The sequence below is a fragment of the Haloarcula hispanica ATCC 33960 genome, from assembly GCF_000223905.1.
Lineage (GTDB): Archaea > Halobacteriota > Halobacteria > Halobacteriales > Haloarculaceae > Haloarcula > Haloarcula hispanica.
In genome coordinates this window covers 883832-939340 of record NC_015948.1, presented here as the reverse complement: position 1 = coordinate 939340, position 55509 = coordinate 883832, and the positions used below count along the sequence as shown (strand labels likewise).

Genomic DNA, 55509 nt, shown 5'->3' with positions numbered 1-55509 from the left:
ATGATGGTGAAAATCGTCTCGACACTGCCGCTGGCGGCCGTCGAGACGGCGTTGAGCGCCACCAAACCGAGTACCGCCACGAACGCCAGCAGGAAGGCCAGCGGGAGCGCCGCGTCGATGACTGGAACCGCGACAGCCCCCACTTGATCCGGTGGCGGGACCACACCATAGACGTGCAGCAATTCGAGAAAGTTCGGTGCAAAACCCAGCGCATACAGCGCCCCCGCAATCATGTAGGCAAACCAGAGCATCCAGCCCATGATGAACGAGGCGAAGTCGTCGAATATCTCTCGCACGAAGGCGTATCCACCGCCGCTTTTCGGAATCGAGGCGGCAAGTTCCGCATACGAGAGTCCTGTGAACGCTGTGACGACGCCATTCAACGCAAAGACAAGAATCGCTGCCGGACCAGCGATTTCGGCAGCCAGTCCTGTCAGCACAAAGATACCGGCCCCGATCATCGCTCCCATCCCAATCATCGTCGCGTCAAGTAACCCGAGTTCAGCCTCGGGTGATCGAGTCTGGCTCTTACTCATTGCGTCCTGTTTTTATTCGGCGTGCCATCCATCGTACGCCGTATGCACTCTTTTCGGTCCATTTGATTACCGGGGTAAGTTCTTCTATTGTAAGAACGGTAAGTGGATTTCTTAAAGGCTTATGATAGCCTGTCCCCCGGCACGACAGGTTGTGTTCCCGGTCCATTAGAACCGCCGGGGCATTGAAGATGACGCGTTTTAAACAATCTCTCAATGACCCGAACAAAGCGATTCGTCATCGCTGGTGGCGGCCGTGTCGGGAAACAGACCGCTGAGAATCTCGCGGATCAGGGTCACGACGTACTGCTAATCGAGTCTGACGAGGAGCGTGTTGCGGCGTTGTCCGATGCGTATCTCGGCCCCGTTATCCACGGCGACGCCACACGCCCGTCGATTCTTGAGCAGGCCGACCTGGCCGATGCCGACGCCATCGCCGCACTCACTGACGAACCGGGAACGAACCTCGCAATCTGTATGGAGGCCCAACAGTACGCCCCATCGATTCGGACCATTGCGAGGGCAGAGACGGGGACGGAGCAGGAGTACGACGAGGTGGTGGATGCGACGCTGCTACCCGAGTATCTCGGTGGCGACCACGCGGCTGATATACTGACCGGCGAGGATATTCGGACGCTTGTCTATCCGACTGCCGATCTCGATATCATTGAGGTGAGCGTCTCCCCGTCGGCCCCCGTTGCTGGGCGTCGCCTCGATGAAATCGCTCTCCCGGCCGGTAGCCTGCTGATTTCGACGGCAGACCGAACGGAACTGGCAGGACCTGAGACGGTTTTGGAACCTGACGAGCACTATATTCTCGCCGTCGAAACCGATGTTGTCGATGAAGTGTTGAATCTCCTGCGCGGGTAGCAACATAGTACGTTGTCAGAGGCCGCCGCTCAGGTCTTCCTGGTTATATACGGAAACTGACGCTCTATCGGCGAACCAACACAGAGACCCCAACGGTGGTACTGTCCCGTCTCAGACTAGTTCGTCGTGGAGGTCGTGGAACGACCTGATGGTCAGGTCAGGCTCGCCGGCGAAGGCGTCCCACGGGCCGTCATCGCGGTTGACCCAGACGCCCTGCATCCCGGCGTGCATCGCACCGTACACGTCGAAATAGCCCGCGGTGACGTGGGCGATTTCCTCGATTTCGGTCTCCGTTCTCTCTGCCGCATGACGGTACAGTTCGGCCGCCGGCTTGAACGTCTGGATCTCGTCGGCACTGACGGTGTCTTCGAGCAGACCGCCGATGCCGGCGAAGTCGACCATCGATTCAAGCATCTCGGGGTTGCCGTTCGAGACGACATAGAGGTCGTAGCCGGCGTCGTAGAGCCTGTTCATGCCGTCCCGTACGTCGTCGAACACGTCGAGTTCGTGGTAGACCGCGAGAATCTCGTCGCGCTCCTCCATCGTGATGTCGACGCCGTGGGCGTCCAGCGCGTACTGGAGCGCATCGCGATTCATCTCGTAGAACGGCTTGTAGGCGTCGATCTGGTTGGCGAGGAAGGTGTACGCCAGCGAACGGGAGCGCCAGAGCCGGGACACCGGCCGGGGGTCGTCCACCCGGTCGGCGAGGGCCTTTTGCGCCGCTTCGACATCAACGATGGTGCTGTACGAGTCAAAGGTAATCGTCGTCACGCGGTCCGGGTCGAACGGCATAGGCACCCGTAGAAGCGGCGGCCTCATATAGCCGGTCGCCGAGTCGAGCGTCCAGCCGTCCGGTACGGGCCCACTCACAGCTTCACATGTGACGTGACCGGTCCCCGCTCAGTGCACGGACATCTCGGACAGGACGCTGCCACAGTACACGGCGATGATGATGAGCAGGATGCCGACGGCACCGGGAGGTCTTCGAGCGTCAGCGACACCAAGTAGAAAGCCAGGCCGTAGCCGACGACGACACCGGGTAGCCCCTCCTGAGGCGTGGCGACCCGGTCACCGTCCCGTGAATAAACCGCGGACAACGGGCGACACTCCCCCTCTCATGTGGCTTTATCTCCCGTGCGGCCGCACTGCGAGCCATGTCTCAGGTACGTACGTTCCAGTCGCTGACAGGCGTCCAGCTAGTCATCGCTCGACGCGTGGAGGGCGACAGATGACAGCGCGAGACGTGTATCTCCCGGTCGCGGCACAGCCGTCGGTCGACACGCTGGTCGAGATGAGTCAGCAGGCCGAGGACAGTGGCTACGACCGGGTCTGGCTCCCGGAGACGTGGGGGCGGGACGCGGTGACGACGCTGACTAGCATCGCCGAGCACACGTCGACGGTCGGTCTCGGGTCCTCGATTCTGAACGTGTACTCGCGGTCGCCGGCGCTGCTCGGCCAGACTGCGGCGACGCTGCAGGAGGTTTCGGACGGCCGCTTCCGCGCCGGTGTCGGCCCGTCGGGCCCTATCGTCATCGAAGGCTGGCACGGCCGTGAATTCGAGAATCCGCTCAAGTACACGCGGGAGACCGTCGACATCATGAAACTGGTGCTCTCCGGGGAGACCGTCGACTACGACGGGGACATCTTTTCGCTGTCCGGGTTCCGACTGCGCTGTGAGCCGCCCGAACCCGCGCCGCCCGTAGACGCCGGCGGCCTCGGCCCGAAATCGGTCGAACTCGCCGGTCGCTTCGCCGACGGCTGGCACGCGCTGATGCTGACCGCCGACGGCCTCCGAGACCGACTGGAAGACTTCGAGCGCGGAGCGGATCTCGGCGACCGCGACCGGTCAGACCAGCGGGTGACGCTGTCGCTGACGTGCTGTGCGATGGACGACCGGGAGCAGGCCCGCGAACTGGCCCGTCAGCACGTCGCGTTCTACATCGGCGGTATGGGGACGTTCTACCGCGACGCGCTGGCCCGCCAGGGGTACGAGGACACCGCTTACGAGATCGCCGAGCAGTGGGGATCGGGCGACAAAGCGGCTGCCGTCGACGCGATCAGCGACGAGCTACTGGACAGCATCGCCGTCGCCGGTACGCCCGAGGATTGTCGCGACCACATCACACAGTTCGAAGACATCGATGGCGTGGACGCGATCAACATCTCGTTCCCCCGCGCTGCCGAACCGGACACTATCGACACGACCATCGACGTGTTAGCGCCCTGAGTCGGGGCGTCGTTTTCAGTCGGTAGCGACTGGCTCGATGTCGTCACGTCGGCCGTCGAGCACGTCGAAGCGCTCGCCGCGGCGCTGTTCTAGCCAGTGGAGCAGGCGCTCGGCCCAGCGGAGTTTCTGTCGCTTTTCCGCAGTCACGGACGGGTCGTCGAAGTCCCAGCCGGGGAACACCAGCGCGGCAGCGCCGAAGTGGTCCGCGAGGAACGCGGCGCGGTCGCCGTCGGTGAAACCGCCGTAGTTGCGGACCGGCGGGGCGGGGGCCGCCTGTGTCGTCGGCACGACGAACTCGCTGTCGTAAGTCGGAATGTGTGTCTCCAGTGCGGGGATGTTGTCGCCGTGGGCGTGGGCGACGACCGGCGTCCCGTCGGCGGTCAGTTCCCGTCCGGTATCGGCGTTCTTGTCCAGGTCCGTGACCATGCAGTCGATGGCCACACCTTCCGTCTTGAGGCGGTCGGCGGCCGTGGAGGCCGCGAAGACCACGTCAGCATCGACTACCCGGTCGGCCTCGGCTTCGAGTGATGGGCCGGCCCCGGCGACGGCAACCGTTGCGCCGTCGAGTCCGAGTCGCGCCGGGTCGTACGTGCTGTCGTCGCCGAGCAGGTCACCGAATCGGTCGCGGGCACGCTCGTCGCCATCACGAGGATAGCCGAAATCGTCGAGGATATCCTCGTACACTGGTTCCCAGGTGTGAAATTCCATCTGTTGTCAGACACCACGGAGTGGACGTGCTTCTGTCTTGTTCACCGAGCCAGTCATACCGCTTTCACACTACCAACGTCCCACAGCGTAGCTGTCGCTATCGAATTCGTGTCCAGATAAACCGAGTTGAGCCGAAATGGCACGTCCGTGTACCCCTACCCGGGTGCCCTTTCGGCTTTCACCCCTTTCTTTCGAGGCCTCCGGTATAAGTTTTCTCTTACCGTCAGACATGGAGGACAGGCGTCACAAGCCCGAGGACTTGTTACGTTGGAAACACGAGTCAGTAGTCCACGACAGTCTCAAGGCAGGGAAGCACTTACCGCAGGCAAATGGCCCCGGAACTGTCAGTAAACGCGCAAGACGGTGCAGTTCCGGATTCGCTGGTGGTCGTCTCGAACCGCGAACCGTATAGCCACGAGCGGGACGACGACGGTGAGATACGGGTCCAGTCCGCGGCGGGTGGGCTGACGAGCGCACTCGACCCGGTGATGCAGTCACGGGGCGGCACCTGGGTCGCCTGGGGCAGCGGCGACGCCGATATGGCCGTTGCCGGGGAGGGCATCGTCGAAGTCCCGCCGTCTGCCCCCACATACGACCTGAAACGCGTTCCCCTCTCCGACGCGGCAGTTCAGGGTTACTACTACGGCTACGCCAATCAGGTTCTCTGGCCCCTCTGTCACGAAGACACGGGCCGAATGTGGGCCGAGCCCGCCTACTGGGAGCAGTACCGCGCCGTCAACGAGCAGTTCGCCGAGGCCGTCGATACGGTCGCCGACGCGGACCAGCCGGTCTGGTTCCAGGACTACCACCTGGCGCTCGCGCCCAGATTGGTCCGACAGCGGCGACCGGATACGACGCTGTTGCAGTTCTGGCACATCCCCTGGCCCGCGCCGTCGGTGTTCCGGCACTGCCCCCACAGCGACGCGCTCCTCGACGGATTGCTGGCCTGTGACGTCATCGGCTTTCACACGACAGCGTACGCCGAGCAGTTCCTGCACTGCGTCGACAGCGCGTTCCCCGCGGCGACCGTCGACACGGACGGCGGAATAGTCACCCGCAGCGGTGACAAGACACGAGCCGTCGCGAACCCGCTGGGAATCGACGTCGAGGGGGTTCGGGACCGAGCACGGGCTGCTGACGTGACCAGTATCCGGGATACTGTGCTGGGCGGCAGCCGCTCGGACACGTCGATTCGCCTCGCGCTCGGCGTCGAACGGCTCGACTATTCGAAGGGCATCCCCGAACGGATCGAGGCGCTGGCACACCTCTGGGACCGGCGGCCGGACCTCCGCGGAGCGTTCACCTACGTCCAGAAGGCGAGCCGAACCCGGGAGGGGATCGCCGCCTACCGCCGCTACAGAGCGGACGTCGTCGATGCCGTCGAGCGCGTCAACGACCGCTTCGGGACCGACGACTGGCAGCCCATCGTCTACACCGAGGCCAAACTCGACAACGAGACGCTCGCCGGGCTGTACCGGGCCGCAGAAGTCGCGGTCGTGACGCCCCATCGCGACGGCATGAACCTCGTCGCCCACGAGTACCCAGCGGCCTGTGTCGACGGCGACGGCTCGCTCGTGCTGAGCGAACTGGCCGGCGCGGCGACCCATCTCGACGGCGCGCTGACGGTCAATCCGCACGACATCGAGGCGATTGCGGACGCCATCGAGCGGGCGTTTGAACTGGACGAAGCGGAAACAAGGGACCGGCTGTCGCGTCTTCAGGACGGCGTCGAGGCGCTCGACAGTTCACAGTGGGTCGCCAGGCAGTTCAGCGCCGGCCAGTCCCTGTAGTTTTCCCGTCGTTCGTCAGTTCGCTGCCTTTGACAGCCAGTCCGGTTCCGCGACGATGGTGTCGTCGACCTTCGAGGCGGAGAGCGACAGCGTCACCGTCACCGGCTGGCCGTCCCGCTCAGTCGTCACCCGGTACTGGAACGACCGGACGACGCCGTCATCGTCGACGAGCACGGTTGCACTGGCCGAGTCCGTCGTCCCGTTGGCCGAGACGTTCGTCGAGACGGCGTCGTCGGCAGCGAAGCCGGTGACGTCGCTCCCGGTTGCTTCGAACCGCGAGACGCTGTCACCGTCGACCGTCTCGGTACCGGCGTAGGTCCAGTTGATGTCCGACCCTAGTGATTGCAGCAGCGAGCGGTCGATGACGCTGCTCTCGTTGACGGGCTGGACCTGGCCATCGTACGGCGGTGATGCCGAGCGGTAGTCCGTCCTCGTGTCGTCACCGCGGATGAGGACTCGACGCTCGGCGGTGGTCCCGTCAGCCGTGTAGGTCGTCGTCGCCAGCGTGTCGCCGCTGGCCTGGACCAGTTCGCCCGTCGCCAGCGACCGGTCGCTGTCGCGGTCGATAGCGATGGTCCGGTTGATGAACACCGACCGGTTCTCGCCGTCGCGGACCGTCGAAAGCTGGAACGACAGCGAGGTGGTGAACGACGAGTTCGATAGCGTCTCGAAGTGCCCGCGTTCGACGGCCGCCGCGTCGAACCCGGACGACCCGGGTGCGGGGCCGTTGGCATCAATCTGCGTCGCCGTTACTTCGGCGTCCGTACCGTCTGTGCCCGAATCAGTACCCAGCAGCCCGCTACAGCCGGCGGACGCTGTCAGTAGCATTACGAGTGCAAGCGAGAGGTGGCGGCGTTCGAGTAACATACCGGAGCCACTGTATCAGCGAACTAGTTCGTTATGGCCGTTCAGCTGTCACGTTCTCGCTGTTATCGACGTTCGAACAGACCGTTACTGACTGCGCCGTCACCAGCGCACTACGGAGGGGAATGCCGTTCCCGTCGGACCAGCGTCAGACGCCCGTCATGCACGTCATGAGGGTTTAATACGAACGGAACCGCTATAGTAACCGTGCCTCTCGGCTCCGACCCGCTGTCCGAACTCGACATTCCCGACGGGACGACCGTCGAGGAACACGACCTGGTGACCGACGGCGACGTCATCGTCGGCGGCCAGTCGACCGTGGAGTTCGGCGTACGCGGGCGGACAGTCATCGCCGACGAGCGGGTCCGCTTTGGCGGCCACATCGAAGCCGAAGGTGACTGTCGGCTGGATATGTGGTGTGACGTCGCGGACAACGTCCTCGTCGGCGAAGACGCCTACATCGGCGAACGGGTACACATCGGCGGCGAACTCCGTGTCGCGGGCGACCTTGATATCGGCGACGACGTGGACATCGAGAACGGGTTCGAGGCGAACGGCTGGATCGTCATCCGGAACCCGATGCCGACCATCGTCTTCCTGTTCGTCTACCTCTCGCAACTCCTCCGCATCGGCGAGGAAGACGCGGCCGAGGAAGTAATCGACGAGATGCTAGACGACGGCAGTGACGAGCACGACCCGGTTCTGATTCCACGCGGTGCGAGCGTCTCGGACGACGCCTGGCGCGTCTCGACGCCGGCAACGGTCGGCGACGACTGCCGGCTCCACGGCAACATCCGCGCGAAGTCCCTCGAAGTCGGCCGTGACACGGTCGTCTTCGGGAGCCTCCGCGCGAAAGACGATATCGTGGTCGGCCGGGGCACGGAGATCAAAGGGGACGTAACGACTCGCAGCGGCACCGTCCGTGTCGGCCCGGGAGCGAAGATCTGGGGCGACATCTCGGGGACGACCGTCGAACTCCACGAGAACGCGACGGTCGACGGGACGATCCGGACCAGCGAGGAGATGCGGATGCACACCGAGGCGGTGCTGGACCGGCCGGACGAATCCGCTGCAGCGATGGCTGAGATGGCCGAATCGCTCGAAGCTGACACTGACACTACGGAGCCAGCTGACGAACGAAGCGATTCAGACAACAGCGAGTCGGCGGCCGATGCAGCAGCCGACGACCCCGCCACTGCGGACAGTGCGGCAACCGACGGCGGGGATGCAGACGGAGCGACAACCGGTAGCGATGCTTCCGAGGACGGTCCCGATGTCGAAGAGGCGGCGGAGTCGGCAGAGTAACCGCTCGGACGCTATTTTGCGTAGAGAAACGCCACACAGCGTCAGCGTTCAGTCGCGTCACACACAGCCGCCGGCGGTGAAACCCCGTGTCCCGGCCCGTCGATATCGATACGCGGGCCGAACGACATTGACGGCGGACACTCGTCAAACAGCAGGTGGCCGTCCAGGTCGACGTAATCGAAGGCACCGAGCCCAGCGGCGAGGTGGGCGCTCGTCGCGATCCCGGTTGCGCCTTCGAGCATACAGCCGAGCATACAGTCGAGGGAGGCGGCCTCGGCGATGTTCACAATCGCCGCTGCCCCGAGGAGCCCCGATTTCCCGAGTTTGACGTTGATCACGTCGGCAGCCCCTTCGCGAACCACGGCCGTTGCGTCTGCCGGCGTGAACACGGTCTCGTCCGCGGCGACGGGAACCGGGAGTCTGTCGCGCGCTCTCGCAAGCCCGCAGATGTCGTCTTTCGGCGTCGGCTGTTCGACCAGGGCGAGGTCGACCCCGGCCGCGGTCACCTCGTCGACAAACGTCGCTGCGGCCTTCGGCGTCCAGCCCTGATTCGCGTCCACGGTAATCGTTGCGTCGGGCGCGGCGTCCGCGACTGCGACAGTCCGGGCCACGTCAGCGCCGACCTCTCCGCCGGCTTTGACCTTGATGTGGTCGAAGCCCGCAGTTGCGGCCCGCGTGGCTCGCTCGGCTGCCGCATCGGGCGTGACTATCGGAACGGTGATATCCGTCGTAACTGTGGTCGGCGCTCCGCCGAACAGCTCCGAGAGCGGGATGGCCCGGTCGCGACAGTAGGCGTCGAGCAGTGCCGTCTCGACGGCGAACAGTGCTGAAACCCCTCCGGGCACGGCTGCCCGCAGGTCACTGACGAGTTCGCGGTAATCGGCGAGAGACGCTCCCTCAAGCAGCGACGTACCCGACCGGGCGGTCGCCACGGCGGCCGCCTGCGTCTCGCCGGTCACCGGCGGCAGCGGGGACCCCTCACCGTGGCCGACCACGCCAGAATCTGTCTCCACTGTAACGACCAGATTCCGCGCTTTCTCCCGAGTGCCAAGCGAGATTTCGAACGGTTCGCGGAGTTCGTGATCGAGCGGTTCGACGGAGATGCGGTCGATACGGGTCATAGCGCCTCCAGGACGGCCGTGAGGAGTGTCTCCGGGCCGTCATCGTCGTAGGTGTTCGCCGCTGGCAGGCCTGTCCGAGCGGCTTCTTCCTCCGGATCGCCCCAGGTGGAGAGCGCGGCGACTGTCGTATCCGCGAGGTCGGTAATCGCGCGACGTTCGGCTTCGACACCGGCCACGGTGAGGTCGTCGAAATGGGACCGGGCCTCCCGAGAAGGGTCGTCGGCTAGCACGACTGCATCGGGGGCCGCCCCGTGAAGCAACCCGAGCGTCACCCCGCCGTATGCGGTGTGCGTGAGCGCGGCCTGCCCCTCGACGAACACGATATCGTGGTCCGCTGCGACGTCGAGCACCATGTCCTCGACGATGCCCGAAACGAAGTCGGCCGGAACCCGGTCGATGACGACACCGCGGTCCGCGCCGACGAGGATGCCGGTCTGTCCAGTCGCGACCCAGCCGGCGTCGAGTCCGGCGTCGGCCGCTGCCCGGTACAGTTCGAAGGTCGTCGTTCGCTTCCCGACCGCACAGTCGGTCCCCATCGTCAGGACCACGTCCGCGTCGGCTTCGCTCCCGCGGCCGTCGCCGAGCGTCAGGTCGGCGACGGACGGCGGTTTCCGGACGTCGACGAGGTCGACACCGTGTTGCTGTGCGCGCTCGGTCCAGGCTGGGCGCTCGCTCAAGAAGACGTGCAGGCCGGAGACGACGTCACAGCCCCGTTCCATCGCACGCTGGATAGCCTCGACCCAGGCCGCCGGAAGGTCACCGCCAGCGGGCGCAACGCCGATGACGAGGACGGCTGTGTCCGGGGCTCGGTTCAGCGCTTCGGTGACGGTTTCGACGACCGGCACGTCGTCGGCAGCCGGCCAATCGAGGGCCGCTCCGGCGTTGGGGCTCGGACACGTCGAGTCCACGACGGCCTGCGCGTCGAACAGCTCTCCGTGCATGACGATTCCGTTGGCCGTCTTGCCTTCCGGTTGTCCGAACTCGCCCTCTGCGAGCACAACGGCGGGCGTGCCTTCGTCGTATTTTCGCCGCAAGTCCATACTGATGTACATCGCCGACGTGACTGACAAACCAGAGCCTTACATGTGTGGCACTCAGTGAGACCACTGGAGGACGATTCCCCGTGGTGAAAGCAAACGCAACCAAGCACAGTCACGTCTCAGGACCCGGAGAGAACGATGGGCGCTGACGGCTCCGATGCGACCGCTAACTCGGCCAGTGGCGGTCTCCAGCTGACACTCGAACTGGAGCATCCCGACTGCTGGATGCGGGAGGTGACGGCGGCCACCTCGGCCAGACTGCTGGTCAACGCCGCGTATCTGGTCGACGAGAAGGTCAAGGCCCACGTCGTCGCATACGCGGAGTCGGCGGACGCGGTCGACGCACTCGTCGCGGCGACTCGGGCGTCCGACCACACCGAGACAGTCACAGAGATGGATACCCGTCGCAGCTTCGGCGGCATATCCGCACCAGTAAACAAAGCGACGAGCACGCTGCTCGTCGAGTACGGCCCCGAGGAGAGCATCCACGACGCGCTGGTCTCACACGGGTTCATGAACCAGGAGCCGATTCGAATCCGCAACGGGACCGAGTACTGGACGGTCGCCATCGACGAATCGCGGGCGACGATACAGGAGAAACTCGACGCCGTGTGTGAACAGAAAGGCGCAACAATCACCATCACGCAGATCACGTCGGCGACCACCGGAAGCAGAGAACGCGATGGATTGGCTGTCCGGCAGCTTTCCGACAAGCAGCGCGAAGTGTTCGAACTGGCCCGCAAACGCGGCTATTACGACTACCCGAGGGCGGTAAGCGGGAGCGAGTTGGCCGACGAACTCGATATCGCGAAGACGACGTTCCATGAACACCTCCGGAAAGTCGAGGCCACGCTTCTCGGCCCGAGAGACGCTGGCCGGTACTGACGACGGTACGGCGTCGATCCATGCTTCGCCTTGCCGGGTCCGTACTGTCAGAGCCAGCGTCCCGGTCCCTGTTCAGCATTTGTGACCCCAAGCGCGGCTGAACGCCTCCGGGACCGCGAGCGCAACCGAATGCCTATTCCACTCCGAGTTCTGACTCCAACTCCTCGACAACGTCTTGCAGCATCGACGCGAGTTCTTCGTTCGGCGGCAGCCGATACAGCGGGCCGGAGATGTCCAGTGCGCCGAGGACGCCGCCGTGTGGGGCGGTGACCGGTACGCCGACCGAGCGAAGCCCCTCGACCGCTTCCTGATCGTTCACCGAATAGCCGCGCTCGTTCGTGCGTTCGATGTCTTCCATGAGGGTTTCCCGGTCCGTGACAGTATACTCTGTCTCGGCTGGCAGCCCCCACCGGTCGAGAATCTCGTTGACTCGGGTCTCCGGCAACGCGGCGAGAATCGCCTTGCCGACTGCCGAGTTGTGCAGGTAGTAGTACCGGCCCACCTGGAACCCTTTCGACGGGACGTTAGCGACGACGTTGAACAGCGTTATCGCACGCCCGTACTCCTCGACGGCGAACGTGACCTCCTCGCCACAGCTATCGGCGAGTTCGTGTGTTTTGCGACGGGCAACCTCGTACCACTCGTTTCGGGTCCGAGCGCCCTCTCCGAGGTGGAACAGCTTCATACCGAGTCGGTACTGCTCGCCCCGTTTGACCAGATACTCCTGATCCAAGAGTGTCTTGAGGTGAACGTGAATGGTACTCGTCGAGAGGTCCAGCCGGTCCGCAAGCTCACTCATTCGAGCCTCCCCCAGCTCGTTTACCGCATCGATGATCGCAAGGGAGGTTTCGGTCGTCTGGAGACGACGACCGCTAGAGCTGTCCATACCACTGTGGACTTGATAGTAATATAAAAAGGTCCGGACATAGTGGAACCGGTTCTGTGGATATTATGTGCAAACGTGATATCTACTGAGAGTGTGATTACCTATAGCTATATTTTATAATCTCACGCCCGAAATTAGTACGTCTTCCGGGATTTGTGCGATATATAAGGTTAGGATGCTGTCCCAGATCCAATAGAAGTGGACTTTTATATAGCTACAGCGGCCGGAACGAGACAAGACTTCACCAGAGACGGCTCCTGTGATTTGTTACCGGAGAGATAGTTATTATCATGATCTTTTGCGTGTGTATCTGACGAGGCACAGAATGCATGTCAGACACGGATAGTGGCGATGGGACAGAGATCGAGGAGATCTCTGGTCCGGACGTCGAAGCAATCGAGTTCTACGGCGGACGGTGGATGAGCGTCATTCCCATAGGGTTGTTTATCCTGTGGGCAATTGTCCAGAGTGGCCTGTTCGGTATCGGGGACACGACTGGACTCGTCGCGGGGATGCTCGTGGCGCTCATCGTCGGGATGTTCTTCGCCAAGGGAGACTGGAAGAACTACGCGAACACCATCTTCGATGGGATGACAAAGCGGGTCGCCGCGACGGCAGTCGTCGCGTGGCTCTGGGCAGGGATGTTCTCGAACACGCTGCAGGCAGGTGGCTTCGTCGGCGGACTCGTCTGGGCAGCGAACGCGGCCGAAGTCGGGGGCGCGCTGTTCCCCGCCGCCACCTTCATCCTCGCTGCGCTTTTCACGACCGGTATCGGCACCGGGTACGGCGCGGCAGTCGCCTTCTCGGCGCTGTTCTTCCCGGCCGGCATCCTGCTCGGTGCGAATCCGGTGTTGTTGTTCGGAGCAATTCTCTCAGGGGCTGTCTTCGGCGACAACCTGGCACCGGTCAGTGATACGACAATCGTGAGTGCGGTGACACAGGACGCCGACATCGGCGGCGTCGTCGCCTCGCGGTTCAAGTACGCCATCATCGCTGCGGTGTTGGCGCTCGCGGCGTACGTTTTCGCCGGGAACGCGATGCCCGGGCTGGACATCTCCCAGCAGGCACAGGACCTGTTCGTCCAGAACAGCGAGCCGGCGGGACTGTTGCATCTCATTTCCATGCTCGTCGTCATTGTGACGGCAGTCATGGGCCGACACATCGTCGAGGCGATCTCGTGGGGCCTCGTCGTCGCCGTTGCCTTCAACATCGTCTTCGGTCTCGCACCGCTGAGTGCCGTGTTGCTGTTCAAGGTCCCGGAAACGTCTTCGGCCGCAAGCTGGGCTGGCTCGCTTCCCATCGCGGAAGTGGTCGCGCCGCAAAACGCTGGCGTCACCGGGTCGATCTACAACGGTGCAGCCGGGTTCTTCCCGCTAATCGTTCTCGTGTTGCTCATCGTTGCCGGGTCAGAGATCATGATCCGTGGCGGTGGCTTCGAGGCGATCCAGGAGTGGCTCCTCGAAAACGTCGCAACGGGCGTTCGCAAGGCCGAAACGACGATGGTGGTCGGCACTGCCCTCGTCAACTCGATGATCACGATCAACACGGCCGCAGAGATCGCGATCGCGCCGTACATCGCCCGCATCGGCCAGCGGTACAACATCAACAGCTACCGTCGAGCGAATATCCTCGACGCGAACACCTCGGCGCTCGGGTACATCTTCCCGTGGGGCGGCGGCGTGCTCATCGGCTTCGCGACGCTGCAAGGCCTCCCGAACCAGTACGAGTGGTTCACCAGTGCGATGGTCGTCAACCCCGTGCAGGTGTGGCCGTACGTCTTCCACGGCTGGTTCCTGTTCGGTGTGTTCCTGCTCTCCGCACTGACCGGCTTCGGGCTCGAATACACCACTGACCGCAAATCCAAGGATGTGACCCGTCTATGAGCATATTCAGTAAGTTCCTCACCGGAATGTCCTTCAGGACGACCACGCCGACGTTCGAGGCGGGCGAAGAGATAGAGGTGTACGTCACGGAACTCGACGAGGAATCCGGCGAGTTGGTCGCACTGGTCGGCGAGACCCGCCTCTACTTCGAGAACGGTGAGGCAGACATCGTCGGCTGTCGCGTCCTCGCGAAGGTCGAATCGTTCGACGACGCGGAGCACCGCGGCCGTCTCACCCACCTCAAAACGCTGTCTCAGGGGTCGTTCTAGGATTGCCAACGAGCGCCGAGACGGACATTGAATCAGTATAGCGCGATCGAATAAACCGATATCACAGATTCGAACCACTATGAGCAACTCACTATATTCGACAGCACGACAGGACAATCAGACGACTATCGTCCCCAGTACGGACATCGAGGCGGCCGTCGAGATGGCCGACCTCGTGCCGGCCATCGAGGCCGCGTTCGCCGCATACGAAAACGACACGGCGCAGATGCCGCCGAAGTCCTACATCGACCTGCCACAGCACAACGGGGACTTCCGGTCGATGCCGGCCTATCTCGAAACGGACGACTGGGAGGCGTCGGGCATCAAGTGGGTGAACGTTCACCCGGACAACCCCGACGAGTTCGACCTGCCGACCGTGATGGGGACGCTCGTGTACACGGACCCCGAGAGCGGCTTCCCGCTTGCCGTGATGGACGCCACGACGCTGACGATGAAGCGAACCGGGGCGGCCGCCGCCGTGGCGACGGACCACCTCGCCGTCGAGGACGCGTCCTCGCTGGGCATCATCGGTGCCGGCGTCCAGTCCTACACGCAACTGGAGGCCATCTCGCAGGTGCGACCGATTGAATCCGTCGTCGTCAGCGACCTCGACGACGACCGCGTCCAGCGGTTCATCGACACCTTCGGCGACGAGTTCGACGTGCGAGCCGGCACGATTTCCGAGGCGGCCCAGTGTGATGTTCTCTCGACCGTGACGCCGGTCGAAGATCCCATCGTCACGCTTGAGGACCTCGGGGAACACACCCACGTCAACGCCATGGGTGCCGACGCCGAAGGGAAGCAGGAACTCCACACGGAGGTCATCCGCGAGGCGACCCTCGTCATCGACGACTTCGAACAGACGACCCACTCCGGCGAGATAAACGTCCCCTGGAGCACGGGTGAAATCGACGAGTCGGATATCGACGCCGAACTCGGCGAGATCGTCGTCGGGAACGCGCCGGGCCGCGAGGACCTGTCCGGGATTACCGTCTTCGACTCGACCGGGCTCGCGATTCAGGACATCGCTGCCGCACGCATCGTGTACGAATCGCTCGGTGACGACAGCGGCTACCGCCTCGAAATGGTGTAACCCCGGCGGTCTGCAGTATCGTAGCAGTTGGCCGTTCACCCACCGCTATCGAGTGTCGCACAGACAACTGTGGCACGCAGTTGTGTCCCGGAACGATTTATATGTGCCATACGACGAGGGCGTATGCGACGCGTCATCATCGATACGGACACCGCGGGCGACGACACACAGGCGATTCTCCTTTCCTGTCTCAGTGACCGAGTTACCGTCGAAGCTATCACGGTCGTCGCCGGCAACGTGCCCTTCGACAGAGAGATCGAGAACGCGAAGTACACGCTCGATATCGCCGATTCTCTCGACGTACCCGTCTACGAAGGGGCGAGACAGCCGCTTCTCAAGGAGTTCGAACACGCGACGTACATTCACGGCGAGGACGGCCTCGGCGGGGACGTGTTCCCCGACACCGGTATCGAGTCGGCGGCAGGGTTTGGCCCCGACAAGATCGTCGACCGCTGTCGGGCGGCCCCTGGCGAAATCACGCTGCTCTGCATCGGCCCGCTGACCAATCTGGCGCTGGCGTACGCCCGCGAGCCTGAACTTCCGGAGCTTGTCGATGAGGTGTGGGTGATGGGCGGGAACGTCAACTGTGAGGGGAACGTCACTCCTGCCGCGGAATTCAATCTGTGGGTCGACCCCGACGCTGCCAAACGCGTGTTCGACGCCTTCGAGGTGACGCTCGTCGACTGGGGCGTGTGTCTTCGAGACGCAGTGTTTGGCTCCTCCGAGTTCGAGGCGGTGTCGGCGTTCGACACTGAACTGGCGTCGTTCTTCGAATCGGTAACCGAGCAGGCCCGGGCGTTCAACAGCGAGGGCCCCGATGACCCCGGATGGACGGCACTCCCGGACAGCGTCACCGCCGCGCTGCTGGCGTATCCGGAACTCCGCGAGGCGGTGTCGACGTACCACGTCGCGGTGGACGACCGCGACGGGCTCACCCGCGGGTACACCAGCGTCGACGTCAACGGTGTGACCGACGGGGACCCGAACACCCATGTCGTAGAATCCGTCGACAGCGACGCCTTCCAGTCCGTCATGTACTCGCTGCTCCAGTCCCGGGACCCTGACAGCGGCATCGCCGAGTGAGTCATACTGCCGGCTGTAAGTCTGTGAAGAATATCGCCACTTCGGGGTGGCGAATCTCTTGAAATAGTTACAGCCGGCAGTATCAGGAGCGGCGTCGAACACGATAGGAGCAAGATATGTGTCGTAATTGCCGCTGTGGGAGACCTGTGGCGCCAGTCCTGTTGTCGCGTGTTGTCCCTGGTTTTTACTGGGGCCGGCGGGATGTCAGGGTATGACGCTCACAGACCGACTCGACCAGTATCTCCGGACAGCGGGACTCGAAGCCGTCTGGTTCGCCCGACCGAACTCCTTCGCATGGCTCACAGGGGGAGGCGACAATGTCGTCGACCGGGAGGGTGACATCGGCGTCGCCGCCGCGGGCTACGACGGCGACGGCGTACGGGTCGTCGCCAATAACATCGAAGCGCCGCGGCTCCGTGACGAGGAACTCGACGGCGATGTGACCGTTGCGACGTTCGACTGGCACGCGGAGTCACTGGCCGAGGCTGTTGCTGATGCGAGTCCGGCCCCGGCGGCGGCTGATTTCGATGTCCCCGGCTTCGAGTCAGTCGACGCCACACAACTCCGACAGCCGCTGACCGAGACCCAGATGAAGCAGTGCCGTGACCTCGCGCGAGACACGGCTGAAGCAGTCGAGGCTGTCGCGCGGAAAGTCGAACCCTCGCATACCGAACTCGATGTGACCGCGGTGCTTCGACAGAAGCTCGAAGGCCGGGGCATCGCCACGCCCGTCGTGCTCGTTGGCAGCGCCGAGCGGGCGCAATTATACCGCCATTACACCTCGACTGACACTGAACTCGGCGACTACGCGCTCATATCGGTGACCGTCCAGCGAGACGGGCTCCACGTCAGCACCACCCGGGCGGTCGCGTTCGACCCGCCGGAGTGGCTCATGGAGCGAACCCACAAGGCCGCCCGCGTCGAGACCACTGCGCTGGCCGCGACACAGGTGGTCGGTCAGGGTGGCGGCACAGCGGGCGACGTCTTCGACGCGATTCAGGACGCCTACGCCGCGGTCGGCTGGGAGGGTGAGTGGCAGAACCATCATCAGGGCGGCGCAACGGGCTTCGCCGGCCGTGAGTGGATCGCCACGCCTGGACATGAGGGCGAGGTCGCGTTGCCACATGGGTACGCCTGGAACCCGACTATCGACGGGACAAAGAGCGAAGACACGTATCTCGTCTCCGACGACGACATCGAACTGCTGTCCGGGACCGGCGACTGGCCGACTGAGACGGTTTCGGCGGTCGGCTACGACCTCGAACTGCCGCGACACACGGTGCTAGAGTTGTAGCGGTACTGGGTCCCCCATTGCCCGGCAAGGTAAGCAGTTTACAACGGGTGTTGTATGAACCCGTGGATTTAAGCGACGTGTCAGGCTACCCCTGTGTATGACCGCAGCGCGCGCCTGGTGGAAGGAAGCAGTCGTCTACCAGATCTATCCCCGGAGCTTCAACGACAGCGACGGCGATGGCGTCGGCGACTTGCAGGGCATCATCAAGCGCCTGGATTACGTCGCCGACCTCGGCGTCGATGTCATCTGGCTCAACCCGGTGTATGACTCTCCCCAGAAGGACAACGGCTACGACATCAGCGATTATCAGGCCATCTACGACGAGTTCGGGACGATGGCCGACTGGGAAGCGCTGGTTGAAGAGGTCCACAACCGGGATATGCGGCTCGTCATGGACCTCGTCGTCAATCACACGTCGGACCAGCACGAGTGGTTTCGGAAATCCCGCCAGCGCGACCCGGAGTATGAGGACTATTACATCTGGCGCGAGGGCGGGACAGATGAAGACGGCGACCCCGTGCCGCCGAACAACTGGGAGTCCTTCTTCGGGGGCTCCGCGTGGGAGTACGACGAGGAGCGCAGCGAGTACTTCCTCCACCTGTACGACACCTCACAGCCGGACCTGAACTGGCGCAACGATTCGGTCCGGACGGACATCTTCGACACCATCGAGTGGTGGCTGGAGAAGGGCATCGACGGCTTCCGGATGGATGTCATCAACCTTCTGTCGAAAGTCGAGGGGCTGCCCGACGGCGACCCGGACAGCGAGTGGGTCGGCGCCGAGCATTTCATCGACGGCCCGGAGATGCTGTCGTACCTGACGGCGTTAGACGAGGAAGTGCTATCGAACTATGACGTGATGACCGTCGGGGAGATGCCACAGCTCACCGTCGAATCGGCTCTCGAGTACGCCGACACAGACGGCCCGCTGGACATGGCGTTTCACTTCCAGCACACGAAACTCGATTACGCTGACGGCGAGCGGTGGTCTGTCGGTGACTGGAGCCTGCCGGAACTGAAGCGTATCATCGGCCGCTGGCAGGACGGGCTGGCGGCGGACGGCTGGAACACGCTGTACTGGGAGAACCACGACCAGCCGCGGAGCGTCTCCCGCTACGGCGACCCCGAGAACTACCGCCGGGAATCCGCAAAGCTACTCGGAACCTTCATCCTCACGCTCCGTGGCACGCCATACATCTATCAGGGGCAGGAACTCGGGATGACGAACGCCGACTGGGAGACGATGGACGACCTCCGCGACGTGGACGCTATCAACCACGCGCGAGAGTTACTCGACCGAGACGGGGTCGAGGAGTACGATGACGTGAAAGATATCGTCGGCTACCGGACCCGCGACAACGCCCGAACGCCGATGCAGTGGGACGACTCGAGAAACGCCGGTTTCACCGACGGCGACCCCTGGATTCAGGTCAATTCGAACTACAGGGAGATCAACGCGGCCGACCAGCAGGCCGATCCGGACTCCGTTTACAGCTACTACCAGCGGCTCATCCAGTTACGCTCCGACAGAGACGTGCTCGTGTACGGGGACTACACCGACCTGCTCCCCGACCACGAAACCGTCTTCGCCTTCACGCGGTCGTTGTCGACGGACTCGGGAACCGAGAAAGTCCTCGTCGTCCTGCACTTCGACGACGCGACGGAAACCTTCGACCTGCCGGTCGAGTACGCCGATGCGACGCTGCGAGAGTGCAATTACGACCACGACGACCAGAACCCGGAAACGGTGACGCTCGCGCCGTACGAGGCTCGCGTCTACGAGCTGTTCGACTGAGTCCTTCGTACTACCTGAATCCCGCCGCGGGGCCGTGGCGAAGCACAGATTCAAGACGCGTCCGTCACCAGCAGTGGTATGTACCTTGCCGACGAGACCTGGCCGGACCTCGGCGACTATTTCGAGACGGAGTCGCTCGCGCTCGTCCCGCTCGGGTCGACAGAGCAACACGGGCCGCATCTCCCACTGGCGACGGACCATCTCATCGGGGAAGCCTTCGCCCGAGAAGCCGCCGACAGGACTGGCTACCTCTGCACCCCGACCATCAACGTCGGCGTGAGCCCCCATCACAGACAGTTCAACGGGACGATGTGGGTCGACGCGCCGGTGTTTCGCGACTACGTCGAGTCGTTCACCCGGAACCTGGCGTACCACGGCATCGACCGGGTCATCTACGTGAACGCCCACGGCGGGAACGTCGAGCACCTCCGGGAGGTCGGCCGGCGGCTCCGGGACGACGAAGTGCTGTACGCCATCGAGTGGATGTGGGACGAGAGCATTCCGGACCTCGTGGACGACCTGTTCGAGCAGAACGGGCCACACGGCGGGCCGAAGGAGACGGCCATGATCCAACACTTGCGCGCCGAACTGGTTCACGACGACCGCCTCGAAGACGCACGGGACGGCGGGATTCCGAGCGTCGAGGCGGCGGAGACAAAGAAGTACGGTTCGCGGACCTTCTACGATGCCGCTGATAACACTGGCAATGGTGTTCTCGGCGACCAGACCGACGCCACGGCCGAGAAGGGGGCGGAGATGTTCGAGGCCGCGACCGAACAGCTCGTCAGGCTCTGCGAATGGCTGGACGGACAGGCATTCGACGACCTGCTCCCGGAGCCACACGTCTAACGCGGGGCTGCCGGTGGTAGAACGCGATTCCCGGTCTGCGTACCCGACGCTAAACAGTGGACCCTGAGTTGGACTTTTGAGACAGGCGGATGTACGGGGCGTATGGCCCTCCTCCTGTTTCCCGGGATGCCCGGTACTACTGAAATGGTCGTCATGCTCGTCACGATGGGGATGTTTCTCGTCGTTCCCCTCGCACTCGTCGTGGCCGCGTACCTGTTCGGCAAGCACCGCGGCAGAGCCGAAGTGAGCGAGTCGGGCGATTCATAACCAATCGCCAGACGGCGGCCAATCGGCGCGTAATGGGCCTGTCGCGGCGAATCGACTCGTTTATCGGTCCCACTCTATGATGGAGATGTGTGTCCCCACCGAGTCCCCATCCCGAGTCGCTTCGTAGCCGAGCGTTCGAAATAACGGTTGATGACGGACGAGAGACCTTCAACGCGCTCAGTATCGAGCACGCCGATTGTGAGACGGAATGGCTCATCTCCGACACGGTGTATGCGCTCGAAAATATGCGGTAACAGGTAGCAAACTGTTGCGTTGTGGCGTTACGATAGTGGATCCAACTGCGTCGGAACGGTGACGCCGCTGTGTCCGTCCCGCCGGTTCTTCGTGTGAGTCATTCCGCTGAGAACCGCCGCCAGACTGGCATGAAGACGCTGTAGAACGAGCCAAAAACCAGGACACCAGCCGCGATAGCTAGTTCTCGCCCTGCCACGCCGAATACGTCGTACAGAGTCCGGAGGACGATGAATACCCCGAGTCCCCAGACAGCGAAGGCGGCACGCTCTTTCCAGGAGAGGCCACTTCTGTGGAACACACGCTGTCTCCGCAACAGACGCTATCAAAGCCTGTGGTTCGACGCGATATCGGACCGCGAGTATAAGGGGGTGATAACACACGCCGCACAGATCACAGCAGTTGTAACTGGGATGGGTCGTGCTGGTGCCACAGAAGTCCGCTCCCGCCCTCACTCGGTCGGGATGGGGCCGGTCCCGATGACGTCCCGGACCGCGTTCTCGAACTCCTGGCGGTCGGCGAAGTACGGAACGTCGACGTCCTCGAGCACCGTTGCGAGTTCCTGCGGGCCGTCCGGCGTCCGAATCGTCGTGTCCCCCTCGCGGTCGACGATAGTGCTGTGTTCGATGCCCCAGGTGAGCCGGGCCGAGACGCGGGCCAGCGGCGCACCGGCAACGTCGGGTCCGTCGCCGAGTTCGACAGCCGGCTCCTCCGCGTCCTCGCTTTCGTCGTCGCTCATACCCGAACTGTTCCCGTGGGTCCGATTAGTGCTTTCGGAACGGCTCGCGCACTTGGTGAATCACGCGCGTGCCCGCGTCATGCATCTGTCTGACGGGTAGTTTTATCGGATGTAGCAGTAGTATACTGCATGACTAGTCTCACCGACGTGTACGAAGGGGAGGTTGGGCGCGTCGCATCGCGCCGCCAGCAACTCGTCGGGACAGCCCTGTTTCTCGTTGGTGTTGCCGGACTCGTCGGGGCAATCGCGCTCGCAACGACCGGCATCGGAAACAGATACGGGCTGGACGCCTACGCAGCCAGGCGGATCGCCGGCGTCATCGCCGGGCTCGGGCTGCCGTCGGTCATCCTCGGCGTGTTCGCGGTGTTACCGGCCAGTCGTCGAATCCGGCTGACCGCCCTCGGTGGCACGGGCGTCGCAACAGTCGGCGTCGTGCTGTTCCGGTCGCTGTATCCCTACAGCTGGACCAGCAGCGACCCGCTGCTGGCACTGCTCACCGGCGTCGTCTACTTCGCCGGTATCGTGACGACGTTCTGGTGCCTGTTCGCGTCGCTTGCGACGTTCAAGACGCGAAACGACCCCGGCGGGACGGCACGCATGGAAGTGACCGAGGAAGGGACGATCCGTCTCGTCGAGGAAGCCCGGACGCTGCCGGGACTGGGCGGCATCGGGTTTTTCGGACAGGACCCGGACGGCACGGTCGAGACGCAGACGAACCGAGCGAGTGCGACCGACGAGGGCGCTGTCAGCGACGGCGGGACCGGACAGCGCTCGGGCACTACGCGCACGGCCAACGGCCGCAGTCGACAGCCGACGGGCGGCACGCAGTCTGACCGCAGCACGCGGTCCAAGCGACGGTCGGACAGCGGCACAGCGACAGAGGGACAGTCGGACCGTCAGGCGACCCCTCGATCGAACATCGGTCAGCGGAACACCACGTCGCATGGAACGGAGCAAACCGGCCCTTCCGAGAACGCGCTCGACCCGAGAATAGCTGAGGCCGGCCCGGAAGGGTCCACATCGACCGACGGTGGCACGGCGACGGCGGGGCACGACGCGATTACCGAGACGGCGGTCCACCAGGGCGAACCGGACACCTACTGCGGGAACTGCCGGCACTTCGAGTACGTGATGCAGGACGGCGATATCGAGCCGTACTGTTCGTTCCACGGCGAGGTCATGGACGACATGGAACCCTGTTCGGCGTGGGTTCGCAACGACTGATACCGTCGGCACTCCGATTTTGCTAAGCTTCCGCACTGCACAGCGATGGGGACCGACAGAACGGCCTGGGCGAAACCGGGTATTTAACACGGTCGGCAGGCAAACGGTGGTACTACAATGGAGTTTTGCGACGAATGCGGTTCGATGATGAAAACGGACGACGAGCGCTGGGTCTGCGGTAGTTGTGGCTACGAAAAGGCTCGAAACGCCGAGACCGAACAGGAGATGGCCGTCACCACGCAGGGCCAGGAGGAGTCGGAAGTCGTCGACACCTCCGAGGTCGACGCCGAAGACATGGGACCGACGACGGGCGCACGCTGTCCCGAGTGTGGCAACGAGCGGGCCTTCTACGAGATGAAACAGATCCGCGCGGCCGACGAGTCCGAGACGCGCTTTTTCACCTGTACCGAGTGCGAACACAAGTGGCGAGAGGACGACCACTGAGGCCGGACCGTGCCCACTGACCCCGCGTTCCCGGACGTTCCCGCGGACCGGCTGCGCGACGGCGGCTGGGAGCTCGTCGACGAGAGCGTCGAAACTGTCTTTCAGTTGCCGACGGCCCGCGTCGAGGGGGCAACGAAGGTGTACGACGCCGCCGAGACACGCGAAGCCGTCCGGGACGCGGTCGGGCTCGACCACCAGTGGCGGTTCTTCTTCGCGACCGCACTGTCGTTTACCCCGCCGCTCGCGCCGGGTATCGGCCAGGCGGTGATTCTCCCGACAGTCCGCTCGGAGGCTCAGTCGGCCTTCGCCGACGAACTGGCCGACAGAGGGTTCGAGTCCGTCGAACGCGGGCGGAGCGAGCGGGTTCGCGTCGACAGCGGCGACCGGGCGCGGCTCCGGACCTACAGCGCCGAACTCGACCTCGAAACGGCCGACGCGACGCTGTCGATTACCGGCTGGGTCGGCGTTTGGCACGGCGAGGGGTTCCGTATCGCCGCCGGCGCGTACCCCGACCGGTCGCTGGCGACACTCCTGGATATTGAGAATCCGCCGGAAGCGCTCCGGCGGACGCCGTCGGACTACCGGTCCGAACTGCTTGACCTCATCCGCGCCGTGGCGTAAGCGCCAGAAGCGTGCCGTCGAGGAACAGTTCTATCGGCCCGAGACCGAGTCGTTTCGCGAGCGAGCTCGGAACGGCGTCCGCGCCGAGGCGGGCCACGGGCGCACCACGAACGCGGATTTCAGCCGTCAGTCCGGCCACAGTCAGCGCCGCGGCGGCGTCCCTTCCCTCGACCGGTCGGTCCCGCCAGAGGGTGAGCGCCGCCCCGAAAGACGGTAGGTCGACGGCGACGAGGTCGTCGTACCCGCGGACGCTGAACGCGACCCCGTCGCGCTCGACGGTCAGGTCGGCGTCGACGAGCAGGTCCGGCTTTCGCTCGACCTGGTCGAACAGATCGCCGACCGCCTTCGCCGTGGTGACCACTGTCAGTCGTTATCGCGTGTCGTGATAGTCAGCGTGCCATCGACTCGCCAGCGAGCGTGCTCGGCGTCCTCGCCGGCCTTGCTCGGGACGTCGACTTCCATGTCGTCGAAGTCGTACGTTATTTCCGCGTTGCGCCCGGTCAGGCGGTCGTAGAGTCCGATTGCGAGCTCTGGCCAGGTTGTCGTCTCCATCGGCGTTTCTGATTCGCTCATGCAGTACAGTGTACGTGCTACTACATGTTTAAAGTCGACCCCAACGACAGGGGTTTGGGTAGCCTGACAGAAGCCGTCAGGGCCGCCGCGCGAATGTCAGGTAGCCGGTATGCCCGACGCCACCGGTCGATGGGCGGGAGCCGCGGTCGTCGAAGTCCATCTCCCGCTGGATGGTGTCGAGCGTCTCGACGCCGTCAAGACCGACCTCGGTGGCCGTCGCCACGACCTCGCGCGTGTTTTCCACGAACGGGGAGTACACCGCCAGCGATCCGCCACGGTCCAGCAGCGTCGGCGTTCGCTCGACCACAGTCGGGGCGTCCTCGGTGTCGAGCGTCAGCACGTCAAAGCCCGAGAGGTCGTCGAGGTCGTCGGTGATGTCGCCGGTCCGAACCTCGACGGTGTCCGCGACGCCAGCGATCTCCATGTTCTGTCGCGCCACCTCGGCGAACTCCGGGTCCTGCTCGTAGGTGACCACGTCAGCGCCAATGCGGCCCATGTACGCGCTGAGGATGCCGGTCCCGGTGCCGGCGTCGAGGACGCGGTCCGCCGCTGCCACGCCGGTCTTGCCGACGACCAGCCCCACGTCGCGGGGCATCATCGGCGCGCCGGTGCGTTCGAGGTGGGTGAACAGGTCCGGGCCGCGCAGTCGGCGGACGGTGAAACCGGTGCCTAGATGCGTCTCGACGACATCGCCCGGTTCCACGTCCTCGGGGACCTCCAGAATACCGAGGTCGGACTCGAAGCGCTCGCCGGGGTCCAGCAGGTACTCGCGGTCTTCGTGGACGAAGAGATACGCCACGTTACTCCAGTTCGTCGACCGCGTCGGCGAGGTCGCCGTCGTTGGCTTCCAGCGCTTCTCGCGCAGTGTCTTCGTCGACGCCCGCCCGCATCGCGACGAGTTCGACGTCGTCCTCGTCGACGCCGGAGTCGCTACCGCTCTCGTCGGCATCATCCGCAGCCGCCGCGGCCGAGCCCTCGCCGGAGCCGAGTTCGCGGCTCTCAGGCTCGCCGACGACCTGGTACGTTTTCTGGCCCTGCGCTTCCATGAGCTGGACCTCCGCGTCGTCGAAGACGAGTTCCTCGTCAGGTGTGCGGATAATTACTTCCTGCGCATCGATGTCCTCCATGTCGATGCCCATCTGTTCCATCATCTGCTTCATCTTGCGCGGGTTCATCCCGCCGCCTCCGCCAAACATACGTAGGACTGGCGGGGCAGGGCAGAAAAGCGTAGCGACCCGGGCTCGGGCCGAAGTTCGTCGCGGTACCGTTCTGTCGACCGGCCGAAACCGGCACGCTCCCGCGGCTTCGTAACGATTCTAAGGCTCGCCCGTCCATCCCCGCCGTGTCACTGCTGACGATCTTCGCTACGGCCATCCTCCCGGTCGTCGCCGTCGCTGCGGCCGGCTTCGCCCTCGGCCGGGTGAAAGGCACCGACCCCGACGCGCTCAACACCATCACGGTGTACGTTCTCGCGCCCGCGCTGGTGGTCCACAGCCTGACAACGTCCTCGCTGGCCGGCAATACGATTCTGAGCGTCGTCCTCGCTGTCGTGCTGTTCACCGCCGCAATGGTCCTCCTCGCAGAGGGTGTCGGTCGCCTCACGGGCCACTCGGAACCCTTGCTGGGCGCGTTTGTCCTCGTGTCTATCTTTCCCAACACCGGGAACTACGGCATTCCACTGGCGGATTTCGCCTTCGGCGCGACCGGGCGCAGCACGGCCGTCCTCGTGACCGCGCTGCAGGGCGTGATGCTCTACACGCTCGGCATCTACATTGCCGCCCGGGGCAGTGGCAGCAGCCCGCTGGCGGACATGCGCCGCGTGTTCGGTGTCCCACTCGTCTACGCTGTCGTTGTCGCGCTCGCGCTCCGATGGATCGGTGCGGTGCCGCCCACAGACTCGACGGTGATGCAGACACTCGAACTGCTTGGCAACGCCTCGATTCCGGTGATGTTGCTCATTCTCGGCATCCAGCTCTCAAACGTCGACGGGAACAGCAATCTCCGGTCGGTCGGGATCGCCAGCGCGTTGAAACTCCTGCTGGCGCCAGTGCTCGCGTTTGCCGCGGTGCTCGCAATCGGGTTCCAGAACCAGACAGTCGCGCGGGTGGTCGTGCTCCTGTTGGCGACGCCGACCGGCGTGACGACCATCATCCTCGTCGGCGCGTTCAGCCATCAGACTGGCGACTGCTCGCCGGGCGAATTCGTCAGCGCGACCGTGTTCCTGACGACCGTCGTCAGCGCGGTGACGGTGACGGTTCTCGTGTGGCTGCTGCAGTCCGGACTGGTGCTGTGACTACTCCTCGGCAAATATCTGAATGTCGTCCGGGTAGATTTCTACGTAGTGGTTCGACCCCGCCCGAACGTCGTAGCGGTCGATGGGGAGGTCGCGGCTCCGGGTCGGTCCGCCGTCGACGGCGACTGTCAGCGCGTACGCTCCGGGCGCATGGATGTCCGGGTCGTACTCTGCAGTCTCGTCGGCGGCCAGCGTCACTGTCTCGTCGAGCACCGTTGTCCCGTCGTGCGTGATGGCGACGGAGACGGTCAGTTCGTCGTCCGTGCCGTTGTGGACGACGAACAGAATCGGGTCGTCGGGCGGCGCCGTCATCGTCGGCGGCGCCGGTTCTGCGGTCGGCGTGGCGGTGGGCGTCGACTGATCGCTCGCCGTAGCGGTGTCACCGGGCGCGACACAGCCGGCAATCGGGGCGAGCGCTAGTGCGGCGAGGAGGGTTCGGCGGTGCATACCGCTCGTCCCGGAGGGAGCAGCAAATGCTTTCTGTCAGTTCTCTGCGCCCTGGCGGACCTTCACGGCCATGCCCGTCTCGAAGTCGTCCATGCCGCTGCCGGGCAGTTCCGCGCGACCGACGGCGAGTAGATAGCCGTCCTCGTGGACGACGAGGGCTTCGTCGCCCGGACGGAGAGCGCTGTCGGCGGACTGGACGAACTTCGCGAAGGCGTTGCGGCCCTCACGGATGAAGGGCTCGCTCTCGTCGCCGACGACCACGCGGTGTCGCGGCCCGTCGAAGGCATCGAGGAGTCTGCTCCCGCCGGCGAGTCCGAGCCGAAAGCGCCCGTCGTCGCCGTACGTAGCGATCCGGCCATCCGTGGCATGGACCTGCCGCGGACGGCCGGAGCTGGTGTGTGTTACGTCGAGGGCGTCAGCGCCGGCGAACAGCGCTGTCCCGCCGCCACCGCCGAACTGGTAGTCGGCCGCGCGCCGGAGTCCGCAGAACTCGTCGTTACTCATTGCCCGTGTTCGATGCCGGGTGATAAACCGCCTTTCGGTTCTGTCCGTGCCACTGTTCGACGCAGTCCGAAAGGAAATGTTTGCCCGACCGTGGCTGCCCGAACCACGGCCGACCGAAATCGTGTGGCGATGGTGAATGCCACTCCCCCAATCCGTTCCGAATCACCGGTCCGGCCCTATGGGTGACGGAGTCCCGAACCGGAATGCCATTGGTTCGCTCCGTCAGTCGCCCCGGCCCGAGTACACGGGGCGTGTGCCTCTGTATCCGATCCGCGGTCAGCGATCCGACCACGACGCCTGGAACTGCAGTGGGTCTCCATCTCGCGCCTGTTCCGTGACGAGCGCGAGGGTGTACCGACTATCCTCAGCATGTGGCAACACGCCGTCTCTGTGACCCAACTGGTCGGGGGAACTACACGGGGATGTGTTTGCTGCTTCAGTTATGCAGGTGGGCCGGAATTTCCGATCTGCCGGGCCGGAGCGGTGGCGTCTCTCAGGAAAGATGTGGGCATTGCTTCCTAGTACCATACTTTCCTCCGTCGATTTTGGGGAAATTTATACCGGATGACTTCCAAGTGACGGGTGACATGGCTACAGACACGCGAAAAGTGATTCTGGGCGCTGCGCTGCTGGCGATCAGCACCGTGCTCATCCTTGGTACAGGGGCAATCGACATCGGCATCCCGGCCGCTGCCGGAGCGCTGGCTGCACTTGGGCTGGCCGCCGGAGCCCTCCTCGTTGGAACGTCAGAAGACGGTCGCCCGGTCTAACCGCCGAGAGCCTTTTCCTTCGAAACCCGAGCACAAGTAGCTCTGAGCCCGTCGAGCCACAGGAAGCTATTCCGGTTACGGTTGGGCCAGTGGTGGAGACAGCGCCGGAGCGACCGCCCACACACTGGGTCGGCTATAGCAGGAACCGGTCGGAATCGTCGCTCATATCGATGAACCCATCAACGGCCGCTTTGAGGTCTTCGGAGGACGACTCTTCGAAGCCCATCGCTTCGACGCGACAGCCTTCGTGGCGGAGATACCGACACACACGAGCGAAGTCCCCGTCGCCGGTACAGAGCACGACCGTATCGACGTGATTCGCTAGCGAGACCGCGTCGAGACTCATCCCGACATCCCAGTCGGCCTTCTTCGATCCGTCCTGGAACGTCTTGATGTCCTTGATGCGCGTCTCGAAGCCGATGTCGACGAGCGCTTCGAAAAACGACTCCTCTTCGGGCGAATCCGCGCGGATGACGTAGGCGATTGCGCGGGTCAGTTCGCGGCCGTCAACGGCCTCTTCCAGTAGTGCCTCGTAGTCGATGTTCCGCGAGTAAAGACTCCGGGCAGTGTGATAGAGGTTTTGCGCGTCGGCCAGTACGGCCACGCGCTGTCCCGGCTGGGAAACTGTCATATCAGGTATTGGCTATCGGCCCGAATATGCTTTCGGGATACAAACGTGAAAGAACGGCGTAATTATGCCCCAACTAACCAGTTGTTGTCGCTTCAGCAGCTCTAGCCGTGGATAGAATATGTCAATAAGACGGTCTTACTACCGAGGAGTGCAGTCAACTTAGTGAGCACTGTGTTTCACTCGGACAAGCGCAAAACAGCCTACTTCTGGAGGTCGAACGCAACTGCTACCGGAGTAACTGTCCAGTAGACGAACCGATACCGACCGGAGACGAGTTCAGGACACACAGTAAAATCCTTCTCGTCAGGAACAACCCCCTCTTCGGTCAGACGGAGCGACCATTCAAATACCTGCCCAGGCGCTGCCTCGGTACCCATATCCACGTATTGAAACTCATCGTCCCCGGTCTGTCCACGGACATCTTGCCAGCCATCTTCAGTGAGCAGTTCGATCTGGTACAGATACTTAAGACCCAGAGTGAGGGTGCTATCAGACGTGTTTGTCAGCGTAATTTGGGCTGTGTCACCGTATTCAAACGCTGTCCCATCAATCCGTAGTGATACATACCCGGTATCTCCCCACGGAACGGAGCCTTCGTCATACATTGGCGGGTGGCGAGTGAAGTTGCCCTTCTCACACGAGAGTTCTTTTACCGGGGACTCAGGACTCTCAGCTGGCCGAATGTGACCACTGAGTTGACGCTCTGTCATCTCTTCGGTATTTCCAGCTGTTTGTTGCTCAGTGTTCTCGGTTTCCGTTTTTGCAGCTGTCTCGGTCGGATCACTGCTGGTACTCGAACAGCCGGCGAATCCGAAGACGCTGGAGGTGGCTAAAAGATAGTGTCTTCGACGCATACCTGCCGATATTATGTACCTTGCAGTATGTGTTTTGTGACCGATACTTATGTGTTATTGTCAGAATGTAATGTGTACACCTCTGACCGCTTGTTTCAGACAGGACGCAAATACCAAAATGCAGTCGGGCCTGCTCCAGCAGCGTCTCCCAGACAAGCCGAGGGAAACGCTGGCGTACTGCCACACGATGGGGGGTCCCGCCGTCTCCATGCGACGACTCGATAAGGCTTCGAATGCACTGTGAAAGGCGACAGCGAGAACACAAAAGCTAAGTCGGTCACGCTTGGTTACTCGACCATGCGACGACGCCGTCAGTCCGGAACCGCCTCGTGGCTCCCCGGTGAGGGCGTCGTCCGTGCGAAACGCAAGCCGACGTTTTAGCGACTCGTGGCGGACGTGGCGACTCCGTCTCGGGTCAGGACGTTTGACACACAACAGCCGGCGGTATCGGCCGGCTATCGCACCGTTTCCGACCGGACAACCGAACCCACAGCGACACCACACACTCAGCAATGACAGCTATCGACTTCCGCGGCGTGTTCCCGGCTATGTGCACGCCGTTCCACCAGGACGGCAGTATCGACTTCGAAACACTCCAAGAGGACGCCCAGCGGCTCGAATCCGCCGGCGTCGACGGCCTCGTTCCGGTCGGCTCGACCGGTGAATCGGCGACGCTCTCGCACGACGAACACATCGAGGTCGTCGAGGCGGTCATCGACGCCGTCGACGACGTGCCGGTCATCGCCGGCTCGGGGTCGAACAACACCAAGGAAGCGCTGGAGCTGTCCCGGCGCTCCGCCGAGGCCGGCGCTGACGCGCTGTTGCTCATCTCGCCGTACTACAACAAGCCCGAACAGCAGGGGTTCCTCGACCACTACACGACGCTGGCTGACGCCGTCGACCTGCCACAGATCGTCTACAACGTCCCCTCGCGGACGGGCCAGAACATCGACCCGGATACGGCGGTCGAACTCGCCGCACACCCGAACATCCGGGCCTACAAGGCTGCGAGCGGCGACATGGGACAGATTTCAGAGATCATCGAACGCACGCAGGACGAGGACTTCGCGGTGCTGTCCGGCGACGACGGGATGACGCTACCGATGCTGTCGGTCGGCGGGACCGGCTGTATCTCCGTCTCGGCCAACATCGAACCGGAGCGCACCTGCGCGATGGTCGGTGCGGCGCTGTCCGGCGACTTCGAGCGAGCGAGAGCGATTCACCACGAACTCGGCCCGCTGTTCCGCGCACTGTTCGTCGAGACGAACCCCATCCCGGTCAAGGAGGCAATGCGGATCAGAGGCTACGGCCCGGCGTACCTCCGCTCGCCGCTAACCCGCCTGTCCGACGAACACCTCGACCACCTGCGTGACGTGCTCGCGACGCTCGAAACCGAAGACCTCGAAGACGAGTACGCGGAGGCCGAGCGATGACGCGGGTGGCGGTCAACGGCGTCACCGGCCAGATGGGTGGCGCTGTCATCGAGGCCGCCACCGACAGCGAGGTCGTGGTCGGCTTTGCGACCAGCGATACCAACGCGGTCGACGGCGTCCCTGTCGTCGACCTCGCCGATGCCGCCGAGGCGCTCCGGGAGTACGACGTGGACGTTGTCGTCGACTTCGCTGTCCCAGAGGGTGCGCTGACCGTCGCCGAAGCCTGCGTCGAAGCGGGCGTCTCGATGGTCGTCGGAACCACCGGCTTCGACGAGGACGGGATGGCCAGTCTGCGAGACGCCAGTGAGGAGGTTCCGCTGCTGAAGGCGACCAACTTCTCGCAGGGAATTCAGGTCCTCCAGCGCCTCGTCAGCGAGGCCGTCGGGACGCTCGACGACTACGACCTCGAACTCATGGAGACCCACCACAACCGCAAGGTCGACGCGCCGTCGGGGACGGCCAACAGCATCCTCGACGTGATCCAAGAGGAGCGCGACGTAGAGCCGGTGTACGGCCGGGAAGGGCACGCACCGCGCGACGACGACGAAATCGGCGTGTTCGCCAGGCGAGCCGGTGACATTCGCGGGGAGCACGAACTCGTACTGGCCGGCAACGACGAAGTCCTCTCGCTCTCCCACCGGGCCGAGGACCGCGGTGTGTTCGCCGCCGGCGCACTGGACGCGGCGACGTGGCTCGTCGGCTGCGACGCCGGCTGGTACGAGTTCGGCGACGTTGTAGACGCCTGAAGGAGACCGGAGGGGAAACACGGGACGGTTTTCAGCGGTCTACTCGCCGTAATTGATTGCGGTTCTATAGTAGCCGTTGAAAATCAATGCACACCTGATCGGACGACTGTAGTGCGATCAGTGTGTAAATCGTTTCAATTGTTACTATCGACGGATCGGTGAGCGGCGACCATATTGACACCCGGTATTCGGAAAATATGAATATGTGATAATACACACTCGAATACCTCTCTCAATACCACGGTCAGCCTTATATGTCGGAGTTGCCGCGTATCGTCTATGGCTACGAACCAGCACGTACAACTACCAGCGACCGATTGCCCACGATGTTCCAGTGAATTCGAAGCGACGGCACCGCGCATCAGTATGTGCCGGGAATGCGGGTACATCCCCGGCCGCGGGTCCGACTGAGAGAACGACAGACGGAAAATGCGGCATGGTAGCACACCCATCCCGAAACCCCGATAGGTAAGCCCCCGGCGTCGCAACCGGGTGGTATGAGCCTCGAAGCCGATATCGACGACCTCTGGCAACGGAAACAGGACGGCCTCTCGGCGGCCGACACGACCGACGACCACCTCGCTGTACTCGATGAATTCCTCACGGCGCTGGAAGCCGGCGAGGTCCGCGCCGCGGAGAAGTCTGGCGGCGAGTGGGAGGCGAACGCGTGGGTCAAGCAGGGCATTCTGCTGAACTTCGGCCTGCGCGAGACCGTCGCCCGGGAGTACGGCGGCGTCGACTACCACGACGTGCTCCCACTCCGGGAGACTGAGGACCTCGGCGAGCGCGGGACCCGCAACACGCCGGACGGCACGACCATCCGCCGTGGCGCGTACCTCGGTGAGGACTGCATCATGATGTCGCCCTCGTTCGTCAACATCGGGGCGTACGTCGGCGACGGGACGCTCATCGACTCCTGTGACACCGTCGGTTCCTGCGCCCAGATCGGCGAGAACGTCAAGCTCGGCGCGAACACGCTCATCGGCGGCGTCCTCGAACCGGTCGAGAACGCCCCAGTCATCGTTGAGGACGAGGTATCGCTGGGCGCTGGCTGTCGCGTCACCAGCGGCTTCGTCGTTGGCGAAGGCTCGATTGTCGGTGAGAACACGCTCCTGACGCCGCGGATTCCCGTCTACGATCTCGTCAAGGACGAGGTACTGTACGGCGAACTGCCGCCGGAACGGCGCGCCTTCCAGCGCTTCGTCGACTCTTCAGTCGGCGAGAACGACCTGATTCCCGGCGGGGCGTACAAGCCCGCTGTGGTGGCGACCGATGTCGAGGAGGAGACGCTGGAAGCGACGGAGAGAGAAGACGCGCTTCGGGAGTAGCGAGGGCGCGCGAAGCGCGGCCCTCGGTAAAGCGAACGGTGAGCGAAGTGACCCGCGAGCAATGGAGTTTCGACCGTGGAGAGCGCTCTCGGCATCACCTCGTCCGGCGGGCGCATCTGGTGGACGGACTGATAGTTGAGACAGTCTACGCCACGGTCAAGAGTTGTTGAGTATCGAAGCTGAGTGACTGGAGGGGAGCCAACGGCGGCGTGTCGCTCGGACTTCAGGCCGCGGTGGTATCGCTGTCGATCTCGTCAAGTGTCGTTTGCCGCCCGTCTGCGACGTTCCCACGGCGCTGGTAGGACTCTCTGAGGGTGAGTGCCAGTGCGCCGAGGCCGAGTAAAAGCGCAAGCAGTTCGAACACCCACCCGACAACCGGTATCGCACCGAGAATTGCAAACCCGATGAGGCCGACGACGAGCGCGAGCCAGCGGTTCTCCCGGTCAGCGAGCGAGAGCGCCCACGACCCAGCGGCGAACTGGCCGTAGACGACGGCGACCCACACCGCGACGCCGAAAATGACGGCACCGACCAGCGAGAGCGGGATGCCGACGATGGTGAACAGGAGAACGACGAGGACGACGGGCACGGCGACGAGTGTCAGCAGGCCGACGCCCCCGGACTTCGCCGGGCGCTCCGCGACGTGTCCGGCGACGCGCGCTGAAAACGACGGGAAGGCGGCCAGTAGGATCGCACCCAGCAGGAGGTTTACGAGCAGGCCGTAGACGACACCGATCCATGACGGAAGCGCGAACTCGCCGGAGTCCGGCCCGGCGCTGTCGCCGATGCTCTCGTCCTGAACGACACTCCCGCCGATGGTGGCCTCGGGATCGCGGGTGAACGTGGCTGCGTCGTAGCGGACGTCGCCGCCGACCGACGCCGTCGGCCCGAGGACGAACTCCTCTGCACCAGCACGGACGGTCCCGTTGACCGTCCCATGAATCGCGAGGAAGCCAGCACCTGCTTCGAGGTGTCCGCCAATCTGGGCTGTCTCGCCGATCTCGACTGTCCCGCCGGCGACGCTGACGTTGCCGCCGACAGTGCCGTCGATACGGACAGTCCCCGCCGCAGCCTCGATGTTCCCACCCACCTCACCGGCCTCGGTGACGTGGACGGTCCCTGCCGCGGTTTCGACGTCTCCGGTCACCGTCCCGCGAACGATGACCGTCCCGGCGACCCCCTCAACGCTGTCGTACGTCTCGTCAGGTCCGATGATTATGGTTCCGCTTGCTCCCTGATACGACTGCGCGGCAACGGTACCGGCCACAGTCGATAGCAAAACGAGCGACACGAGCGCGAGCGTAGCGACCCGGAGGCCGCCGCTGGCGAGTCTGGAAGACATGCGATTTGATTGTATTGGGAACATGATAAATGTGTGATAACATTATCAGGCAGCGAGAACGCCACCCGAACGGTGTGAGCCGGGCCGCACTCGTCCAGACCGAGCGGTCTGTCCGCGCCGCGGTGTTGTCGTCGCCGATGGAGAGGAGACACTGAAAACAATGGAGCCAGAAGACGCACGCAGAGAGAGTGGGGTGCGCGGAGTAGCGGCCCTCGAAACGTGGACATCGGCCTCTGGGACTGGACCGAAACGAGCGTTTCTGTATCGGTATGTGCTTTTAGTTATAAGACGACAGCGGTTCCTGACGACGCTCTCCAGCGGTCTCACAGGCGACATATCGAGCGTGTATTAGGACTGTATTGGGCAAGGTGAAACCTATAGTGGTTTCTTTTTGGCCGAGTTCCGAGTTTTTGTAATCGCTACTGGCTACACCACCCTGAAACTTTAAGTATTGATAGCATGAAATATTTGCCGTAGATATGTCTAGTGACAGCAAGCAGCAGAGCGCAACCGAGCGGAAGTCAGCGATAAAGAAGCGTCACGAACAGGCGGCAAACGAGGTGCTGCCGGATCGGCGGGAACTGTACATCGGTGGGGAATGGGTCCAGAGTAGCGCCGGGAAGACATTCGAAACGATAGACCCGACAACCGGTGAACCGCTTGCGGAAGTGCAAGCCGGCACTGCGGAGGATATTGACAGTGCAGTTGCGGCCGCATGGGACGCCTACGACGAGACGTATAGCGATATGTCTACAGGCGCACGCCAGGCAATGCTGGATAGTATCGCAGATGCCATTGCGGAGCGCAGCGAGGAGTTCGCGAAGCTCGAAAGTTTAGATAACGGGAAACCGATTAGCGAGGCTCGGATCGATATTGACCTCGTTATCGACCACTTCCGGTATTTCGCAGGTCTCGCTCGGTCGGGCGAGGGACGGACCATTGAAACTGACGACAGCCGGCACGTCCAGACGCTCCGGGAGCCGTATGGGGTTGTTGGACAGATAATCCCGTGGAACTTCCCGTTGCTGATGGCGGCCTGGAAGCTCGCCCCGGCGCTGTCGGCCGGTAACACCGTCGTACTGAAGCCTGCCGAGGAGACGCCGCTGAGTATTCTCAAACTGATGGAAATTACGGAAGATGTGATTCCCGACGGCGTCGTTAACGTCGTCACCGGGTTCGGTCCGGAGGCAGGGGAGCCGCTCTCGAAACACCCTGACATCCGGAAGCTAGCGTTCACTGGATCGACAGAAATCGGGAGTAAAGTGATGCAAAGCGCCGCCGAAACCATCACCGACGTGACGCTGGAACTGGGCGGAAAGAGTCCACTCATTGTGTTCCCCGATGCAGACCTGGAACAGGCTGTCCAGACGACGATTACGGCAATCTTCTTTAACACCGGTGAGTGTTGCTGTGCCGGGTCACGGTTGTTCGTCCATGAAGACATCAAAGACGAGTTCCTGAATGAGCTTGCGGCTGCAGCCGAGGACCTAACTGTAGATGACCCACTGCTGGAGGCGACAGACCTCGGCCCGAAAGTGACCGCAGAGCAGGTCGAGCGGACGCTGGGCTACATAGAGGAGGCAGAACAGGAAGGAGCCGCTTTCGTCACCGGAGGGAGTCAGCCGGACGACGAAGCCCTTTCGGATGGCTGCTTCGTCGCGCCGACACTTATTGACGAGATTGACCACGACAGCAAACCGGTCCAGGAAGAAATCTTCGGCCCGGTTCAGGAAGTGTTCAGCTGGAGCGAGTACGATGAGATGATGGAACTGGCTAACGATGTCGACTACGGTCTCGCAGCAGGAGTCCTCACAGAAGACCTCTCGAAGGCGCACCAGTGTGCAAAAGACATCGAAGCGGGGAACATCTGGGTCAACACCTACAACGACTTCCCGGCAGGCCAGCCGTTCGGCGGATACAAGCAGTCGGGAATCGGTCGAGAGATCGGCGAGGAAACGATCGAACATTACACGCAGACGAAGACGGTGAATATTTCACTCGATTGATGTGAGCGTCCCGTTCCCGCAAGTCCCTCCCGGACAGATTGAAGCCGCCAACGTGTCCATCGCCCCCGACGGGACGAAATACGTCGTCCCGTCAGGGATGCACGAGCGGCTGTTCCGGGCAGTGGTGCCCGACGCTGCTGCGGGGACACGAGACCCCAAAACCGAACTGGCGCTGGCCGGATGGGTGTCACTGCATACAGATGGGCTGACCAGACGTGTGTATATCGATGCCCCGGATGACTTCACCGAAACGGCCATGGTAAAGCGGTTCGCCCGGTCACACGACGCCGAATCGATTGTCATGGCACGCCACCCAAGCGGCGACGTGACCCGCTGGCAGTCGCCAGGCGCTGTGTCCGTTACCGAACAGTGAACTCGGCAGTCAGCAGTCTGTGCTGTCGCTCAGGGTCAGTCCACCTTACTTAGTACGGCCAGGGATGGCCGCTCGCGGCTGGCAACAACGTTGTTTTCAGTCCAGCTACCGACCTGTGGCTATGGATGAACGAATCGACCCGGGCGAACTGCTCGCTGCTGTCGGCTTTGATGCGGACGAGAGCGTGCTAACGCGCCGGCAAGCGGAGGTACTTGCGCTCCGCGAAAACGATGTCCGTCAGAGCGATATCGGGGAGTTGCTCGGCACGTCACGCGCGAATATTTCAAGTATCGAGCGCAATGCGAGAGAAAACGTCGAAAAAGCACGCCAGACGGTCGCCTTCGCAAACACCCTGACCGCACCCGTTTGTGTTGACATCGAAGCCGGGACCGATATCTACGATATTCCACCGACGGTGTATGCCGCCTGTGATGAGGCCGGTGTGGAGGTCAATTACGGCTCCTCGAATCTGTTGCAACTCATCGATGACGCCGTCGATGGGGCGATTCAGCAGGACACGGTGCAGGTGCCACTCCGCATTGATGTGACAAACGACGGTGTCGTACACGTTCGAGAACGGTCGACAGAACGCACAGAGTAACCGGGAACAGTACTGCTGGCTCGAATCGGCAGGCACGGCTCACATACCGGTGTGTCCTCACGCGCCGACAGACGATTGTTGCGCAGCACCGTCCGCATCCGACCGTCGCCCGATAGAGAGATGGCCAGTTGGGGCGCTGTGTGTATCGAAACGGAACCCTTGTTAGCCGCCGACACCGTGGTTTCCCCAATGAGCCACGACTCGCCGCCGGTCCGCCGCCTCGCGGACTGGGACCACGAGCGTCTGGAGGCGGTGGCTGCCGAGCACGGCACGCCGCTGTACGTCGTTGATCTCGACCGCGTCGCCGAGAACTACGAGCGATTTGCCGCGGCGTTCCCCGACGCCCATGTCATGTACGCCGCGAAGGCCCACACCGGACAGGCCGTCCTCTCGAAACTGCTTGAGACGGGCGCGGACATCGAGTGTGCGGCCTGGGGGGAACTCCAGCGGGCTATCGATGCCGGCGCGGACCCGAACACGCTCCAGTACACGGCCGTCAATCCGCCGGATCACGACCTCGACCGTGCCGTCGAACTGGCCGCCGAGAACCCCGGCCTGACGATTACGGCCGGCGCGCGGGACACCTTCGACCGCCTTGAAGAACGCGGCTACGACGGCCGGGTCGCCATCCGCATCAACCCCGGCATCGGGACGGGCCACCACGAGAAAGTGGCGACGGGGAAAGACGCCAAGTTCGGCATCCCCTACGATGAGGTGCCCGAAGTCGCGGCCGACGTGCGCGAGCGCTTCGACCTCGTCGGCCTGCACGCCCACGCCGGCAGCGGCGTTCTCCACGACGACTTAGACGACCACTGCCGAGCCATCGCCAAGGTCGCCGACATGGGCCGAGCAGTCATCGCCGACGGCGCGGAACTGGACTTTGTCGACTTCGGCGGCGGCTTCGGCGTTCCCTACAGGGAGACTGTCGAGCCGCTGGACATGGATACCGTCGGCGAGAAGGTCCGCGAGGCGGTCGGGGACCTCAACGCGCAGGTCAAACTCGAACCCGGTCGCTACGTCGTCGCCGACGCCGAACTGATTCTCACCGAGGTCAACACGGTCAAGGAGACGCCGGCGGCGACCGTCGTCGGCGTCGACGCCTCGCTGGCGACGCTCATCCGACCGGCAATGTTCGGCTCCTACCACCCGATTCGGAACGTCACTGCGCCGGGCCGGGAAGCCGAACCGGTGTCCGTTGGTGGTCCGTGCTGTACGAGCGCCGACGTGTTCTGTACTGACCGACCCATCGCCCGACCCGAGCGGACTGACCTGCTCGCCATCGGCAACGCCGGCGCGTACGGTTACGAACTGGCGAACCAGTTCCACTCCCAGCCGCGGCCGGCGGAAGTCGCGTTCGAGGACAGCGAGACCCGCATCGTGCGGGAGCGTGAGACGCTGGCGGACGTGACTCGCATGGAGCGGTAATGGCGTTCGACATCCCTTCGTTCCACCGGCAGGCCGTCGAAACGCCGTCACACGAGCGCGTCGATGACATGCGCTCGCTGCTGGTCGACACGCTCGAAGACGCCGGCGAGTACCCGGAGATAGACGACCTCGGTAACGTCGTCGTGTCCCGTGGCGATACCGACGGGACCCATATCCTGCTCAACACGCACATAGACACCGTGCCGCCGCATCTGCCCTACGAGCGGCGGACGGAGCCGCCGGGGCCAGACGAGAGTATTGATGGCTCTGGCGGTGACGGGGACGGCGACATCGTCTGTGGCCGCGGCGCCTGCGACGCGAAAGGGCCGCTCGCGGCACTCCTCGATGCGTTCCTCACCGTGACGCCCGACAACGGCCGCGTCACGCTGGCGATCTCCACCGACGAGGAGACGACACAGACCGGCGGCGCACACCTCGCGGACACAGTCGACGCCGACGGCTACATCGTCGGCGAACCGACCGGCCTCGACGTGTGTACCGCCGCTCGCGGCCAGTTCGAGGGGACAGTCACCATCCACGGCGAGAGCGCCCACGCCGCCGACCCCGGCAGCGGCCACAACGCGATTCGGGCCGCCGCGCCGATTCTGCAGGCGATGGAGGCATACGACGAGAAGACAGGCCCCGGCGAACACGAAACGCTTGGCTACCCCATTCTCACCCCGTCGATGGTCGAGGGCGGCGAAGCGACCAATCAGGTCCCGGCCGAATGCACCATCACGTTCGACCGGCGGAGCGTCCCGCCGGAGACCAGCGAGTCCTTCTGTGCCGACCTGCAGGCCCACCTCGAACAGTGGCTCCCGGAGTCGATGGACCTCACCGTGGACCTCATCCGCCCGGATACGCCGTTCCCCGAGGCGTTTGCGACCGACACCGACGCGGAACTGGTCCGCACACTGCAGGAAGCTAGTGGCGGCGGGGTTCGACAGTTCGGGGCCGCGACAGAGGCCTCGTATTTCGCAAGTAACGGGCCGACTGTGGTGTTCGGCCCCGGTGACCTGAGCGACGAGATAGGGGCCGTTGCGCACTCGAAACGCGAGTACGTCCGCCTCTCAGAAGTGCGAACCGCCGCGCGAGCCGTACGGGAGACGGTTGAACGGCTGATCTGAGTGGCGGCCTCGCCGACGGACTGGCCTACGCCGACCGCCGCTGGACGAGGTCGGAGAGCGCCGTCGTCGCGTCTTCGTCTGTTACGCTGTCGAACTCCTCGTAGTAGTCCGCGGTGGCCTGAAACGCCGCCGGTTTTAGCGGGACGACAACGTCGTCGGCCCACCGCTGTACCTCCTCAAGCACGTCCGGCGGTGCGACAGGGGCAGCGGCGATAACCTCGTTCGCGCCTGCCTTTTGGAGACGCTGTATTGCGACACGCATCGCCGCACCTGTCGGAATCCCATCATCGACCAGCAGAACCCGTTTGCCAGCCACGTCAAGCGGCCCCCATGTCTCGCCGTAGTCGACCGCTCGCGACTCGACGGTGTCGCTCGCGTGCGTCTTCGCCTCCTGAACGTACTCCCAGTTCACGTCTAGGAACCGCATCATCGGGCTGTTGATCCACGAGAAGCCCCCCGGCGCGACGGCTCCGATAGTCAGCTCAGGGTGGTTTGGAGCGCGTATACGTTGTATGACGATGACATCCATCGGGAGCCCGGTCGCGTCAGCGACCACGTTGCCGACGGGGACGCCGTTCGGTGCGAGCGTGACGACGATATCGCCGACGACATCCCGCCGGCGCAGCGCGGCCACGAGCTGTTGCGCCGCATCCGAGCGGTCTGTGAACATACCACACTATACGGAATCGTACATCCTAATCATTCCGGTCAGTCGTCACCGGGGCTGGCGGCCGACCGAGCGGGTGGCTGCGTCACCGGCTCAGTCCTGGGGTGTCGGCTGGTCGGGTTCCTGCCCGAGGGCCAGCGTCTCCTCGACCTGTGTGTACGTCAGAACGAGACCGACAAACGCGAGCGCGGCACCGGCAGTGAAGGGCGTGCTGAACGACCCGAAGTTGTACAGCAGGCCCGACGCCAGCGGCCCGATAGCGACGCCGAGACCGAACGCCATTGTCAGGACAGACAGCGTCGTCCCGGACCCTCTCGCGCCGGCCAGATCACCGGCAAGAGCGAGCGACGGGGCGAACACGAGCGCGACGGCGATGCCCTGGACGAACCGCGCCAGAAGCATGCTCCACGGGCCTGTCACGACACCCTGTGCGAACACCGACGGAACAAGGATGACGAACCCGGCGACGATGAACGGCCGTCGACCAAACCGGTCGCTCGCTCGGCCGATGGGTACCTGAAAGACGACGTTCGCGATGACGACGGCGGCAAACTGGACGCTGAAGAACAGGGTCGACTCGTCCAGCCGCATCCGAATTGGCCCTTCGAGCGTGGCAAACAGGGCGATAGTGGCCGCCATTAGGAAGGTGCCGATACCGAGGACGAACACTGAATCGAGCCCCTCCCCCTCTCGGTCCAGAATCGCTATCGAGAGGTCTTTGCCCGCTTCGGCATCGACCGGTGGATCCTGAATCAGGGCCCACACGAGGACGAAGCTCACGACAGCGCCCAGCACGGCGATGGCGAAGGCGGCGGTGAAGCCGGATATCGCGGTGCCGGCGAATCGGTAGGTCACCACGTCGTTCGCGGCGAGTCCGCCGGTGATGACGACGCCGGCGATTATCGGCCCGAACCCGAAGCCGATGAGCCGGAAAGTGTTGAACACGCCGAAGTTCCCGCCGCGCTCGGCGTCACTCGCCGCGTAGTCGTTTACCAGCGCCACCGTCGCCGGAATCGTGAACGCCGCACCGAGTCCCTGAAATGCCCGCGCGGCGAGGACCGTCCAGTACGAGGAGAGGAACGGGTAGGCCGCGCTGCCGATAGCGAACAGCACCAGCCCGGTGAGGACGAAAATCCGGCGCTTACCGGTCCGGTCCGAGAGCCGCCCGGTGAAAGGCTGGCCGAAACTGTTCAACAGGCCGAACAGGGAGAGCACCAGACCGATGAGCGTCTCCGTCTGGAGGGTGAACCCGAGTATCTGCTGGCCGGCGATACCGGCGAGCGACACCTGTCCGCTGGCGATGTACAGGGGGAGCACGATGATGAGAAACGAGTTGCCCAGCGCGTCCGCCATCCGAGCGAACGCGAGCGTCAGGACCCGGGTGTCAGTGCCGAGGACCATCTACCCCTGACGAAGGCGGCCACACTCGTGATAGTTGCGTTCCCCGCGGTGGTACGTCGACCCGAAAACAGCACCGGCGAGACAGCGGCGCTCAGATGTCGTCGGCCTGCTGCGCCGCGATCCCCGTGTAATCGGTCGGCGTCAGCGCCTCCAGTTCGGCCCGGACCTCGTCGCTCACGTCGAGGTCGGCAAACATATCGTGGAAGTCCTCGATGGTGACCTCGCGGCCCCGAGTGGCCTTTTTGACCTGCTCGTAGGCGTCGGCGTACCCTTCGCGCCGGAGGATCGTCTGAACGGCTTCGCCGATGATCTCCGGCGTCGCGGCGAGGTCGTCGCGCATCACCTGCTCGTTGGGGACGACCTTCGCCAGCCCGTTCTGGCACTTGCTGTAGCCGATGAGACAGTGGGCGAAGGCGGCCCCGATGTTGCGCTTGACCGTCGAGTCCGAGAGGTCCCGCTGGAGCCGGGAGTTCGTGACGTAGTCGCCGAGGAAGTGGAGGTCGGAATTGGCCTTCGAGAGGTTCCCCTCGCTGTTCTCGAAGTCGATTGGGTTGACCTTGTGGGGCATCGTCGAGGACCCCGTTTCGCCCTCGACGGCTTCCTGGCCGAGATAGCGGTCCGAGACGTACAGCCACACGTCGAGGTCGAGGTCCAGCAGGATGTTGTTCGCGCCCCGGAGCGCATCGAACAGGACCGCGAGGTCGTCACAGGGGTTGACCTGCGTCGTCAGCGGTTCGTGCTCCAGGCCGAGGTCGCCGACGAAGGAATCGGCGAACGTTGGCCAGTCCACGTCGGGGTAGGCGGCGACGTGGGCCGCGTAGGTTCCCGACGCGCCGGCGAGCTTTCCGGAGAGGCCCTCAGCAGCACGCTCGACCCGACCGATGGCCTGGCCCAGCCGCGAGGCGTAGACGGCCATCTCCTTGCCGAACGTCGTCGGCGTCGCAGGCTGGCCGTGTGTGCGGGCCAGCATCGGCACGTCAGCGTAGGTGTGGGCCATCTCCACCAGCGTATCCCGAATCTCGCGGAGTTCGGGCACCAGCACCTCCTCGGCGGCGGGCTTGACGAGCAGCCGCTGGGCGAGGTTGTTCACGTCCTCGCTGGTCAGGCCGAAGTGAATCCAGTTGGCGGCGTCGAGGTCGTCGGGCATCCCCAGCCGGATGAAGTACTCGATGGCCTTCACGTCGTGGTTGGTCGCCGCGTACTCGCCGTAGCCCTCGGTTTCGAGCTGTTTGACGACGCTCGCGTCCTCGTCGTCGAACTCCTCGTACAGCGCCCGGAGCGTCGCGCGCTGGCCGTCGTCGATTGACAGCGGCGTGGCGTCGAGGTCGGCAAGCGCGATGAGATACTCGACTTCGACTTCCACGCGGGCGCGCATCAGCGCCCGCTCGCTGGCGTACGGGACGAGCGGTTCGGTGTAGCGGGCGTATCGGCCGTCGAGCGGCGAAACGGCGGCCAGTGGCCCTCTCTCGGTCATACCCGAGTGTGCGCGGGAGGCGCGAAAAAGCGTGTCGTTCTCCCGCAACCGCGACGCGGTGCGGCAGCGAGGCGTGGTGTGACGGCGAGAAAGGTGGGGAGCGGGGGTTCGGGTGAAAGAGGAGGCCGCGTCGTTAGTTGCTGAACTCGTTGCAGACCGGGATACCGACCGTGTTGTAGTCGCTCATCGCGGCCAGTTCGTCGGGTACCTGGTGGATGTCGACCGTGTCCTCGACCAGCGCCGTCGGGTCGAGTTTGCTCGATTCCACCATGTCCAGCATTTCGCTGTACCGCGATGGCTGGAGCCCGAGTGAGCCCTTGAAATCGATTTCTTTGGCGACGAACTCGTCGGTCGGGAGCGACACCATCCCCGCCTCCTCGCTGGTGGTCAGTCCGATCTGGACGTGCGTGCCGCCTTTGCGGAGCGAGTTCACCGCGTTCTGGCAGGTCGTTGCGATACCGAGGGCGTCTGCGGACACGTCGGCCCCGCCGTCAGTGATGTCCCTGACCTCCTTTGCGGGGTCGTCGACCGCCTGTGCGTTGACGGTGGCGACAGCGCCGAGGTCTTCCGCGCGCTCCAGTTTCTCGTCCATCAGGTCGACTCCGATGACGTTGCCGCCGAGGGCGTTCGCGATGTGAACCGCCGAGAGCCCGATGCCACCGCAGCCGTGGATAACAACGTCGTCGCCGGCACTGACCGGTGCGCGGTGGGCCATCGCGTGGAACGAGGTCATGAACCGACAGCCCATCCCGGCGGCCGACTCGGCGTCGATACCGTCCGGGAGCGGAACGGCGTTGAGGTCGGCGTTGGGAATGTGGACCTCCTCGGCGAACGCGCCGGGGGCCTGGTTCATGAACCCGAGACCGATGTGGTTCTCGCAGATGTTTTCCCGCCCGTTTCGACAGAGGTCGCAGTTCCCGCAGGCGAAGTTGAACGGAATGGCGACCTCCTGTCCCTCCTCAATGTTTTCGACGTCTTCGCCGACAGAGACAATCCGGCCTGTCGGCTCGTGACCGAGGACGTGTGGCGGGTCAGGCCGGTACCCGAACCAGTCCCAGTCCCCCTGCCAGCAGTGCCAGTCGGACCGACAGATACCACAGCCGATGACCTCGGCGACGGCACCGTCCGGCTCCGGTTCGGGGCGTTCGACTTCTTGTACTGTTAGCGGCTCCTGAAACTCTTCTAGTAGTACTGCTTGCATTACACTATTAACAGAGGATATCTTACTAATGAATATTATGGTTTTTGAGCTACAATATCTTCGCGAGCGAGGAGGTCCGCACCCCTGATATTGTGGTTACTCGGCTGCGTCAATCTAAGTCCAGAATAATTTCAAATAACTGCCGCTGCTGCCGAAGCCGATGACACATATCAAGTAGCCATATTTTCGTCCACATCGAAATACCTTCGACAGAGAGCGAAGAGATGGTCCCGCTAGCCGGCCAATCCTCAACTCAGCCAGCCGTAGTCGCCGTCGGCATCGCCAAAGCGGCCATCCGGTGGGTCAAAGCGATAGAGGTCCTGTCCAAGTGCGACCCACGCGAGGCCGTAGACGGTTGCCGCCGCTGGCTGGACTTCGAACCCGAGGAACGCGATAGTCCCGAGGCCAAGCAACACGCCCAGCCACGGCGGCTGGATGCGCGTCCTGACGAGACCGACGGTGACCAGTAACGACCCGCTGACCAGCACGAGTACGCCGACCGCGATGACCGCCTCGCTACCACCGGAGAGGAGGCGGACCAGTTGTCCGACGGCGAAAACGAGGCCGCCGAGGCCGCCGGCCCACGCACCGATGGTCCCTGGCCGCTTCATCCGTGCGCCGTAGAAATCCTCAATGGCATAGTGACCGGCTACGACACCGAGTGCGGAGAGGGCGGTTCCGGCGAGGATGGAGGTACTCATTTCGGTCTGACCGGTCGCGGACAGCACCACGGCCCAGCCAACCCAGACGACACCACCGACGGCGGCGACCGCACCCGCGCGCTGACACCGTAGCTTCGCCATACGGGCGAGTTGGCGGCGGGCTACAAATGCGCACCGAACCGGTACACGCCGAGAATACAGACATAGCTAATGTGGCTCGGTCGCACGCCACAGACCGGCCGGGGGTTTCGCAACAACTTTGCACGGTCCGGTCGGTCAGTCCCACATGAAACTCGCCGGTATGGCCAGTAACCGCGGCCGAAATCTCATGAACATCGCGGACCGCGCCCCGGGCGGGGCGGAGTTCGCCGTCGTTCTGACCAATGACGCCGACGCGCCGGTGCTCGAAGCAGCCGCCGAGCGCGGCATCCCGACCGAGGTCGTCGAGCACGACGCGGACGAGTCGCGCGAGTCCCACGAGGAGCGCGTCCTCGACGCCCTCTCGGAGTACGACTTCGACCTCGTCACGCTGGACGGGTATATGCGCGTCCTCAGCGAGACGTTCCTCGACGAGACACCGACCGCGCTGAACGTCCACCCAAGCCTGCTGCCGAACTTCACCGGGGCGAACGCTCACGAGCAGGTCCTCGACGCCGGCGTGAAGGTGACGGGCTGTACCGTCCACGTCCTTGATGAAAGCGTCGACGGCGGCCCCATCGTCACGCAGGAACCGATTCCCGTCTTCGAAGGTGACGACGAGGACAGTCTCAAAGAGCGCGTGCTCTATGAAGGCGAGTTCACCGCCTACCCGCGCGTCATCGAGTGGTTCGCCGAGGACCGCGTCACCATCGACTGGGATGCAGGCACGGTCTCAGTAGAGGGCGACGAGGGCGGAGACTTCCCTGCCCGCCGCATCGTCTCGGATGACCTCGCATCGAGTCTGCGCTATGGGGAGAACCCCCATCAGAACGCCGCGCTGTACACTGACACGACCGTCTCGGAGGCCAGCGTCGTCCACGCCGACCAGCTCAACGAGGGTGCGAAGGCGCTGTCGTACAACAACTACAACGACGCCGACGGCGCGCTGAACCTCATCAAGGAGTTCGAGGAGCCCGCCGCGGCGGTCATCAAACACACCAACCCGGCCGGCTGTGCGACTGCCGACTCCGTGGCCGACGCCTACGAGAAGGCACTGTCGACGGACCCGATGAGCGCTTTTGGAGGTATTGTCGCGCTGAACCGCGAGTGCGACGCCGCCACCGCCGAGCAGATCATCGACTCCTTCAAGGAGGTCGTCGTCGCGCCCGGCTACACCGACGCCGCGCTCGATGTACTGTTCGAGAAGGAGAATCTCCGCGTGCTGGATGTCAACGAGAACTTCGAGGTCACCGACAGCCTGACCGAAAAGCCCCTCGTTGGGGGCCGACTCGTTCAGGAGCGGGACACCCAGCACCTCTCAGTCGACGATCTTGAAGTCGTCACCGAGCGCGAGCCGACCGACGAGCAGATCGAGTCGCTGCTGTTCGCCTGGCACACGCTCAAACACGTCAAGTCCAACGGCATCCTCTTCGCCGACGGGACAGAAACGGTCGGCATCGGCATGGGGCAGGTGTCCCGGGTCGACGCCGTCCGGCTGGCCGCGATGAAGGCCGACGAACACGCCGAGGGGAAGGACGCCGAGGGCGCGGTGATGGCCTCGGACGCCTTCTTCCCGTTCCCGGACGGCATTGAAGAGGCCGCCGACGCCGGCATCGAGGCGGTTATCCAGCCCGGCGGCTCGAAGAACGACGAGAGCGTCATCGAGGCCGCGGACGAACACGACATGGCGATGGTGTTCACCGGGCAGCGGTCGTTCAGACACGACTGAGCGGTAGCGAGAGCGTGTCTGAGCCTCGGTAGACGAGTGGCACGAGTCTATCGGTGGTTCCGGCACGACTGAGCGGGACCGCAGCGCAACCGGTAGCCGGCAACGAAAGAGGTTTTGTCGAGGCTTTAGAACCCGCTCCCGATGGCAAACGACAACGACAGGGAGGAAGCTGTCCGCGACGCTGTGGACGTCTCTCGGAGCGGTGCCCCAGCGGGTGGGAGTGTCATCCGTGACCGGTTCTCCGCGGACGAGATCTTCCAGCGCATCATCGTCGCGGCCGACGAGGAGGTGACAGTCGGGACTCGCGAGATGTTCTTCGCCGGCGTCGCGGGCGGGTTCGCTATCACAGTGACGTTCATGCTGTACGCGTCATTGTACGCGAAGACCGGCGGCGACCCGATATTGAGCGCGCTGTTGTACCCGCTCGGGTTTGTCTTCATCATTCTCGGGGATTATCAGCTCTACACGGAGAACACACTCCCGCCGGTCGCGCTTGTCCTCGAACGGCTGGCGAGCATCCCGTCGCTGCTCCGTATCTGGGTCGTCGTCCTGATTTCGAACCTCTTCGGCGGGATGCTCGGCGCGCTCGCGCTGGCGACGACCGACGTTCTCTCCGCCGACGCGGCGGCGGCCGCCGCCGGCTTCGCCCAGAAAGCTATCGCGACCTCTCAGCTAACGCTGTTCTCGAAGGCGGTGTTCGCCGGCCTCATCGTCGCCGGCGTCGTCTGGGTCGACTACTCGCTGCGGGACAGCATCTCCCGGCTCGTGTTGATTTACATCGCCTTCCTGGCGATTCCCTTCGGAAACCTCTATCACGTCGTCGTCTCCGCGACGGAGATGTTCTATCTCGTGTTTATCGGCGAGCTGGCGCTGTCTGTCGGCCTCTGGCAGTTCGTTCTCCCGGTACTTCTCGGCAACTCCGTCGGCGGCGTCGTGCTCGTGACCGTCGTCAACTACTTCCATACGACCGAACGGCGGCTCGAAACAGCGCGAGATCAGGGGTCCAAGCGCCAGCTCACCATCCGGGAGTGGATCTGGGGCGGGTGGTCCGCTTCGGGCCGCTCGTACGTGCCGGCGACCGACGAAATTCCCCAAAGCGATCCGGAGTCGCGAGAGAACGAGCGCTGACACAAACCATTTCAACGGCCTCCGGCTATCGTTGGTGTGAACTGGGTGAGAGATAACCGGCTGCTGCTTCTGTTTGCCGCCGTCGTTCTGACGACGCTGGGCGCTGTCGGGCTGGGAATCGTCGGTGTCGTCGCGACAGTCGGGGCGCTTCTCGGCGGCGGCGCGGTCATCCAGACTTTCGCCGGGTTCCTGCTTGGCACATTGCTCCTAGTGGGCGTTGACATCGTCTTCTCGGTCGCGCTGGTCCGTGCGCTGGCCCGGCGGGCGTCGGTGCCGAAGAGCCAGCGCGTCGCTGGTGGGCTCACCCGTCTCGAATCAGTCGTGCCACCGCTCGCGTCGCTCGGCCTCGCCGACGTGTTCGCGCCGCCGGAGCCGACAGTCGAGGAGCGACACGAGGCGTTGACGCGCCGGTACGTCGAGGGGGACCTCTCCGAGGCCGAGTACGAGCGGGAACTGCAGGCGCTTCTCGGCGAGTCAGAGAACCCGGATTCTGAACTGCTGGACGCCGTCGACATGGAGACCGACCTACCGCGGACCGCGGCGACCGACACCGAGTACGAGCCCGCCCGGGAATAGCCTGAGCGGGTTTTACATAGTCGCCCGACGACGGGTCACGTATGGACGCACCCACGTTTCTCGAAGTCGAGGTGGAGCGAGACGCCATCGCCTCGGCGCTCGACGCCGTTCCCGGCGTCGCCGTTGTCGACGATACCACTACTGGCCCATCACCGGGACCGGCGGGGCCGGACGGGGCCGAGGATTCCGGCCCCAGTCTCACGGACCGCCTCGGGTCGCTGTGGCGACAGTGGGGGCTGCTCGGCACGGGGCTGTCCCTCATCGCGCTCGGCGCGGCAACGGCTTGGCTCTGGTGGTACCGCCGCCGCAACGCTGATGGAACCGATGCCAGGAGCACCGACGAGGACGCGTCGGAATGGGCCACGGAACGTCCAGACGAAACGCCACCACCGGCTGAACCGAGCGTCGACACGCCATCACCGGCCGAGACGGAGTTCGAGCCGACAGCAGCGGTAGAAGACGCCGAGGAGACGCCGGCTCCAGAGGCGCAGGAAACGTCGCTGGCCACAGAGATGCCACGGACTGAGTCCGAGTCCCGGCGGCAGGATACTGGGACGGGTACGGAGCTATCTGGCGCTCCCAAGTCAGAGACCGAGACGGACACTCTGGAACAAGTGGAGACGGAGCCCACTGAGACGGACACGGACGAGCGACCGGAAGCGAAGATCGACCCGGCACCGCTGCTGGGTGCCGCGTTCCTGATTCTGTCGAGCGCGGTCGGTCGGTGGGCCACGCGCGAGCGTAGCGACCAGGCGTAACTGTCGCCGGCAGGCCAGTGGGAGACCAGTTGGGTAAGCAGGCTGTTCGGGGCGTCTTCGCGCCGGACACACGCAACAGTCCGACAGGCTAAAGCGAGCGGCTCCGATAGCCCGACCATGGAGTTCCACGAGGCCGCGAACTTCCTCTTCGAGTTGCGCCGGTTCGCCTCGCGACCCGGTACTGATGCCACGCAGGACCTGCTATCGTCGCTCGGTGACCCACAGGAGGGGCTTCGCTGCGTCCAGATTGCGGGGTCCAACGGGAAGGGGTCCACCGCGCGGATGGTCGAACGAACGTTGCGGGAAGCAGGCCTCGATGTCGGACTGTACACGTCCCCGCATCTCGACGACGTGCGCGAGCGAATCCGTATCAACGGCCGGAAGCTCTCCGAGGCCGCGCTCGTCGAGTTCGTCGAATCGGTTCAGGCGTACGTGACCGAGCAGGGCGCGGCCAATGATTCGCCCACCTTCTTCGAGACGATGACTGCGATGGCGCTGTGGGAGTTCGACCGCCAGGACGTCGACGTTGCAGTGCTGGAGGTCGGTATCGGCGGCCGGTACGACGCCACGAGCGTGGTCGATCCGGTCGCAAGCGCCGTCACGTCCGTGACGCTCGAACACACCCACATCCTCGGCGATACCGTCGAGGAAATCGCCCACGACAAGGCCCACGTCGCCCCGGACGGCAATCCGCTGGTGACCGGGATGACAGGCGACGCGCTCGCGGCCGTCCGCGAGTTCACCGACGATGTCGTGACCGTTGGGAGCGCCGTCGAGACAGACCAGAGCCCGGCCGAGAGCGAGGCCGATATATCCGTGAACTACGGCGGTCGTGAGGGGCTGGAGGGGTCGGTCTCGGTCGACGGCCCGGACTGGAGCGTCGATACCTCCCTCCCGCTGCTGGGCGCACATCAGGCACAGAACGCCGGAATCGCAGCCACACTGTGCCGGCAGGTCGCGGACGTCTCGCAGTCCGATCTCGAACGCGGCCTGCGAAACGCCCACTGGCCCGGTCGGTTCGAGGTGATGAACGAGTCGCCGCTGGTCGTCCTCGATGGGGCACACAACCCCGGGAGCATCGAGCGCACCGCGGAGACGCTGTCCTCGTTCGACTACGACGACCTCTACGTCGTCATCGGGGCGATGGTCGACAAGGACCACGAGCGCATCGCCGCGGCGTTACCGGACCCGGACCACGTCGTCGCCTGCCAGCCTGACGTCGACCGGGCGGAGTCCCACCAGGTTGTCGCGACCGCGGTTGAGAACGCGACCGACGCCACCATCGAGACGCGAAACGACGTATCCGGGGCGCTCGATATCGCACTCGACGCCGCGGACTCCGGTGATGCAGTCCTCGTGACCGGGTCGCTGTACGCCGTCCGGGAGGCCCGGACCGGCTGGTCGCGCTCGCTGATCCCCAAGCAGGTCGACTCGCTGGCCGAGGCCCGCGAGACCATCGAGAGCGCCCACGTCACCGATACCGGGGCCTGGCGGATGCGGGGGAAGGGCGTCCACCGCGTCCTGCGTACCCGCGTCCAGCCGCGACAGGCCCAGTATCTCAAGGAGGAACTGCTGTCCTTGGGCGGCGAATGTGCCGTCTCTGGGCTGGACGGCCAAGAGGAGGAATCAACCGACGTGGTCATGATGGCGACGATGGCCCAGTACAAGCGCCTCGCGGAGAAGCTGGACGGCCAGCCCTACGGGCTCGCGTCCTTCGCCGACGAACTGCGGGGGGCGCTGTCCATCCAACAGTCCGAGCCAGACACGTCGGCAGCGTATCCCTGGGACGACGGCACAGCCGTTATGGGTATCTGCAATATCACCCCGGATTCCTTCCACGACGGCGGCGAGTACAACGCCGTCGAGGACGCCGTCGCCCGCGCCGAGCAAATGGTCGAGGACGGCGCGGATATCCTCGACATCGGCGGGGAGTCGACCCGGCCCGGTGCCGAACCGGTCCCGGTCGAGGAGGAGATCGACCGCGTGGTGCCGGTCATCGAGGCGCTTTCGGAGCTGGACGTCGCCATTTCCGTCGACACGCGGAAGGCCCCAGTCGCGCGAGCGGCGCTCGACGCCGGTGCGGACATCCTGAACGACGTCTCCGGCCTCGAAGACCCCGAGATGCGCCTTGTCGCCGCCGAGTACGACGTGCCGGTGGTCGTGATGCACTCCATCGAGACGCCGGTCGACCCCGACAGCGACATCCACTACGACGACGTGGTGGGGGACTGCATCGACCAGCTGACGGAGCGCGTCCTGCTCGCGGAAAAGGCCGGACTCGACCGAGACCAGATCATCGTCGACCCGGGCATCGGCTTCGGGAAAGCTGCCACGGAGGACTTCGAACTGCTCGACCGACTTCCGGAGTTCGAGGCACTCGGCTGTCCAATCCTGGTCGGGCACTCCCACAAGTCCCTGTTCGGGCTGGTCGGACAGGAAGCGGGCGACTGTCTGGAGGCGACCATCGCCGGGACGACGCTGGCGGCCGAACGGGGGGCCGACATCGTTCGCGTCCACGACGTCCCGGAGAACGTTGCCGCGGTTCGGGTCGCTGAGGCAGCTCAGAACCCGGAGAAATTCGAGGACTGAGCGGCGCTGTTTGTCCGTAATTCCACCAGACCGAAAGCACTTACGCCACCACCGAGCACCGCTGGTATGGATCAGCGAGACGTTGTCCGCGAGGGGTACGACGAGATTGCGAGTACCTACGCCGAGAAGCGGGACGGGAACGGTCGCGAACGGACCCTTGTCGAATCGCTTGCAGCGGCCCTCCCTGATGGTAGTCGCGTCCTCGATGCGGGCTGTGGTGCGGGTACGCCGGCAATGGAAGTTCTCGCCGATCAGCACGATACCATCGGACTGGATATCTCAGCCGAACAGCTCCGTACCGCTCGTGATACTGTCGACTCCGACGGACTGGTCCGTGGTGACCTGGCGACGCTCCCGTTCGCTGACGATACGTTCGAGCCGTTGTCTCCTACCACGCCGTCATCCACGTTCCAAAGGACGAACACGCCACTGTCTTTTCCGAATTTGAGCGCGTGCTCCGGCCCGGCGGGCAACTCCTGGCCGCGCTAGGAGACGACCCATGGGAAGGCACGAACGACGACTGGCTGGATACCGGCACCGCCATGGCCTGGAGTTTCCACGGTCGTGAACGTAGCGCAGATCTACTGACGGAAGCCGGCTTTCGCGTCGAATCGGTCGAACCGGTCGACGATGAACTCGGAGGGACCTTCGCCATATTCCGGGCACAACCGGAGGACAGCGAGACACTGCCGGGTCACAACTGAATCAGGGGACTTGCGTTCGTGTGGAGAAGGGTTCTATAACCAGGACTACTCGGGCAGTTGTTCGGTGCGTTAGGCCTGGGCGGCACAAGCAATTTCCCCACTATATTGGGGGGATTATTCCCGATATCTCTCAACAATGAAAATCGGGAGCGAACATATAAGGTTTGTATCGGTGGAGGTCCGCCATGGAATTACGGGACGGGAGTAAGAACTCCCGAGAGCGCATCAGTTCTTCTGACAGAAAAGCGGTCGACGGCGGAACGCTTACCGATCGTATCGGACTGGACGCCGGGGAGATACGCTGGCGGAAGGAGTTCACCGGATTCGACGAGTCGGACGTCGACAATCTGACCGCGATGGAAGCGAAGACGAACGCCCGGGCCGAATCTGTCGTCGACGACTTCTACGATCACCTCAAATCGTTCGACGAAACCATCGAGATTTTCGGGCGGTCCACCAAGTCGGTCGACCAGCTCAAAAACACACAGTCACAGTACCTCCGCGACCTCGTCGCCGGGAGCTACGACAAACAGTACTTCGAGAACCGGGCCCGTATCGGGAAGATTCACGACATGCTCGACCTCGGCCCGAAGATCTATCTCGGGGCCTACAGCATCTACTTCGAACATTTCCTGCGGACAATCGTCGAGGACCTACAGTCGGGCGACGCCGCCCGGGACGAGGCACTCGAAGAGATGCAGGCGCGGGCGCTGTCCGTGTTCAAACTCCTCAACCTCGATCAGCAGGTGGCGATGGACACCTACATCGACTCGTACAGCCAGCGTCTGGAATCGGCAATCGATGACCAGCAGGCGCTGATGGAGGAGGTCGAGAGCGGACTCCAGCAGCCCATCGACGAACTGAGCGCCTCAGCCGAGGAGGTCGCCCAGACGAACCAACAAATCACCGACACAGCCGAGACACAGTCCGAGTCGATGGACGAGGTGGCGGGCGAGGTCGCGGATATGAGCGCAACCATCGAGGAGATCGCCTCGACCGCCGAAGAAGTCGCGAGTACCAGCACATCGGCCGAGGAAAAGGCGGAACGCGGGAACGAAGCCGCACAGCAGGCCGCGGCCATGATGAACGACGTCGACGACGCTGTCGATACGGTTTCCACAGACATCGCCGGCCTCCGGGAGCAGGCCGACGAGATCGACGACATCGTCGAGGTGATCAACGACATCGCGGACCAGACCAACATGCTCGCGCTGAACGCGTCTATCGAGGCCGCACGCGCCGGCGAGGCGGGCGACGGGTTCGCCGTTGTCGCCGACGAAATCAAGACGCTCGCCGGAGATTCACAGGAACACGCGAACCAGATCGAGGACACCGTCACAGAGATCCAAGACGAGACCGTCGACGCCGTCGAGAGCCTCGAAACCGTGACAGAGCAGGTGACGGAGGGCATCGATCAGGTCGAGACGGCGGCCGAACAACTCGAAGAGATCGTGTCGGCGGTCAACGAGGCAGCACAGGGCATCCAGGAGGTCTCGGCGGCCACCGACGACCAGGCGGCGTCGACCGAGGAGGTCGCCAGCATGATCGACGAACTGTCGAGCGGCATCGACGACATGTCAGCACAGCTCGACGACCTCGCGGCGACGAACGAAGAGCAGACGGAGAAGATTCAGGACGTGGCCGAGACGGCGCGCCGACTCGACACCGACACAGAATAAGCGCGACTCACAGCCAGCGCCCCTGGCTTACTCTTCGGCTTCGGGTGGCTCGACGGCCTCGGCCTCCGTCTCGGTCACGCGGATACCCTTCGAAGCGAGGTGGCGCATCTGGCGGCGGACGAAGTCTTCCTCTGTGGTCCCTCGCGTCGCGAGAATGACCATCCGGGCGTCGCCGGCGGGGCGCATCGTCCGCCCGGCCCGCTGTGCGCCCTGCCGACGGGACCCGCCCAGTCCAGAAGCGACGATGGCGAGTTCGGCGTCGGGGAGGTCGATGCCCTCGTCACCGACGCGGGAGACGACCAGCGTGT

The 55509-nt window shown here is 63.9% G+C and carries 59 protein-coding genes and 1 pseudogene (2 of these 60 only partly in view); 35 read left to right on the top strand and 25 right to left on the bottom strand.

All coding sequences use genetic code 11. From position 1 onward, the window contains the following. Positions 1 to 536, bottom strand: partial view of an APC family permease gene (locus tag HAH_RS04800; protein ID WP_023843179.1) — the beginning only. Its footprint begins 919 nt before the window's first position; only the first 536 of its 1455 coding nucleotides appear in the window; the start codon lies at positions 534 to 536; its stop codon lies beyond the left edge, outside the window. Between the two features lie 213 nt (positions 537 to 749). Here HAH_RS04800 and HAH_RS04795 point away from each other — a divergent pair, with 213 nt between their 5' ends. Then, on the top strand, positions 750 to 1403 hold the full coding sequence (locus tag HAH_RS04795; RefSeq protein ID WP_014039900.1) for a potassium channel family protein: 654 nt from the start codon (positions 750 to 752) through the stop codon (positions 1401 to 1403). A 111-nt stretch (positions 1404 to 1514) separates the two neighbouring features. Here the strand turns inward: HAH_RS04795 and HAH_RS04790 are convergent, their stop codons facing one another. Beyond that, positions 1515 to 2195: a haloacid dehalogenase type II gene (locus tag HAH_RS04790; RefSeq protein ID WP_014039899.1), complete on the bottom strand. Its 681-nt coding sequence runs from the start codon at positions 2193 to 2195 to the stop codon at positions 1515 to 1517. 108 nt (positions 2196 to 2303) lie between these two features. After that, positions 2304 to 2440: pseudogene (locus HAH_RS20380) on the bottom strand (QacE family quaternary ammonium compound efflux SMR transporter); the annotation flags it as partial. A gap of 191 nt (positions 2441 to 2631) precedes the next feature. Here HAH_RS20380 and HAH_RS04785 point away from each other — a divergent pair. Continuing rightward, positions 2632 to 3630 carry a TIGR04024 family LLM class F420-dependent oxidoreductase gene (locus HAH_RS04785; protein ID WP_008310112.1) on the top strand — a complete coding sequence of 333 codons (999 nt, stop codon included), beginning with the start codon at positions 2632 to 2634 and terminating at the stop codon, positions 3628 to 3630. Between the two features lie 15 nt (positions 3631 to 3645). On the opposite strand, the gene HAH_RS04780 is transcribed toward HAH_RS04785, so the two are convergent. After that, complete coding sequence (locus tag HAH_RS04780; protein WP_014039898.1) at positions 3646 to 4338, bottom strand: 6-hydroxymethylpterin diphosphokinase MptE-like protein; 693 nt, start codon at positions 4336 to 4338, stop codon at positions 3646 to 3648. Between the two features lie 329 nt (positions 4339 to 4667). Here HAH_RS04780 and HAH_RS04775 point away from each other — a divergent pair, with 329 nt between their 5' ends. Beyond that, positions 4668 to 6128: an alpha,alpha-trehalose-phosphate synthase (UDP-forming) gene (locus HAH_RS04775; protein ID WP_014039897.1), complete on the top strand. Its 1461-nt coding sequence runs from the start codon at positions 4668 to 4670 to the stop codon at positions 6126 to 6128. 15 nt (positions 6129 to 6143) lie between these two features. On the opposite strand, the gene HAH_RS04770 is transcribed toward HAH_RS04775, so the two are convergent. Beyond that, positions 6144 to 6995, bottom strand: coding sequence for a DUF7537 family lipoprotein (locus HAH_RS04770; protein ID WP_014039896.1), 852 nt, complete (start codon positions 6993 to 6995; stop codon positions 6144 to 6146). Positions 6996 to 7199: 204 nt separating this feature from the next. Between HAH_RS04770 and HAH_RS04765 the strand changes: the two genes are divergently transcribed. Beyond that, the gene (locus tag HAH_RS04765; protein WP_014039895.1) at positions 7200 to 8297 is read left to right on the top strand and encodes a polymer-forming cytoskeletal protein; all 1098 of its coding nucleotides are present in this window, start codon (positions 7200 to 7202) and stop codon (positions 8295 to 8297) included. 41 nt (positions 8298 to 8338) lie between these two features. Here the strand turns inward: HAH_RS04765 and HAH_RS04760 are convergent, their stop codons facing one another. Next, positions 8339 to 9418 (bottom strand): dipeptide epimerase, encoded by a 1080-nt coding sequence (locus HAH_RS04760; protein ID WP_014039894.1) that lies wholly within the window; start codon positions 9416 to 9418, stop codon positions 8339 to 8341. After that, positions 9415 to 10458 carry a DUF1611 domain-containing protein gene (locus tag HAH_RS04755; RefSeq protein WP_044952178.1) on the bottom strand — a complete coding sequence of 348 codons (1044 nt, stop codon included), beginning with the start codon at positions 10456 to 10458 and terminating at the stop codon, positions 9415 to 9417. Before HAH_RS04755 ends, HAH_RS04760 begins: the two co-directional genes overlap by 4 nt. Before the next feature lie 138 nt (positions 10459 to 10596). On the opposite strand from HAH_RS04755, the gene HAH_RS04750 reads away from it, so the two are divergent. Beyond that, positions 10597 to 11343 carry a helix-turn-helix domain-containing protein gene (locus tag HAH_RS04750; protein ID WP_014039892.1) on the top strand — a complete coding sequence of 249 codons (747 nt, stop codon included), beginning with the start codon at positions 10597 to 10599 and terminating at the stop codon, positions 11341 to 11343. A 133-nt stretch (positions 11344 to 11476) separates the two neighbouring features. On the opposite strand, the gene HAH_RS04745 is transcribed toward HAH_RS04750, so the two are convergent. Next, complete coding sequence (locus HAH_RS04745) at positions 11477 to 12229, bottom strand: IclR family transcriptional regulator (RefSeq protein ID WP_014039891.1); 753 nt, start codon at positions 12227 to 12229, stop codon at positions 11477 to 11479. Between the two features lie 329 nt (positions 12230 to 12558). Between HAH_RS04745 and HAH_RS04740 the strand changes: the two genes are divergently transcribed. The 9 genes from HAH_RS04740 to HAH_RS19875 all read left to right on the top strand — a co-directional run bounded on the left by HAH_RS04740 (position 12559) and on the right by HAH_RS19875 (position 21016). Further along, positions 12559 to 14112 carry a Na+/H+ antiporter NhaC family protein gene (locus HAH_RS04740; RefSeq protein ID WP_014039890.1) on the top strand — a complete coding sequence of 518 codons (1554 nt, stop codon included), beginning with the start codon at positions 12559 to 12561 and terminating at the stop codon, positions 14110 to 14112. Beyond that, the gene (locus HAH_RS04735; protein WP_023843177.1) at positions 14109 to 14381 is read left to right on the top strand and encodes a DUF7513 family protein; all 273 of its coding nucleotides are present in this window, start codon (positions 14109 to 14111) and stop codon (positions 14379 to 14381) included. The genes HAH_RS04740 and HAH_RS04735 overlap by 4 nt, the downstream gene beginning before the upstream one ends. 79 nt (positions 14382 to 14460) lie before the next feature. Next, positions 14461 to 15474, top strand: a complete 1014-nt coding sequence (locus HAH_RS04730) for an alanine dehydrogenase (protein ID WP_014039888.1) — start codon at positions 14461 to 14463, stop codon at positions 15472 to 15474. A gap of 123 nt (positions 15475 to 15597) precedes the next feature. Next, complete coding sequence (locus HAH_RS04725) at positions 15598 to 16557, top strand: nucleoside hydrolase (RefSeq protein WP_014039887.1); 960 nt, start codon at positions 15598 to 15600, stop codon at positions 16555 to 16557. Positions 16558 to 16768: 211 nt separating this feature from the next. Beyond that, the gene (locus HAH_RS04720; RefSeq protein ID WP_014039886.1) at positions 16769 to 17851 is read left to right on the top strand and encodes a M24 family metallopeptidase; all 1083 of its coding nucleotides are present in this window, start codon (positions 16769 to 16771) and stop codon (positions 17849 to 17851) included. Between the two features lie 97 nt (positions 17852 to 17948). Continuing rightward, positions 17949 to 19646 carry a glycoside hydrolase family 13 protein gene (locus tag HAH_RS04715; RefSeq protein WP_014039885.1) on the top strand — a complete coding sequence of 566 codons (1698 nt, stop codon included), beginning with the start codon at positions 17949 to 17951 and terminating at the stop codon, positions 19644 to 19646. 78 nt (positions 19647 to 19724) lie between these two features. Continuing rightward, on the top strand, positions 19725 to 20495 hold the full coding sequence (locus HAH_RS04710; RefSeq protein ID WP_014039884.1) for a creatininase family protein: 771 nt from the start codon (positions 19725 to 19727) through the stop codon (positions 20493 to 20495). A 102-nt stretch (positions 20496 to 20597) separates the two neighbouring features. Beyond that, positions 20598 to 20762: a hypothetical protein gene (locus tag HAH_RS19880; RefSeq protein ID WP_023843176.1), complete on the top strand. Its 165-nt coding sequence runs from the start codon at positions 20598 to 20600 to the stop codon at positions 20760 to 20762. A gap of 89 nt (positions 20763 to 20851) precedes the next feature. Continuing rightward, the gene (locus HAH_RS19875) at positions 20852 to 21016 is read left to right on the top strand and encodes a hypothetical protein (protein ID WP_023843175.1); all 165 of its coding nucleotides are present in this window, start codon (positions 20852 to 20854) and stop codon (positions 21014 to 21016) included. 98 nt (positions 21017 to 21114) lie between these two features. Here the strand turns inward: HAH_RS19875 and HAH_RS04705 are convergent, their stop codons facing one another. Further along, on the bottom strand, positions 21115 to 21315 hold the full coding sequence (locus tag HAH_RS04705; protein WP_014039882.1) for a hypothetical protein: 201 nt from the start codon (positions 21313 to 21315) through the stop codon (positions 21115 to 21117). Between the two features lie 150 nt (positions 21316 to 21465). After that, positions 21466 to 21753, bottom strand: coding sequence for a DUF5789 family protein (locus tag HAH_RS04700; protein WP_014039881.1), 288 nt, complete (start codon positions 21751 to 21753; stop codon positions 21466 to 21468). Between the two features lie 129 nt (positions 21754 to 21882). Here HAH_RS04700 and HAH_RS04695 point away from each other — a divergent pair, with 129 nt between their 5' ends. From HAH_RS04695 to HAH_RS04685, 3 genes are all read left to right on the top strand, one after another. Continuing rightward, entirely contained in the window at positions 21883 to 22977 is a 1095-nt protein-coding gene (locus HAH_RS04695; protein WP_014039880.1) for a DUF7139 domain-containing protein, read from the top strand. Positions 22978 to 23094: 117 nt separating this feature from the next. Next, on the top strand, positions 23095 to 23421 hold the full coding sequence (locus tag HAH_RS04690; protein ID WP_005535365.1) for a transcription factor S: 327 nt from the start codon (positions 23095 to 23097) through the stop codon (positions 23419 to 23421). Positions 23422 to 23430: 9 nt separating this feature from the next. Beyond that, positions 23431 to 24042: a hypothetical protein gene (locus HAH_RS04685; protein ID WP_014039879.1), complete on the top strand. Its 612-nt coding sequence runs from the start codon at positions 23431 to 23433 to the stop codon at positions 24040 to 24042. Here HAH_RS04685 and HAH_RS04680 read toward each other — a convergent pair. The 4 genes from HAH_RS04680 to HAH_RS04665 all read right to left on the bottom strand — a co-directional run bounded on the left by HAH_RS04680 (position 24023) and on the right by HAH_RS04665 (position 25811). Further along, complete coding sequence (locus HAH_RS04680) at positions 24023 to 24403, bottom strand: hypothetical protein (protein WP_014039878.1); 381 nt, start codon at positions 24401 to 24403, stop codon at positions 24023 to 24025. The genes HAH_RS04685 and HAH_RS04680 overlap by 20 nt on opposite strands. 2 nt (positions 24404 to 24405) lie before the next feature. Continuing rightward, complete coding sequence (locus HAH_RS04675) at positions 24406 to 24615, bottom strand: hypothetical protein (RefSeq protein ID WP_014039877.1); 210 nt, start codon at positions 24613 to 24615, stop codon at positions 24406 to 24408. A 76-nt stretch (positions 24616 to 24691) separates the two neighbouring features. Beyond that, positions 24692 to 25414 carry a methyltransferase domain-containing protein gene (locus HAH_RS04670; RefSeq protein ID WP_004962944.1) on the bottom strand — a complete coding sequence of 241 codons (723 nt, stop codon included), beginning with the start codon at positions 25412 to 25414 and terminating at the stop codon, positions 24692 to 24694. A gap of 1 nt (position 25415) precedes the next feature. Next, positions 25416 to 25811: a nascent polypeptide-associated complex protein gene (locus HAH_RS04665; RefSeq protein ID WP_008310152.1), complete on the bottom strand. Its 396-nt coding sequence runs from the start codon at positions 25809 to 25811 to the stop codon at positions 25416 to 25418. A 146-nt stretch (positions 25812 to 25957) separates the two neighbouring features. Here HAH_RS04665 and HAH_RS04660 point away from each other — a divergent pair, with 146 nt between their 5' ends. Next, complete coding sequence (locus tag HAH_RS04660) at positions 25958 to 26908, top strand: AEC family transporter (protein WP_014039876.1); 951 nt, start codon at positions 25958 to 25960, stop codon at positions 26906 to 26908. Here the strand turns inward: HAH_RS04660 and HAH_RS04655 are convergent, their stop codons facing one another. Next, positions 26909 to 27355, bottom strand: coding sequence for a hypothetical protein (locus HAH_RS04655; RefSeq protein WP_014039875.1), 447 nt, complete (start codon positions 27353 to 27355; stop codon positions 26909 to 26911). A 36-nt stretch (positions 27356 to 27391) separates the two neighbouring features. Next, positions 27392 to 27859, bottom strand: a complete 468-nt coding sequence (locus HAH_RS04650) for a PUA domain-containing protein (protein ID WP_014039874.1) — start codon at positions 27857 to 27859, stop codon at positions 27392 to 27394. A 587-nt stretch (positions 27860 to 28446) separates the two neighbouring features. Between HAH_RS04650 and HAH_RS04645 the strand changes: the two genes are divergently transcribed. After that, a complete protein-coding gene (locus HAH_RS04645; RefSeq protein WP_008310160.1) occupies positions 28447 to 28629 on the top strand; it encodes a hypothetical protein in 183 nt (60 codons plus the stop codon). A 133-nt stretch (positions 28630 to 28762) separates the two neighbouring features. On the opposite strand, the gene HAH_RS04640 is transcribed toward HAH_RS04645, so the two are convergent. Further along, positions 28763 to 29260: a LabA-like NYN domain-containing protein gene (locus tag HAH_RS04640; RefSeq protein ID WP_004516675.1), complete on the bottom strand. Its 498-nt coding sequence runs from the start codon at positions 29258 to 29260 to the stop codon at positions 28763 to 28765. A gap of 200 nt (positions 29261 to 29460) precedes the next feature. Continuing rightward, positions 29461 to 30114, bottom strand: a complete 654-nt coding sequence (locus tag HAH_RS04635; RefSeq protein WP_014039872.1) for a hypothetical protein — start codon at positions 30112 to 30114, stop codon at positions 29461 to 29463. Between the two features lie 512 nt (positions 30115 to 30626). Here HAH_RS04635 and dapA point away from each other — a divergent pair. The 3 genes from dapA (at position 30627) to HAH_RS04620 (ending at position 33621) form a co-directional block, all read left to right on the top strand. Continuing rightward, positions 30627 to 31547: a 4-hydroxy-tetrahydrodipicolinate synthase gene (gene dapA / locus HAH_RS04630; RefSeq protein ID WP_014039871.1), complete on the top strand. Its 921-nt coding sequence runs from the start codon at positions 30627 to 30629 to the stop codon at positions 31545 to 31547. Next, the gene (dapB, locus tag HAH_RS04625) at positions 31544 to 32293 is read left to right on the top strand and encodes a 4-hydroxy-tetrahydrodipicolinate reductase (RefSeq protein WP_014039870.1); all 750 of its coding nucleotides are present in this window, start codon (positions 31544 to 31546) and stop codon (positions 32291 to 32293) included. The genes dapA and dapB overlap by 4 nt, the downstream gene beginning before the upstream one ends. Positions 32294 to 32790: 497 nt before the next feature. Continuing rightward, positions 32791 to 33621, top strand: coding sequence for a 2,3,4,5-tetrahydropyridine-2,6-dicarboxylate N-succinyltransferase (locus HAH_RS04620; RefSeq protein WP_014039869.1), 831 nt, complete (start codon positions 32791 to 32793; stop codon positions 33619 to 33621). Between the two features lie 223 nt (positions 33622 to 33844). On the opposite strand, the gene HAH_RS04615 is transcribed toward HAH_RS04620, so the two are convergent. Next, a complete protein-coding gene (locus tag HAH_RS04615; protein ID WP_014039868.1) occupies positions 33845 to 34963 on the bottom strand; it encodes a bactofilin family protein in 1119 nt (372 codons plus the stop codon). Positions 34964 to 35442: 479 nt separating this feature from the next. Between HAH_RS04615 and HAH_RS04610 the strand changes: the two genes are divergently transcribed. The 5 genes from HAH_RS04610 to HAH_RS04590 all read left to right on the top strand — a co-directional run bounded on the left by HAH_RS04610 (position 35443) and on the right by HAH_RS04590 (position 40495). Further along, on the top strand, positions 35443 to 36969 hold the full coding sequence (locus HAH_RS04610; RefSeq protein ID WP_014039867.1) for an aldehyde dehydrogenase family protein: 1527 nt from the start codon (positions 35443 to 35445) through the stop codon (positions 36967 to 36969). 1 nt (position 36970) lies between these two features. After that, positions 36971 to 37342, top strand: a complete 372-nt coding sequence (locus tag HAH_RS04605; protein WP_014039866.1) for a hypothetical protein — start codon at positions 36971 to 36973, stop codon at positions 37340 to 37342. Between the two features lie 121 nt (positions 37343 to 37463). Further along, entirely contained in the window at positions 37464 to 37943 is a 480-nt protein-coding gene (locus HAH_RS04600; protein ID WP_014039865.1) for a Tfx family DNA-binding protein, read from the top strand. Between the two features lie 189 nt (positions 37944 to 38132). Further along, positions 38133 to 39368: a diaminopimelate decarboxylase gene (gene lysA, locus HAH_RS04595; protein ID WP_044951737.1), complete on the top strand. Its 1236-nt coding sequence runs from the start codon at positions 38133 to 38135 to the stop codon at positions 39366 to 39368. Further along, a complete protein-coding gene (locus HAH_RS04590; protein WP_014039863.1) occupies positions 39368 to 40495 on the top strand; it encodes a M20 family metallopeptidase in 1128 nt (375 codons plus the stop codon). Before lysA ends, HAH_RS04590 begins: the two co-directional genes overlap by 1 nt. 25 nt (positions 40496 to 40520) lie before the next feature. Here HAH_RS04590 and HAH_RS04585 read toward each other — a convergent pair whose 3' ends face one another. From HAH_RS04585 to HAH_RS04565, 5 genes are all read right to left on the bottom strand, one after another. Beyond that, positions 40521 to 41165: a phosphoribosyltransferase gene (locus HAH_RS04585; RefSeq protein ID WP_014039862.1), complete on the bottom strand. Its 645-nt coding sequence runs from the start codon at positions 41163 to 41165 to the stop codon at positions 40521 to 40523. Positions 41166 to 41255: 90 nt separating this feature from the next. Then, positions 41256 to 42563 (bottom strand): MFS transporter, encoded by a 1308-nt coding sequence (locus HAH_RS04580; protein ID WP_014039861.1) that lies wholly within the window; start codon positions 42561 to 42563, stop codon positions 41256 to 41258. Between the two features lie 91 nt (positions 42564 to 42654). Next, positions 42655 to 44037 carry an adenylosuccinate lyase gene (purB, locus tag HAH_RS04575; RefSeq protein ID WP_014039860.1) on the bottom strand — a complete coding sequence of 461 codons (1383 nt, stop codon included), beginning with the start codon at positions 44035 to 44037 and terminating at the stop codon, positions 42655 to 42657. Between the two features lie 133 nt (positions 44038 to 44170). After that, on the bottom strand, positions 44171 to 45238 hold the full coding sequence (locus HAH_RS04570; RefSeq protein WP_014039859.1) for a zinc-dependent alcohol dehydrogenase family protein: 1068 nt from the start codon (positions 45236 to 45238) through the stop codon (positions 44171 to 44173). 248 nt (positions 45239 to 45486) lie between these two features. Then, the gene (locus tag HAH_RS04565) at positions 45487 to 46041 is read right to left on the bottom strand and encodes a hypothetical protein (protein ID WP_014039858.1); all 555 of its coding nucleotides are present in this window, start codon (positions 46039 to 46041) and stop codon (positions 45487 to 45489) included. A 145-nt stretch (positions 46042 to 46186) separates the two neighbouring features. Here HAH_RS04565 and purH point away from each other — a divergent pair, with 145 nt between their 5' ends. The 8 genes from purH to HAH_RS04530 all read left to right on the top strand — a co-directional run bounded on the left by purH (position 46187) and on the right by HAH_RS04530 (position 55201). Beyond that, on the top strand, positions 46187 to 47767 hold the full coding sequence (purH, locus tag HAH_RS04560; RefSeq protein WP_014039857.1) for a bifunctional phosphoribosylaminoimidazolecarboxamide formyltransferase/IMP cyclohydrolase: 1581 nt from the start codon (positions 46187 to 46189) through the stop codon (positions 47765 to 47767). A 141-nt stretch (positions 47768 to 47908) separates the two neighbouring features. Next, positions 47909 to 48895 carry a formate/nitrite transporter family protein gene (locus HAH_RS04555; protein ID WP_014039856.1) on the top strand — a complete coding sequence of 329 codons (987 nt, stop codon included), beginning with the start codon at positions 47909 to 47911 and terminating at the stop codon, positions 48893 to 48895. 36 nt (positions 48896 to 48931) lie between these two features. Continuing rightward, complete coding sequence (locus HAH_RS04550; RefSeq protein ID WP_014039855.1) at positions 48932 to 49471, top strand: hypothetical protein; 540 nt, start codon at positions 48932 to 48934, stop codon at positions 49469 to 49471. 41 nt (positions 49472 to 49512) lie between these two features. Next, positions 49513 to 50229, top strand: coding sequence for a hypothetical protein (locus HAH_RS04545; RefSeq protein WP_014039854.1), 717 nt, complete (start codon positions 49513 to 49515; stop codon positions 50227 to 50229). A gap of 117 nt (positions 50230 to 50346) precedes the next feature. After that, positions 50347 to 52818, top strand: coding sequence for a dihydropteroate synthase (gene folP / locus HAH_RS04540; protein WP_014039853.1), 2472 nt, complete (start codon positions 50347 to 50349; stop codon positions 52816 to 52818). Positions 52819 to 52884: 66 nt separating this feature from the next. Continuing rightward, positions 52885 to 53307 (top strand): class I SAM-dependent methyltransferase, encoded by a 423-nt coding sequence (locus tag HAH_RS20270; protein ID WP_014039852.1) that lies wholly within the window; start codon positions 52885 to 52887, stop codon positions 53305 to 53307. Then, positions 53220 to 53522 (top strand): class I SAM-dependent methyltransferase, encoded by a 303-nt coding sequence (locus HAH_RS20125; protein ID WP_267879377.1) that lies wholly within the window; start codon positions 53220 to 53222, stop codon positions 53520 to 53522. Before HAH_RS20270 ends, HAH_RS20125 begins: the two co-directional genes overlap by 88 nt. A gap of 185 nt (positions 53523 to 53707) precedes the next feature. Beyond that, positions 53708 to 55201, top strand: coding sequence for a globin-coupled sensor protein (locus HAH_RS04530; protein ID WP_014039850.1), 1494 nt, complete (start codon positions 53708 to 53710; stop codon positions 55199 to 55201). 27 nt (positions 55202 to 55228) lie between these two features. Here the strand turns inward: HAH_RS04530 and HAH_RS04525 are convergent, their stop codons facing one another. Next, positions 55229 to 55509 carry the end of a DEAD/DEAH box helicase gene (locus HAH_RS04525; protein ID WP_014039849.1) on the bottom strand. The gene runs 1582 nt beyond the window's last position, so 281 of the gene's 1863 nt are visible here — the last part of the coding sequence; its start codon lies beyond the right edge, outside the window; its stop codon occupies positions 55229 to 55231.

What these genes read in the sequence shown, in the direction of transcription:
- HAH_RS04710 (WP_014039884.1), top strand. Translation starts at nt 19,725, where the DNA reads ATGTACCTTGCCGACGAGACCTGGCCGGACCTCGGCGACTATTTCGAG.
- HAH_RS04795 (WP_014039900.1), top strand. Translation starts at nt 750, where the DNA reads ATGACCCGAACAAAGCGATTCGTCATCGCTGGTGGCGGCCGTGTCGGG.
- HAH_RS04735 (WP_023843177.1), top strand. Translation starts at nt 14,109, where the DNA reads ATGAGCATATTCAGTAAGTTCCTCACCGGAATGTCCTTCAGGACGACC.
- HAH_RS04640 (WP_004516675.1), bottom strand. Translation starts at nt 29,260, where the DNA reads ATGACAGTTTCCCAGCCGGGACAGCGCGTGGCCGTACTGGCCGACGCG.
- HAH_RS04580 (WP_014039861.1), bottom strand. Translation starts at nt 42,563, where the DNA reads ATGGTCCTCGGCACTGACACCCGGGTCCTGACGCTCGCGTTCGCTCGG.
- HAH_RS04565 (WP_014039858.1), bottom strand. Translation starts at nt 46,041, where the DNA reads ATGGCGAAGCTACGGTGTCAGCGCGCGGGTGCGGTCGCCGCCGTCGGT.
- HAH_RS04675 (WP_014039877.1), bottom strand. Translation starts at nt 24,615, where the DNA reads ATGAGCGAATCAGAAACGCCGATGGAGACGACAACCTGGCCAGAGCTC.
- lysA (WP_044951737.1), top strand. Translation starts at nt 38,133, where the DNA reads ATGAGCCACGACTCGCCGCCGGTCCGCCGCCTCGCGGACTGGGACCAC.
- HAH_RS04655 (WP_014039875.1), bottom strand. Translation starts at nt 27,355, where the DNA reads ATGCACCGCCGAACCCTCCTCGCCGCACTAGCGCTCGCCCCGATTGCC.
- HAH_RS04600 (WP_014039865.1), top strand. Translation starts at nt 37,464, where the DNA reads ATGGATGAACGAATCGACCCGGGCGAACTGCTCGCTGCTGTCGGCTTT.
- HAH_RS04700 (WP_014039881.1), bottom strand. Translation starts at nt 21,753, where the DNA reads ATGAGCGACGACGAAAGCGAGGACGCGGAGGAGCCGGCTGTCGAACTC.
- HAH_RS04690 (WP_005535365.1), top strand. Translation starts at nt 23,095, where the DNA reads ATGGAGTTTTGCGACGAATGCGGTTCGATGATGAAAACGGACGACGAG.
- HAH_RS04615 (WP_014039868.1), bottom strand. Translation starts at nt 34,963, where the DNA reads ATGTCTTCCAGACTCGCCAGCGGCGGCCTCCGGGTCGCTACGCTCGCG.
- HAH_RS04740 (WP_014039890.1), top strand. Translation starts at nt 12,559, where the DNA reads ATGTCAGACACGGATAGTGGCGATGGGACAGAGATCGAGGAGATCTCT.
- HAH_RS04635 (WP_014039872.1), bottom strand. Translation starts at nt 30,114, where the DNA reads ATGCGTCGAAGACACTATCTTTTAGCCACCTCCAGCGTCTTCGGATTC.
- HAH_RS04590 (WP_014039863.1), top strand. Translation starts at nt 39,368, where the DNA reads ATGGCGTTCGACATCCCTTCGTTCCACCGGCAGGCCGTCGAAACGCCG.
- HAH_RS04760 (WP_014039894.1), bottom strand. Translation starts at nt 9,418, where the DNA reads ATGACCCGTATCGACCGCATCTCCGTCGAACCGCTCGATCACGAACTC.
- HAH_RS04545 (WP_014039854.1), top strand. Translation starts at nt 49,513, where the DNA reads ATGGACGCACCCACGTTTCTCGAAGTCGAGGTGGAGCGAGACGCCATC.
- folP (WP_014039853.1), top strand. Translation starts at nt 50,347, where the DNA reads ATGGAGTTCCACGAGGCCGCGAACTTCCTCTTCGAGTTGCGCCGGTTC.
- purH (WP_014039857.1), top strand. Translation starts at nt 46,187, where the DNA reads ATGAAACTCGCCGGTATGGCCAGTAACCGCGGCCGAAATCTCATGAAC.
- HAH_RS04715 (WP_014039885.1), top strand. Translation starts at nt 17,949, where the DNA reads ATGACCGCAGCGCGCGCCTGGTGGAAGGAAGCAGTCGTCTACCAGATC.
- HAH_RS04780 (WP_014039898.1), bottom strand. Translation starts at nt 4,338, where the DNA reads ATGGAATTTCACACCTGGGAACCAGTGTACGAGGATATCCTCGACGAT.
- HAH_RS04665 (WP_008310152.1), bottom strand. Translation starts at nt 25,811, where the DNA reads ATGTTTGGCGGAGGCGGCGGGATGAACCCGCGCAAGATGAAGCAGATG.
- HAH_RS19880 (WP_023843176.1), top strand. Translation starts at nt 20,598, where the DNA reads ATGGCCCTCCTCCTGTTTCCCGGGATGCCCGGTACTACTGAAATGGTC.
- HAH_RS04695 (WP_014039880.1), top strand. Translation starts at nt 21,883, where the DNA reads ATGACTAGTCTCACCGACGTGTACGAAGGGGAGGTTGGGCGCGTCGCA.
- HAH_RS04610 (WP_014039867.1), top strand. Translation starts at nt 35,443, where the DNA reads ATGTCTAGTGACAGCAAGCAGCAGAGCGCAACCGAGCGGAAGTCAGCG.
- HAH_RS04790 (WP_014039899.1), bottom strand. Translation starts at nt 2,195, where the DNA reads ATGCCGTTCGACCCGGACCGCGTGACGACGATTACCTTTGACTCGTAC.
- HAH_RS04645 (WP_008310160.1), top strand. Translation starts at nt 28,447, where the DNA reads ATGGCTACAGACACGCGAAAAGTGATTCTGGGCGCTGCGCTGCTGGCG.
- dapA (WP_014039871.1), top strand. Translation starts at nt 30,627, where the DNA reads ATGACAGCTATCGACTTCCGCGGCGTGTTCCCGGCTATGTGCACGCCG.
- HAH_RS04770 (WP_014039896.1), bottom strand. Translation starts at nt 6,995, where the DNA reads ATGTTACTCGAACGCCGCCACCTCTCGCTTGCACTCGTAATGCTACTG.
- HAH_RS04570 (WP_014039859.1), bottom strand. Translation starts at nt 45,238, where the DNA reads ATGCAAGCAGTACTACTAGAAGAGTTTCAGGAGCCGCTAACAGTACAA.
- HAH_RS04555 (WP_014039856.1), top strand. Translation starts at nt 47,909, where the DNA reads ATGGCAAACGACAACGACAGGGAGGAAGCTGTCCGCGACGCTGTGGAC.
- HAH_RS04725 (WP_014039887.1), top strand. Translation starts at nt 15,598, where the DNA reads ATGCGACGCGTCATCATCGATACGGACACCGCGGGCGACGACACACAG.
- purB (WP_014039860.1), bottom strand. Translation starts at nt 44,037, where the DNA reads ATGACCGAGAGAGGGCCACTGGCCGCCGTTTCGCCGCTCGACGGCCGA.
- HAH_RS20270 (WP_014039852.1), top strand. Translation starts at nt 52,885, where the DNA reads ATGGATCAGCGAGACGTTGTCCGCGAGGGGTACGACGAGATTGCGAGT.
- HAH_RS04750 (WP_014039892.1), top strand. Translation starts at nt 10,597, where the DNA reads ATGGGCGCTGACGGCTCCGATGCGACCGCTAACTCGGCCAGTGGCGGT.
- HAH_RS04650 (WP_014039874.1), bottom strand. Translation starts at nt 27,859, where the DNA reads ATGAGTAACGACGAGTTCTGCGGACTCCGGCGCGCGGCCGACTACCAG.
- HAH_RS04755 (WP_044952178.1), bottom strand. Translation starts at nt 10,458, where the DNA reads ATGGACTTGCGGCGAAAATACGACGAAGGCACGCCCGCCGTTGTGCTC.
- dapB (WP_014039870.1), top strand. Translation starts at nt 31,544, where the DNA reads ATGACGCGGGTGGCGGTCAACGGCGTCACCGGCCAGATGGGTGGCGCT.
- HAH_RS04585 (WP_014039862.1), bottom strand. Translation starts at nt 41,165, where the DNA reads ATGTTCACAGACCGCTCGGATGCGGCGCAACAGCTCGTGGCCGCGCTG.
- HAH_RS04745 (WP_014039891.1), bottom strand. Translation starts at nt 12,229, where the DNA reads ATGGACAGCTCTAGCGGTCGTCGTCTCCAGACGACCGAAACCTCCCTT.
- HAH_RS04775 (WP_014039897.1), top strand. Translation starts at nt 4,668, where the DNA reads ATGGCCCCGGAACTGTCAGTAAACGCGCAAGACGGTGCAGTTCCGGAT.
- HAH_RS04620 (WP_014039869.1), top strand. Translation starts at nt 32,791, where the DNA reads ATGAGCCTCGAAGCCGATATCGACGACCTCTGGCAACGGAAACAGGAC.
- HAH_RS04720 (WP_014039886.1), top strand. Translation starts at nt 16,769, where the DNA reads ATGACGCTCACAGACCGACTCGACCAGTATCTCCGGACAGCGGGACTC.
- HAH_RS04730 (WP_014039888.1), top strand. Translation starts at nt 14,461, where the DNA reads ATGAGCAACTCACTATATTCGACAGCACGACAGGACAATCAGACGACT.
- HAH_RS04530 (WP_014039850.1), top strand. Translation starts at nt 53,708, where the DNA reads ATGGAATTACGGGACGGGAGTAAGAACTCCCGAGAGCGCATCAGTTCT.
- HAH_RS04785 (WP_008310112.1), top strand. Translation starts at nt 2,632, where the DNA reads ATGACAGCGCGAGACGTGTATCTCCCGGTCGCGGCACAGCCGTCGGTC.